The organism is Arthrobacter sp. ZGTC131 (assembly GCF_002929275.1).
GTDB lineage: Bacteria > Actinomycetota > Actinomycetes > Actinomycetales > Micrococcaceae > Arthrobacter.
In genome coordinates this window covers 169,558-226,677 of the sequence record NZ_PJIK01000001.1, presented here as the reverse complement: position 1 = coordinate 226,677, position 57,120 = coordinate 169,558, and the positions used below count along the sequence as shown (strand labels likewise).

Sequence of the window (57,120 nt, the reverse complement as noted above, 5' to 3'; positions counted from 1 at the left end):
GCAAGGAGCGGCGCATGCCGCACGAACTTTCCGGCGGCGAGCAGCAGCGCGTGGCCATCGCCCGCGCAGTGGTCAACCGGCCCGGCATCCTGCTCGCGGACGAGCCCACCGGCAACCTGGACCCCACCACCTCGATGGGCATCATGGGCGTCCTGGACAAGATTAACCAGAACGGCACCACGGTGGTCATGGCCACCCACGACGACGACATCGTCAACGAGATGCGCAAACGCGTGGTGGAACTCAAGAACGGCAAGGTCATCCGCGATGAAGCCCGGGCCCTGTACACGTCGATGATTCCGGTCGTCGGCCAGTCCCGCAGGCTCAAGGATGCCAGCGGCCGGGAGGAGGCCGCGGACGCAAACCTGCCCCGGACGGACCGCTCCCCGCGTTCAAGGGAGGACCAGCTGTGAGGCTCCAGTTCATCCTCGGCGAGATCGGCAGCGGCCTGCGCCGGAACCTTTCCATGGTGGTTTCGGTCATCCTGGTGACGTTCGTATCGCTGACCTTCGTGGGCGCCGCCGGAATGCTGCAGCTGCAGATCAACCAGATGAAGGGCTACTGGTACGACAAAGTCCAGGTGGCGATCTTCCTCTGCGGTGACGGCTCGACGGCGGCCGGCTGCGCCACGGGAACAGTCACGCCCGAGCAGCAGGAAAACCTGCGGACCCTGCTCGAATCTCCGGCGGTTTCGCAGTACATCAACGACTTCCAGTTCGAGTCCAAGGAAGATGCCTACAAGCACTTCAAGGAACAGTTTTCGAACTCGCCCATCGTCGACTCAGTCACCCCCGACCAGCTTCCCGCGTCCTTCCGGATCAACATGAAGGATCCGGAAAAATACGAGATCATCAGCGAGACGTTCGCCTCGCAGCCCGGCGTGGAGACGGTCATCGACCAGCGCCAGGTCCTGGAGCGGCTGTTCTCCGTGATGAACGCCGCCTCACTGGTGGCCGTGAGCATCGCCGGCGTGATGACGGTCTGCGCCATCCTGCTCATCGCCACCACTATCCGGCTCTCGGCGTTCAGCAGGCGGCGCGAGACGGGGATCATGAGGCTCGTGGGCGCCTCAAAGATCGTGATTCAGCTGCCGTTCATCCTTGAAGGCGTGATTGCCGCCGTGATCGGAGCGGCCATGGCGTCCGGGACGCTGTGGGCCGTGGCCCATTTCTTTTTGGGTGAATACATGTCCAAGCAGTATCCGGACACGGCCTTTATTTCCCCCGCGCAGACGCTGCTGCTGGCTCCCGCCCTTATCGGGCTAGGTGTTGTCCTGGCGGGTACTTCATCTCTTTTGACACTCCGCCGATACTTGAGGGTGTAGTCCATGCAGAAACAAATGATCGAAAACTGGGCAAAATCTGCGCAAGTAGAGGGGGCAAGCTCGTCAGAATTGGCTGAAGCGCTCGGCACGAGCAAACAGGCAGCCTTGGGAGAAATTCAATGAGAAATGCAGGGGACAAGATACCGATCGCTAGAGGGAATCTCCCCGCCCGTACCAGCTTCATTCTCATCGCCCCCGTGGAATTACCCGGGAGTCTCCTCGCGGTGCACGTTCTCAAATCAAAGGAATGCCCATGTTGACGAAGTCCGCCCGGACCCCGCGGACCGGTCCGGCGGGACGCCATGGCAGGATCATCAGTTCCGCCCTCGCGCTGATGTTGGCGGCCAGCCTGGGTGCCTCGGCTCCGGCCGCCTTCGCTGACGACCTCGAAGATCAGCAGGCCGCGCTAAAGGCTGAGGCGGCACGCGTCCAGCAGTCCCTGGAATTCGTGGACGCGAAAATCTCCAAGGCCGCCGCCGACCTGGTGATCTTCCGCGGCCAGCTCCCGGCCGCGCAGCAGGCATTGCTCGAGGCGCAGGGCCGTGTGGCCAGCGCGGTGAAAGAGGTGGAGGCACTCGCCGCACGGGTGGATCTTGCCCAACAGAACAAGGCCAAGATTACGCAGCAGCTGGATACGGACAAGCAGAAGATCGCCAGCACCAAGAAACTCATTGGCCAGATTGCCACGCAGGCCTACAAGTCGGGCGGCGTGCCGTCGAACCTGACGCTCTTCTTCGGCTCCAACAACACTGGCAGCCTCACGGACACCATGGATCTGGCAGACCAGGCCATGCGCAGCCAGAACTCGGCCATGGACAAGCTGAGCCAGCAGAACGCCACTAACGTGAACTCGCAGGCACGGTTGCAAGCCGTCGAGGCGGAGATCAAGGACCTGAAGGCCAAAGCCGATGCCGCGCTGGCGAAAGAAAAAGCGGCCCGCGACGAGGCCGCGGCCCAGAAGGCCAAGGTCGACAAGCTCATTGCGGACACCGCACGCCTGAACAAGCAGCTGGAAGCCGCGAAGCCCGGGATCCAGAGCAAACTTGCCGCAGTCAAAGCGCGCCAGGACCAAGTTGCAGCCGAGATCGTAGAACGGGACCGGAGGCTGCGCGAAGCTTGGCTGGCGGAACAGCGTCGCATCGCCGAGGCAGCAGCAGCGGCGGCCCGCGCCCAGGCGGAGGCTGCCGCTCGCGCCCGCGGTGACGAGGAAGCCGCTGCCCGGGCCCGGATCGTGCGGCCGTACGTGCCTCCGGCGGCGGGTCCGCCGTCGGCCTTCGGACTCCGCCACCCGTTCTCCGACGGCGTGCCCATCACTTCCGGCTTCGGCTGGCGGGCAACGCCGCCGGGAACCGTCGACTTCTACGGCTCGGGCGGGTACATGCACACCGGCCTTGACTTCGGTGCCGCCTGCGGCACCCCGGTCTATGCTCCGGCAGCGGGCACCGTCTTCTCTGCGGGCTGGGGGGACGACGGTGGCGGCAACAACGTCAAGATCTCCCACGGCGTGGTCCAGGGGAACTCGCTGACCACGATCTACTATCACAACAGCAGTGTCACTGTCTCTCCGGGCCAGCGCGTCAGCCAGGGCCAGCTCATCGCCTACTCCGGCACCACCGGAAACTCCACCGGCTGCCATTCACACTTCGAGACCTGGCTCAACGGAGAAGCGGTGGACCCGATGCGCCTGCTGTGAGGCACGCGTCAGCGGTGAGCGGCGGGGCCGCCGCCCGGTAGCTGGAGGCGCATCCGTGCCCCGGCAGCTACTGCCGTAGACTTGTATGACCTTGTTCCGGAGCCTTCGGAACAACCAAAATTCTGAGATCTGAGGAGTTCCACCGTGCCCAAAGAAAGTGGCCGTAAAGTAGTGGCCACCAACCGGAAGGCCCGGCACGACTACCACGTCCTGGACACGTACGAAGCCGGCATCGCCCTCATGGGCACCGAGGTGAAGTCCCTGCGTGAGGGCCACGCCTCGATGGTCGACGGCTTTTGCACGTTCTATAACGACGAGCTCTGGATGGAAGGGATCCACATTCCCGAGTACAACCAGGGAAGCTGGACCAACCATGCCGCACGGCGGCGCCGCAAACTGCTGCTGCACCGCGAGGAGCTCATCAAGATCTCCCACAAGATCCGCGAGTCCGGCTTCACGATTGTCCCGCTGCAGCTGTACTTCCTGGACGGCCGGGCCAAGGTGGAGATCGGCATCGCCAGGGGCAAGAAGGACTACGACAAGCGCCAGACGCTGCGGGAACAGCAGGACAAGCGCGAGGCTCTCCGGGTCATGCGGGAACGCAACCGCCGCTAGGAATGATTCGCCCGGTGGATGCGTTATGATAGGTAGTCCGGCAGGAATCTGGTACTTGTACCGCTGACCCGCCGGCTTGGTAACAAAATACGGGGATGATCGGTTTCGACGATGTTAGTCGCGACAGGTGAAGCGGGCCGAGGATGCAGAATTATCTCGTAAACGCTGTCTGCAAACCAATAAGTGCCGAATCTAAGCGCACTGACTTCGCTCTTGCTGCCTAAGCAGTAAGACAGTCCGTCAGCCCGAGGTTGCTATCGCCCCGGATCCTGGCGTCATTTAGATAGCCACTGCTGTTTGCCCCCGTCATCGGGGCAAACGGGACTCTTAGATGACTGGGCCCGGATCAGCCGCCTGTTTGCAGGACGGCTGGGGCCGAGAAAGTCCGACGCAAACTGCGCCCGGAGAAGCCCTGACAACACGACATCGGACGGGGGTTCAATTCCCCCCATCTCCACGCTTTTACCAAGAGGCTAACGCCCGGACCCAGGTCCGGGCGTTAGCTGTTTAATGGCGTTAGCTGATCAATGCGGCTCTTCATAATTTAGGGCTACCGCTGCGGGGATCTCCTCGGCCGCGGCGGTCTTGAACCCGGTGAACCCGTCCATCGCGACCACCTCGACCCCGTCGCGCCACGCCTCGGGGCGTCCGCTCAGCCACTGCTGGAACGCCTGCTTCGTGCGTCCCTCGACCATGTCCAGCAGCCGTGCTGGGCCGGTGCCGTCCCGGATGGGTGTGAGGTCGATGATCACGGTGACGTACTGGCCGCCGCGCCGGGTGTGCCTACAGACGTGCTCATCGACGCCGAGAACCTGGACGCCACCGAGCCGGTGCGGATCGTCGGTCGGGACCCGCTTGCCTTCGGCCAGGACGGCGTCGTTGGCGGTGTTCCAGGCGGCCCCGAGTCCTTCAGTGACGCGGGCGACGGTCAGGTGCTGGCTCACGATGCCTTCGAGCGCCCACCGCAGACCACGCCGCGAGAGCTTCGCCCGCTGTGAAGAGCCGCTAATCTGGGGGCACCCCAAAGCAAAGGAGAGCACCATGGGCAAGGTGGTCATGTACAGCTCGGTGTCTGTGGACGGCTTCATCGCGGACGAGAACGACCAGCCCGGACCCCTGTTCGACTGGTTGTCCAGCGGTGACGTGCCGTTGGACGAGAGCGGCGAGTTGAAGGTGTCGCAGACGTCCTACGACTACACCCGGCCGTACTGGGACCAGATCGGGGCGACCGTCGTCGGCCGCCACGTCTTCGACATGACGGACGGCTGGGACGGGAAGCCTCCGGGCGGGGTCGACCACGTGGTCGTCGTGACGCATCGGCCGGAGCCCGAGGGCTGGGACCCCGAGGCGCCGTTTCACTTCGCCGACGGCGTCGAGGCAGCCGTGGCCAAGGCGCAGGAGCTCGCGGGTGACCGCATCGTCGAGGTCGCCGCTGGCGACGTCGGTGGCCAGGTGCTTGCCGCGGGCCTGGTCGACGAGGTGCGCATGGACGTCGTACCCGTCGTGTTCGGGTCCGGCAAGCGCTACTTCGGGTCGGTCCACGCACAGCACCTGTTGGAGGATCCCGACGTGGTGATTCAGGGCAACCGGGTGCTTCACCTGCGCTATCGGGTGCGCCGTTGACCGATCTGAGCGGGTACGCGAAGAAGTCCACTGCGCACGGTGGCACAAGATCGGGCCTCCGGCTGCGTTTGCGCAGCGCTGCCCCGGGACCGACGCGCCAGCCAACATCCAGCCAGCGATTACACCCTCAACTGTGAAGAGCCATTAATGCCCTAACTGTTCAATCGCCCTGTTCACCTACGGCGTAGCGCATTCGGGACTAGTGCGGGCGCCGCCGGGGTTGATTCAGATAGCACTCAAACCTCACCACGTATGACAGGCCAAGGGAGGCGCGCCATGTCCACGGCGCCTGCAAGTTCATCCGATCCCGTCGGCGACGACGGCCCGCTGGATGCCTACTCGGAGACGGTGATCAGGGTGGCCCAGGCGGTCACACCGCACGTCGCAGCCATCGAGATGACCGGAAATCGGCGGAACGGCAGATTCCGCGTCGGTGCAGGATCCGCCGTGCTCTTCACGGAGGACGGATACCTGCTCACCAACGCGCATGTGGTGGCCGGGACGCAGAAGGGGCGCGCGGTCTTTGCCGACGGCTCCGGAACGGACCTTGAGGTGGTGGGAGCGGATCCGTTGTCTGATCTTGCCGTGATCCGAGGCCGGGCGCCGCGTGTGCCTCCGGCGGAGTTCGGTGACGCCGAATCTCTTCGCGTGGGTCAGCTCGTCATCGCGGTCGGCAACCCTCTCGGACTGGCGGGCTCGGTGACGGCCGGCGTGGTCAGCGGATTGGGCCGTGCCATTCCAGTCTGGGCGGGCCGCAACCGCCGGGTGATCGAGGACGTCATCCAGACGGACGCGGCACTGAACGCCGGCAGTTCCGGTGGTGCGCTTGCCGACGCCCGCAGCCGCATCGTGGGCATCAACACCGCGGTGGCCGGAGCGGGCCTGGGACTGGCCGTACCCATCAACACAACGTCCCGACGCATCATCTCCGCCCTCCTGGCTGACGGCCGCGTGCGGCGTGCCTACCTGGGGGTGGTCAGCACGCCCATCCGGCTGGGTGCGAGCGCCGTGGTCCGCACCGGGCAGCGCGACGGGCTACGCGTCGTTGAAGTCCTGTCGGGTTCTCCCGCAGAGCAGGCAGGCCTGCGGGCCGGCGACGTGTTGCTCAGGGCAGGCTCCCGGTCGGTCAGCAACGCCGAAAGCCTGCAGAAACTCCTCTTCGCGGAAGCCATCGGGGTGCCCATGACCATTGCCATACTCCGTGACGGGCGCGAGCAGGAAGTTGTCGCCATGCCCGGTGAGATGGCGGATGGCAGCTAGCGGCCACGGGAACAGCCACAAAAAGCGGGGCCGCAATCCGGCCCCGCCCTAACTGGATGTAATCCTGCAGTCAGCGTTTCTTCAGATGCGCGACCGGGTCCGGGGCACCTTCAATGGGTCCCTTTGCCTTCTTGTCCGCCCGTTTTTGCTTGATGGTCTTGCCCGCTTTTTTCTGCTGCTGCTGGTGCGGTGTCTTGTCCGGCATGGCGTGCTCCCTCGTCCGAGGGGCACGAGAGTGCCCCTCCATACGTAAATTACGCCTGTTTCATGCCAAATGTAACTGCCGGTGGAGGGGCTCCGCGTCAGGCGGAGACGTCGGCGATGCCCACGAAACGGGTGCCCACGCCGTCAAACTCGCTGCGCACGAACCCCGGCGCCGGGGGCGGGATCTCGGCCGGGCTGTGATGCGCGCAGCTGACGTAGGTAAAGTCCGGCCACCATTTCTTGGGCCTGGCTGCCTCCGAATACCCACAGACGTCGCACGTCAGATGCACCCAGACGGGCCGCTTACCCGTCCGGTTGGCGCGGGACTGCAGCAGCCACTGCGGCGGGTTGTCCAGGATTTCGCCCAGCTCGGCCTCCGACAGCCACTTGGGTATGCCGTGGCGCTGGGCCATTTCCAGGGGTACATCAAGGGCAATTGCCGCGTCGCGTCTGCTAATCATCACAGTCCACGATACGGTAAGGCACTGCCGCTGCCGGCCGCAGTGCTGTTCCGCCGCGGGAGCCAACGCAGGGGACAAGAGTACGACGGCGGTGCTGCCGCCGCCCGGGAAGGCGGCCCCGGTTCCCGTGGACTACCCGCCGCTAAGCGCAATCCCGGCAGCCGCAGCCGCCATGCCGGTCAGGAGGTTGGCGCCGACGTTGAGGACCGCGGCGGGATAGCGCTGCTCGCTGATCAGACGCACAGTGGCGGTGGTCCAGGAACTGAAAGTGGTCAGCCCGCCCGCGAGCCCGGTGGCCAGTGCGGCATGCCATTCCGGCCCGATCCTGCTGCTGAAACCGATGGACAGCCCTATGACGAGGCAGCCGGCCACATTGACCAGCAAGGTGGCCCAGGGCCAGTGGCGCCGCGGATTGGAGCGGCCGGCCAACAAGGTATCCACGGCAAACCGAATGAGGGCGCCGGCAGTGCCGAACAGGCCCACCAACAGCGCGGTCACGGGCGGCCCCCGCTCATACCGCCGAGCGCTTTGCCGGCCCGCCAGCCGGCCGCGGCTGCACCCAGTCCGAACACGACGGAGAGGAACAGGTAGGCCAGCCACACGCCGTGGAGTCCGTCCCGGGCCAGCCGGTCCACTGAAAGGGCGAGCGCGGAGAAGGTGGTGAACGATCCCAACAGGCCGGGGCCGATCGCCGCGCGGAGCCAGAACGCGGTGCGCGGGCGTGCGATCCAGATGGTAGTGAGCGCACCCAGGACAAAGCTTCCGGCGACGTTGATGCCCAGCGTGGTCCACGGCACGGACCCCTCGGGTTCGGGGAACAGCAGAACCAGCCCGTACCGCAGCTCTGTCCCCAGCAGCCCGCCCGCGGCTACCGCCGCCCAGACCCGCCAGCCGTGGCCGGCGGCAGCTTTCAGGGTGGTCGCGCCGTCACCGGCGGGGCCTCCTAACCGAGGGCCGGATTTCACGGGCAAACCGCCGCTGTGCGGAGCCCGGTCACGGAGGGCCTGTTCACGCGGAGCCCGTTCGTCCAGGGCCCGGTCACTCAGACCCCGGCCATCCGGCAGCCGGCATGCGCGGAGTCGCTGTGCACCCACAGGGCGGAGGCGACTTCATCGGCGAGATCGAAGTCCCGGCTGGTCCCGGCGGAACTGATCCGCACCACGAGGGCGCCGCCGAACGGCTTGCGGCCCCTGACCTCGACGTCAGCGTCAAGGTCAATCCTTTCGGCGGAAAGGTAGCGGAGCAGCTCCGGATTCTCGTCGCTGATCCGGGTGATCCTGCCGGTGTGACCGTCGTCGAGTTCACTCATGCGGTGGGCCGAGGGCATCTCCACCGTGCCGTCCGCGGAGGGGATGGGATCGCCGTGCGGGTCCCGCGTCGGGTTTCCCAGCCTGGCCGCCATCCGTTCGATGAACGTGTCCGAGACCGCGTGCTCCAGCTGCTCGGCTTCATCGTGCACTTCATCCCAGCTGTAGCCGAGGTCCTGCACGAGGTAGGTTTCAATGAGGCGGTGCCGGCGGACCATGGACAGCGCAAGCCGGACGCCCTGCGCCGTGAGCGTGATAGCGCTGTACGGCTTGTGCAGGACCAGTCCCTGGTCCTTGAGCTTGCGCACCATCTCCGAAACCGAGGAGTTGGCGACGCCAAGGCGCTGTGCCAGTTGGGTGGACGTAATGGGCTTGTCCTGCCACTCCGTGAAGGAATAGATGACCTTGACGTAGTCCTCGATCGAGGAGGAGGGCGTGCTGGTCTTCACGGATCCAAGCCTACCCGGTGCCGGTGCGGCATCATGCCTTCGCTGCCCGCCAAGTCTGGGTGAGGTAGGGCAGGAGCAACAGCTCGCCTTCTGCGTGCCCCAGATGCTCGTGGAGGTACCAGTCGAGATTGCCGGTGACCTTGGCACGGGTGGCGTCGTTGGCCCCGAGATAGTAGCTGCGCGACTTGACCAGCTCGAGGATGTCGTCCGGCGTCACCGGGTCCTCCCACCGCGTCAGGTGGCTCCCCAGTCTCGTAAATTCCGGGCCTATCCGCGGGCGGAAGTCGGGCTTGAGGACATCCCCTGCATGCATGATGCGTGAGAGCCGGTGGACCCACGGCACTGAGGTGTCCAGCTGGTTCCAGATCAGGCCGAGCACGCCGCGCGGCTTCAGGATCCGCGCGATCTCGGCGCTGGCCAGGAGTGGATTGCACCAGTGCCACGCCTGCGCCACCGTGACGACGTCGAAGGACTCGTCGGGCAGCCCGGTGTCTTCCGCGGAGCCTTCCAGCGCCGCCACCGTCGGGTAGGCGAGGCGGAGCTGATCAAGCATGTCCGGCGAGGGATCCACGGCGCTGACAGCGAGGCCGCGTTCCACCAGGAGCGCCGTGTACTTGCCGGTGCCGGCGCCCAGGTCCGCGGCCGTGGTGGCGTCGGCGGGAAGGAGCCAGTCCGCCGAATCGGCGGGGTAGCCCGGACGGACGCGGTGGTAGTGCTCGCCGCCGTCCTGGAAGCTTTGCCCCAGCTCCTGCCGCCGCCCATGCCCGAGTTTGGGACCACCCCGTGCCACGTGCAGTCTCCTTAGGCGATGCGAAAATTTACCCTTCGAATTTACCGCATGGAGCTGGCGGCCGCATTGCCGGCGTCGGTCCCGATCGGAGCAGCCGGTCCCGGGTGGAGCGTCAATCCTAGGTGCCGTGTCAGTCCTGCGTGCAGGGTGCCGCTCCAGCGGTGCCGGGCGTATTGGGTGCCCACTCCGGGTAGCTGCGGGTGTCGTTGGCCGGAACCCAGCGTCCGGAATCCACCACGTAGTCCCAGCCGAGGCCGGTCCGGCGGAGCTCCTCGATGCCGGCCAGCAGCCGCTGGGCGTCCTCGAGCCGGGAACCCACGCCGAAGCTTGCGCGCAGGGACCCGGACGGGAGGCCGAGGCGCTTGAGGAGCGGGTGGGCGCAGAAGCGGCCGTCGCGGAGTCCCACACCGTGCTCTGCCGACAGGTAAGCGGCCACCAGGCCGGCGTCGTATCCGGCCACGGAGAAGTTGACCACTCCGATGGTGTCCGTGTCCGGGTTGGTGTCGGAGAAAATCTGGTGGACGGTGACGCCGTCGATCTTCTGCAGGCCCTCGACGAGGAAGGACCGGATGGCGGCCTCGTGCGCGTGCCAGCGCTCCTGGTCCAGCGCCGCGACCACCTGGGTTGCGCGGGCGAGCGTGGCTGCGCCCAGGACGTTGGGGGAGCCGCCTTCATGGCGGGCCGGGCCGGCGGCCCAGCTGACGCCGTCGAGCCTGGCCTCGCTGACGGCGCCGCCGCCGGCGAGATGGGGAGTGCCGGCGTCGAGCCAGTCCGGCCGGCCGACCAGCACGCCGGCACCGAACGGCGCGTAGAGCTTGTGGCCGGAAAACGCGAGGTAGTCGACGCCGTCCGCGGCGATGTTGATCCGGCGGTGCGGCGCGAGCTGCGCCGCGTCCACCGCGATCCTGGCACCGAATTCGTGGGCCAGCGCGGCGAGGCGGCGGATCGGCAGGATTTCGCCGGTGACGTTGGACGCGCCGGTGACGGCGAGGAGACTGACGTCGCCGTGCTCCAGCTCGGCGCGCAGGCCAGCGATGGTGCCTTCAATCGTGTCGGAGGCCACGACGCTGCGGTGCGGGACACCCTGCCACGGCAGCAGGTTGGCGTGGTGCTCGATGTCGAGGTACAGGACCTCCCCGGTGTGGTGGTGGTCAACCACCGGCAGGCAGCCGGCCAGGAGGTTCAGGGAATCGGTGGTGTTCCGCGTGAAGATGACCGAATCATCCGCGCGGCCGCCGACGAAGTCGCGCACGATGTTCCGGGCATTCTCGTAGACGGAGGTGCTGATCTGCGACGCGTAGCCGGCGCCGCGGTGCACGCTGGCGTAGAAGGGCAGGATCTCGTTGAGATAGGCCGACACGACGGACAGTGCCGGCGCCGACGCTCCGTAGTCGAGATTGGCGTAGCGGACGTGCCCGCCCTGGATCAGCGGCGCCTGGATTTCGGCACCGGTGACCGCTGCCAGCGGATTGGCGGCCGCGGCAAAGCGGTGGTCAAGCAGCCCGGTGCCGGTGGTGGAAGGGAAGATTGCAGTCGTCATGGGACCTCGCTCTGAAAGGACCCCGGTGACGGGGATCCGCGCTTGCCGGGTCCGTTCCGGACCGGCCTGGTCGTCACCCGGGGCACCCCACCGCGAATGGAGGGTTGCCGGCCAGCAAACCGGGGTTTAGCGCTGGCACTCGTGACCTGTTACGAGCCTAGGACATCCCGGCAGGCGATGAAAAAGGCGGACGCGAATATTAAGCAGTTTGTTACAGGCGCGTCGGATGGCCCCGATTACCGAATATACGACGGCGGACGCCTCCCTGAGGGGGCGCCCGCCGTCGTATATTCTTCCGGAGGATCCGGAGGTGGCCTAGAGCAAATCATCCAGCTGCGGATTGAGGCGCTTGAGGACCTCCGAATGCAGGATGGAGTTCGTGGCGAGGGCGTTGCCGCCGAACGGGCCGTCGGTGCCCTCCAGCGAGGTGAAGCGGCCGCCCGCTTCCGTGACGATGGGCACCAGCGCAGCCATGTCATAGAGGTTCAGTTCCGGCTCGCAGGCGATGTCCACGGCGCCCTCAGCCACCAGGCAGTAGGACCAGAAATCACCGAAGGCGCGTGTGCGCCATACATCCTCGGTCAGGCCCAGGAACTCGTCCAGGTTTCCCCGCTCCTTCCAGCCGCCCAGGCTGGAATAGGACAGCGAGGCGTCCGACAATTTGGAGACGTTGGAGACCTTGAGCCGGGTGGCGGCGGCAAGCGAACGGCCCATGTAGGCGCCCGCCCCCTTGGCAGCCCACCAGCGCTTGCCGAGTGCCGGCGCGCTCACCACACCTACGACGGGCTCGCCCTCATCGACGAGGGCGATCAGCGTGGCCCAGACGGGAACCCCGCGGACGAAGTTCTTGGTCCCGTCGATCGGATCGATGATCCAGCGACGGGAGCCGTGACCGGAACTGCCGAACTCCTCGCCGAGGACGGCATCGCGGGGGCGGGAACGGGACAGCTGGCCGCGGATGGACTCCTCGGCGGCCTTGTCGGCATCGGTGACCGGCGTCAGATCTGGCTTGGTTTCGATCTGAAGGTCGAGCGCCTTGAACCGGCTCATGGTCTGGTCATCCACGGAATCCGCCAGCACATGGGCCAGGCGCAGGTCATCGTTGTAGCTTGAAGCGGGTTGGGTCATGGTTCCAAACTACCGTCAAAGACCCGGCCGGGCGGGGATGTCTGCCTGCGGAAGGCGCCGCGGAGCCTAGCTGACGCTGCCGAGTTCCTTTGTTTCCTGCGCTTCCATGCGCGGATCCGTACCCAGCAGGCGGCGCAGCGACGCGAGCCGGGCAGCGCCGGAGGGGCCCGCGTGGCCGGCTGACACCCAGGCGTCCACGCCGCAGTTGACCGCAGTGGCATCGTGCTTGCAGCCCCGCTCGCAGGCTTCGGTGCCAGGCGCCAGGTCGGGGAACGAATGCAGGATCCGGTCCGGGTCAACGTGCGCCAGGCCGAAGGAGCGGATGCCGGGGGTGTCGATGATCCAGCTTCCCGTCGGGGCATCGGCCAGCTTGAGTGCCAGGGCCGACGACGACGTGTGCCGCCCCCGCCCGGTGACGGCGTTAACGCCGCCGGTGGCCCGTTCCGCCCCGGTCAGGGCGTTGACCATGGTGGATTTGCCGACGCCTGAGTGGCCCAGCATCACGGTGACCTTGCCGTCCAGGTGGGCGCGCAGCTGGGAGACCGCTTCGACGTCAAGACGGGCGGACAGGCCGTCGTCGGACCGGGCATCGATGCCCGACGCCGCCGAGTCGGCCGTGCGGCTGATGATGACGGGGAAATCGAGGTGCCGGTAGTTGTCGAGCAGTTCGGCGGGGTCCTTGACGTCCGCCTTGGTGACGAGCAGCAGCGGCTCGATGCCGGCGTCGTACGCCGCCACGAGGGCGCGGTCGATGAAGCCGGTGCGCGGTTCCGGGTTGGCGGCGGCCACGACCACCACCAGCTGGTCCGCGTTGGCCACTACCGCGCGTTCGATCGGGTCGGTGTCATCGGCGCTGCGGCGCAGGAGCGTCTTCCGGTCCTGGATCTTCACGAGGCGGGCCAGCGTGTCCGGGTCTCCGGACACGTCGCCGACGAGGGACACGAAGTCGCCGGCCACCACGGGGGAGCGGCGGAGTTCGCGGGCCCGGGCGGCGATGACCGTCCGCTCGTCGCCGGAGTCCTCGCCCACCACGGCCGTGTAGCGCCCCCGGTCAACGGTGATGATGCGGCCGGTGACGGCGTCCTCATAGGCGGGCCGGTCCTTGGTGCGGGGCCGCGTCCCCTTCTTGTTGGGACGGATCCGGACGTCGGATTCGTCCCAGGAGTCAGTGCTGCGTGCCACCGGGGGTCCCTGCGCCCTTCCTCTGGGCAGAGGCGCTGCCCTGTGCGAGCATGTCCGCCCAGAGCTGCGGAAAGTCCGGCATGGTCTTGGCCGTCGTGGCGATGTCCTGCACTTCGATGCCGTGAACGGCCAGGCCGAGGATCGCACCCGCCGTGGCCATCCGGTGGTCCGCGTAGCTGTACACAACGCCGGCACGGAGCGGCGCCGGCCGGATGATGAGTCCGTCCGGTGTTTCCTCGGCGTCGCCGCCGAGCCGGTTGATCTCGGTGACCAGCGCCGCGAGCCTGTCCGTTTCGTGGCCGCGCAGGTGGGCGATGCCGCTCAGGCGCGAGGGGCCAGTGGCCAGGGCGCAGAGTGCCGCGACGGTCGGTGCGAGCTCGCTGGTGTCGGCGAAGTCGGCGCCCCTGATTTCACTGCCGCCGGTGACCGTGAGCGTTCCGGCCTCCAGGGTCACGGTGGCCCCCATCTCGGTCAGGATGCTCCGCCAGAGATCACCCACCTGGGTGGTGTGTTCGGGCCAGTCCGGGATCCGTACCGTGCCGCGCGATGCGAGGGCGGCGGCCAGGAAGGGCCCGGCGTTGGAGAGGTCCTGCTCGATCCGTTGATCGAAGGCGCGGATTGTTCCCGGGTTGACGATCCAGTGGTTCGGTGTGGAGTCGTCCACGGCGACGCCGACTCCGCGCAGCACGGCCACGGTCATGTTGATGTGGTCCAGGCTCGGGACGGCGCTTCCGGCATGCTCGAGGTGCAGGCCTTCGGTGAACCGTGCCCCGACGAGCAGCAGGGCCGAGACGAACTGGGAGGAGGCGCTGGCGTCAATGACGAGGTGCCCGCCGCGGACCTCTCCCGTGCCGGCGACAGTGAAGGGCAGGGAGGCGGGCATTTCGCCGGACTCACTGCTCACGGCGACGCCGAGCCCCACCAGGGCTTCGATGATGGTGCCCATCGGCCGTGCCCGGGCATGGGGGTCGCCGTCGAAAACTGTGGCGCCGCTCCGGAGGGCAGCCAGCGGCGGGACGAAGCGCATCACTGTGCCCGCCAGCCCGCAGTCGATGGCCACTTCTTGGCCGCCGGAATGCGGCGGGATGGGTGTTACCTCCAGGTCCGGGCCGAAGGCACCGTCGCCCGGCACCTCGCGGACCTCGGCGCCGAGCTGGCGCAGCGCCCCGATCATCAGGGCCGAATCACGGGAATGCAGCGGCGCCCGCAGGCGGCACGGGCCGTCGGCCAGGGCAGCGAGCACGAGGTACCTGTTGGTCAGGGACTTCGAACCGGGTACGCGGACAGTGGCGTCCACGGGCCGCTCCGCGAACGGCGCGGGCCAATGCGGTTCGGCGCCCGTGTTGTCGACGGGCACGCCCGGGATGGATCCTGTCATTCCTGCTTATGCCCCCACTGCGTGGTCTACGGCCTTGCGAACAGCCTTATCGGCCTTGTGGAGCTTCTTGCCCGTGGTCTTGCGGGCGTCCGCGGCCAGGTGGCTTGCCGTCTTCCGGGCGTCGGCGGCGAGATGCTCCGCGCGCCAGGCCAGGCTGGGCTTGCCGGCCGTGTCCACCGAGGCCAGCAGCACGCCGCCCGTCAGCGTGACGTTCTTCAGCAGCTGGGTCCGGCGGGCGTCCCTGCCTTCTTTGCTGCTGATGTCGGCGCTGCGCCACTCGACATACGCGTTCAGCGCCGAGATGAGGGCCAGGAGGGTTGCCGAAAACCGCGCGAACTTGCCGCAGGCGAAGAGGACGCCGGCACCCACCTGTGTTCCGCCGATGAGCCGGGCCAGGACTTTCTCGTCCGTCTGGAAGGGGAGCGTCTCTGCGGCACGGCGCAGGAGGGGTGACAACTGTTCCACAGTGTCGTCCGCATTCCTGAGCTTGTCCACGCCGGCGAGGACGAAACTTGAGGCCAGCATGGGCCGGGCGAGAAAACGGACAAAGGACATGAATTTCCTCCTGGATGGACGAGCCACGGTTTCTGCGGCGGAGTCGGTTCTAGTCTTGCACTTTTGCGGAATATTTGCCCGCCACACGTCGTTGTCGACTACAGGCCCGGAACAGCCTTTCGGACAATTGTCCGGGGCCGGTTGCCGGGGCTGAATCGTGACCGTGGCGTTGTGCCCGGCCGGACTATCGCAGTTCATGCCCTCGGGCTGGCCGCGGGCCGTCCCGGGCCGGACACGGAGATGCATGATGCGAGCTTGATGCGAGGGGACGGTCCTGCTGTGCAGGACCGATGGAGTGGAGATGGAGCTTTGACTTTGGTGAAAGATGCTGTGGGGCTGCGAAGCCCCTCCAGGCTGGGCCCCTATGTGGCGGCGGAGTTCAAGCCTGAGACGGCAGGGCTCGACGTGCCGAAATTTGACGTGCTGCGGGCAGTGTCCGCCGGTGCGGCCCCTGGTGCCGGACGCAGTCCGGGGCGGGGTCCGCGGATCACAGTAGACTTGAACGCAATGAGCACCGTGGATCCGGCCCTAGAGGCCGCACAGGAGAAGGACGCCGTAGACGGCGTCCAGGTCAGTTCGTCGGAGCCCGCCGAGGCGGCCGAGGAAATCGACGTCGCATCCGAGAGCCCGGAAGCCCGGCGGATCCGTTTTGAGCGCGACGCGATGCAATACGTTGACCAGCTGTATTCGGCGGCCATGCGGATGGCCAGGAACCCTGCAGACGCCGAGGACCTGGTCCAGGAGGCCTATACCAAGGCGTTTTCGGCGTTTCACCAGTACAAGCCCGGTACTAATCTGAAGGCCTGGCTGTACCGGATCCTGACGAATACGTACATCAACCTCTACCGCAAGCGCCAGCGCGAGCCGCTGCAGTCGAATTCGGACACCATCGAGGACTGGCAGCTCGCGCGGGCTGAATCGCACACGTCCAGCGGGCTCCGCTCAGCTGAGGCGGAGGCGCTGGACCACCTGCCCGATTCGGACGTCAAGCGGGCGCTGCAGGCCATTCCGGAGGAGTTCCGGCTCGCCGTCTACTTCGCCGACGTCGAGGGCTTTGCCTACAAAGAGATTTCAGACATCATGAACACCCCCATCGGCACTGTCATGTCCCGGTTGCACCGGGGCCGAAAGATGCTGCGGGACATGTTGGCGGATTACGCCGCCGAACGGGGATTCAAAGCTGCTCCGGACACGAAGGCAGCAGCGGAAAGCAACAATCAGGAGAACAGGAAATGAGCGACTGCCAGGGATTGGGCGATTGCGACGACGCCAGGATGCAACGCATTTACGAATATCTAGACGGAGCGCTGACCCGCAGTGACCTTGCGGAAATCAAGCATCACCTGGACGAGTGTCCGGAATGCACACACCAGTACGATCTCGAGTGCGTCATCCGGAACATGGTGAAGCGGTCCTGCACTGAAGCCGCCCCGGAGAACCTGAAGAACGCGATCCTGGACAGGATCCACAACATCCGCCCCGTGGACGCCTGAGGTCAGGCCGAACCTTAACGAAGTGCCCCCGCAACCAGCAGGTTGCGGGGGCACTTCGTTTAAGCTTCGGTTCTAGCCGTGGCTTAGGTGTTGGGGCGCTTCCCGTGGTTAGCGCCGCCACGCTTACGGTCACGGCGTTTACGTGCACGCTTGCTCATAGCTGGCCTCCTTAATATCGGTACTCGAAAGAGCTGCCCTCAAGTCTCCCACATCGGTGGACGGGCCGCGAACCGGCTTCCGGTGCGCGGAACGGCCGGCGGATGTTGCCGGCGGACGCGTAGACCGGGCAGCGGCCGGCGGCGTTTGGTGATCGGCGGTGGCCGGCCCGTAGGAGCCCCAGATGACGTTCACGGCTCGGCCTTCAAGGAATTCGTGATCGAAATGCGTGCCTGGTCAAGTACCGTCCTCATGGTCTCCAGCGTGACCGGCGTCAGTGGCCGCGTGCTGGCCTGCGTCCGGAGTTCCACCCTTAGGTCGTCCCGGAAGGATTGGAGCAGCATCTCCGCCTCCTTGAGCCTGCGGTGTCCCTCCGGGGAGGAGCGGGCAGCGGAGACGGTGAAGTCAGATGATCTGGCAGCGGAGCGGGCAGCTTCCGCGGTGGCTGCAAGATCCGCGCGCAGGCCCCGCATATTGGTCCGGATATCGGCCCGCAAGGCGTCTGCCAGCCGCCGGACGGACGCTGCAATGTCGTTTTCCACGCCCGCAAGTTCATCGCGCCGGCGGTTCAGCTCGGCCAGGCCTGCCGCCGTGATGCGGTAGTTGGTGCGCCGGCCTTCCGTTTCCGTGGCTACGAGTCCCTCTTCCTCCAGTTTCCCGAGCCGCGGATATATCGTGCCTGCGCTGGGGGAGTAGGTGCCACCGAACCGTTCGCTCAAGGCCTTGATGAGTTCGTACCCGTGCTTGGGCCCGGATTCCAGGAGCGCGAGGAGGTACAGCCGCAGCGCGCCGTGGGCAAAGACCGGGGGCATCAGAGCGGCGTTTCTGCGTCGGCGGGAACCTGGCCGTGGAAGATGGAGGTCTTGCCGGACACCGAATTGGTCCGCACCAGCATCAGCCTGGCGTCCGGGCCTGCGATGGTCTGCAGCTTGCCGCCCGGCTGCATGTACTTCTGGTCATCAATCACCACGGCACCGCTGGCGGATTTGGCCACGATGTCCACGCCTACGTCGCGGGGGAGCCTGATGGTCAGGTCGCCGGACACCGAGTTGGCCCCAAAGTCGTGGGTGAAGCCTTGCAGGTCGAAGCTCATGTCGCCGCTGACGGTGTTGGCGCGGATGTTGCTGAAATGGCCCGACGCCGTGACCTCGCCCGAGACGCTTTTTGCCGTCAGGACCCCGCGGTGGTTCCGGGCGATCACTTCGCCGCTGACGGTGTTCACATGGAGATCGCCAGACGTGCCGTCCGACATGACCGAGCCGGACACCGTGTTGAGTTTGGTGTGGCCGCTGATGCCGGACACAAGGCCGTCGCCGCTGACGGTGCCGGCTTCGACTTCGACGCCGGCCGGTACCGCGATGCTGATGACCACAGAATTGTTGCTGTTGTTGTTGACCGACCCCATCAGGTTCTTGAACCAGCCCTGCGGGCCGTGCAGCTGGTGCCGGACCTCGAGGCGTCCGTCGGCGAGGGTAACGGCCAGCGGGTCGCCGTGGACTTCGGAGACCTCGATGCGGGTCACGTCCTCGTCGTGGGTGACGATATCAAACCGGCCCCGGACAATGCCGAGCTTCAGCGACGAGACGCCGTCGACGTCGATGGTCTGGGGGCCGGTGGCGGTCCACGAGTTCTCTGCCATGATTCCTCCGCTTGCGATATATCGTGACTGTCACATCACGATATATCGCAAGACGCGGAAGATCAAGATATATCGCGAGTACTCCCGCCTACTCGGGCGTGTCCATTCCCAGCCACTGGAACCAGCCGCGATGCAAAACCAGCCACGCCATCAGCCCGTAGCCCGCCTGCCCCGGGGTGCCGCCGTTGGCAGCGAGGTCCTGGCGCCATTGCTCGTGGTTGAGCAGCGGCGAAAAGGTGTCCACGTAGAGGTGCTTTCGCCGCGTGGTGACGTCGGCGAAGGCCGTGTTGAGTTCATCCAGCCGGCGGTTCTGTTCCGGATCCAGGGTGGGTGGCGGCCCCACGACAAAGACTTCGAGCCGCTTCTGCGTGGCGGAATCGAGGATGTTGGCCAGATTGAGCCTGCTCCGCGCCGTGGACAGCCCGAACTCTATGTCCCGCCCTGAAAGCCCGATGACCAGTCGGTTCTCGTAATGGTCGCTGAACCGTCGGCCCGTTTCCTCAAGCCACCGCGCCGCGAGGCCTTCGGTGCCTTCCTGGGGGCAGGGAAGTGCAAAGCTTTCAACCGTCATGCCGTCCTGCGGAGTGCGGGCCAACACGCGGCCCAGCCAGCCCAAGGCTCGGGGGTCCCCGAGTCCGGCCAGCAGTTCATCGCCAACAGCCGCAATCCGCAGCTTCCTGTCTTCCACTACTACCTCTTCACCTATAGGGAGGGCGTGCCCCGGATACGGACCAGTTCCGCACGGTGGCGCAATCCGCAGCCTGCGCCGCCGTCCTGCCTGTGTCCATTAACTCACGCCGATTAAACAGAACTGCCCGGCTGAAACGGTTTGTCACCGTTCGGCCGGGCAGCTGCACTGCTACTTGCGCTTGAAGGCCTGCTTCAGAAGTGCATCCTGCTCGGCGGCATGGCGCTTCATGGAGCCGGCAGCGGTTGATGCCGAAGCCGGGCGGGAAACCAGGCGAACGTAGCGGTCAAGTGCCGCCGGGAGGTTCAGTCCCATGAACGGCCACGGGCCCTGGTTCGCGGGCTCGTCCTGCGCCCACACCACTTCGGCGTTGGGGTACTTGGCCAGCTCGGCTTTGATTTCCTCCTGGGGCAGCGGGTACAGCTGCTCCACTCGTACGATCGCCGTCGTCTTGTCGTCCGTCTTCTGCCGGGTGGACAGGAGGTCGTAGTACAGGCGGCCCGAGACCAGGAGAACGCGTTCGACGGCGTCCGCCGGCAACTGCTCATGGTCACCAATGACGGGCCTGAAGCCGCCGGTGGTGAAGTCCTCCACGGACGAGGCAGCAGCCTTGAGGCGCAGCAGCTGCTTCGGCGTGAAGATGATCAGCGGCTTGCGCGGACGGCTGTAAGCCTGGCGGCGCAAGAGGTGGAAGTGTGATGCCGCGGTGGTGGGATTGGCCACGATCATGTTTTCCTCGGCACACATCTGCAGGAAGCGCTCGATGCGGGCAGACGAGTGGTCGGGTCCCTGGCCCTCGTAGCCGTGCGGCAGCATCAGGACGAGCGACGAACGCTGGCCCCACTTCTGCTCTGCGGATGAGATGAACTCATCGATGATGGTCTGCGCGCCGTTGACGAAGTCGCCGAACTGGGCCTCCCACAGCACCAGTGCATCCGGACGCTCCACGGAGTAGCCGTATTCGAAGCCCATGGCCGCGTATTCGGACAGGAGGGAGTCGTAGATCCACAGTTTGGCCTGGTCTTCGGAGAGGTGGCCCAGAGGGGTCCACTCATGACCGGTGGCGCGGTCGTGGAAGACGGCGTGGCGCTGCACGAAGGTGCCGCGGCGGGAATCCTGGCCGGCGAGCCGGACGGGGACGCCCTCCATCACCAGTGAACCGAAGGCCGCGAGTTCGCCGAAGCCCCAGTCGATGCCGCCCTCGCGGGACATCTGTTCACGCTTCTCCAGGAGCTGCTTGAGCTTGGCATGCACAGTGAAGCCCTCCGGAATATCCAGATGGGCCTTGCCGATGCGGGCCAGGGTGTCCGCTGAGATTGCGGTGGACGCCGGAGCGTTGGTGCCGGAGTCCGACTGCTGCGCCTGGGGCCGCTCGATGTCGGAGACAGCTGCGGAGTCGGCGGTGATGATCGGGATGGGCGAGGTCTGCGCCGCATGGGTTTCGGCAAAGACCCGCTCGAGGCGTTCCTGGTAGTCGCGGAGCAGCTGCTCTGCTTCTTCCTCGGTGATGTCGCCGCGGCCGATCAGTGATTCGGTGTAGAGCTTTCGGACGGAGCGCTTGGCCTCGATGAGGTTATACATCAGCGGCTGGGTCATTGAGGGGTCGTCGCCCTCGTTGTGGCCGCGGCGGCGGTAGCAGACCATGTCGATGACAACGTCCTTGTGGAACCGCTGGCGGAACTCGTAGGCGAGCTGGCCGATGCGGACCACTGCTTCCGGATCGTCGCCGTTCACGTGGAACACCGGAGCCTGGATCATCTTGGCGACGTCCGTGGAGTAGGTGGACGAACGCGAGGAGGACGGAGCGGTGGTGAACCCGACCTGGTTGTTGACCACGACGTGGATGGTGCCGCCCGTGCGGTAGCCCCGCAACTGGGAAAGGTTCAGCGTTTCGGCCACAACACCCTGGCCGGCGAATGCTGCGTCACCGTGCACCATGATGGGCAGCACGGGGAAGGCCTCGCCCTGGTCCAGACGGTCCTGCTTCGCCCGCACGATGCCCTCCAGCACGGAGTCCACCGCTTCCAGATGAGAGGGGTTGGCGGCCAGGTAGACCTTGGTTTCCTTGCCGCTGTCCGAGGTGAACGTGCCTTCGGTTCCCAGGTGGTACTTGACGTCGCCGGAACCCTGCACGGAGCGGGGATCCTGCGTTCCCTCGAATTCACGGAAGACCTGGGCATAGGTCTTGCCCGCGATGTTGGTGAGCACGTTGAGGCGGCCGCGGTGGGCCATGCCAATGGCAACCTCGTCCAGTCCGTCGTCGGCGGCATCGGAGATGATGGCGTCAAGTAGCGGGATCAGGGACTCGCCGCCCTCGAGGGAGAAACGCTTCTGGCCGACGAACTTGGTCTGCAGGAAGGTCTCGAACGCCTCTGCTGCGTTGAGCTTGGAGACGATGCGGAGCTGCTCTTCACGGCTCGGCTTGGAGTAAGCGTGCTCCAGCTGGTCCTGGAACCACTTGCGCTCTGCCGGCTCCTGGATGTGCATGTACTCGATGCCCGTGGTGCGGCAGTAAGCATCGCGCAGCACGCCGAGGATGTCGCGGAAGGCCAGCATGGGCTTGCCGCCGAAGCCACCGGTAGGCCATTCGCGGTCCAGGTCCCACAGCGTCAGGCCGTAGGTGAGGACGTCGAGGTCCGGGTGCTTGCGCTGGACGTACTCCAGGGGATCGGTGTCCGCCATGAGGTGGCCGCGCACGCGGTAGGAGTGGATCAACTGCTGGATCCTGGCGACCTTGTTGATCTGATCGGAGGGGTCCACCTGGAGGTCCGGGCTCCAGCGCACAGGCTCGTAGGGGATGCGCAGGGATTCGAAAATCTCGTCGTAGAAGTCCTGGGCGCCCAGCAGGAGCTGGTGGACCAGCTTGAGGAATTCACCGCTGCCTGCCCCCTGGATGACGCGGTGATCATAGGTGGACGTCAGCGTGAGCACCTTGCTGATGGCGTTGTGCGCGATGATCTTCTCGCTGGCACCCTGGAATTCCGCGGGGTAGTCCAGTGCGCCGACGCCGATGATGGCGGCCTGGCCCTTGGACAGGCGGGGAACAGAGTGGACCGTGCCGATGCCGCCCGGGTTGGTCAGGGACACGGTGGTGCCGGAGTGGTCGTCCGCCGTCAGCTTGCCGTTGCGGGCCCGCTTGATGAGGTCCTCGTAGGTGTGCCAGAACTCGGAGAAGTTGAGCGTCTCCGCTTTCTTGATGTTCGGGACCATGAGCAGGCGTGTGCCGTCCGGTTTCGGCATATCGATTGCGATGCCGAAATTGACGTGGGCGGGCTGGACGGCGACAGGCTTGCCGTCCACCTCGTCGTAGTACACGTTCATGGAAGGGAACTGGGAAAGCGCCCTGATGACGGCGTAGCCGATCAGGTGGGTGAACGAGACCTTGCCGCCGCGCGCACGCGCCAGGTTCGAGTTGATGACAACGCGGTTGTCGATCAGGAGCTTTGCCGGAATTGCCCGGACGCTGGTGGCGGTCGGCACCTCGAGGCTGGTGACCATGTTCGAGGCGATGGCCTTGGCCGGTCCGCGGAGGACCGAGACAACATCTTCCTCGGGTGCGGTGGGCGCCTTGACGTTTTTCGGAAGCTGGGCCGGAATAGGCTGGGCGCCGCTGCCCGCCTCGGTCTTCTTCGCGCCGTCGCGGGCTATCGTAGCGGGGGCCTTCTTGGCGGGTGCGGCAGGAGCGGCGGCCGGCGACGTTGCCGGCGGTGCCGCGGGTGCCTGGCCCGCGGGGTTAGCAGCAGCCGGGGCCTTTGCAGGCACCGGCGGAGTCACAACGGGCATCTCGCGCGTGGCCGGATTGGCCGGTGCGGACGTCACATTCGGGACCCCGTTGGAAGTTGGGCCGCTACCACTGTCAAAAGATTCGAACAGGGGCCACCATTTGGCATCGACCGTATTCTTGTCCTGCTGGTAACGCTCGTACAGTTCGTCAACGAGCCACTCGTTTCCGCCAAATTCCTCTGGTAGACGGTGGCTAGGCTGCTCTGGCACTTGAAATACGCCTCTTCCATGAGTTTGAATTCCCTCTGGTCGCCAAGGTGCCACGGCACAACAATCGAACCAGTTTCTGTGTCCTGTGAACCCAGACCTCTGCCAGTCTAGTGACCGTTCCGGCTTAACTGCCAATAAGGGTGACTCAAATCATGTACTCGCCGAATTGTGGCTTGAGAGTGGCTTAAATCCGGGAATCAATGACCTCCGGCGCCGGCCCGCCGGTCTTGCCGGGCGGGCGTTTTTTTGCGGGAACCGCACGCGTTACGCAGCGCCCGGGCGCGCCAAGTGCACCACCGCGGGCGCCGCTGCTCCTGTAGACTGCAATTCTTATGGACAGTAAATCTAGGTGCCGGCCTGGGGGCTGTCAGCGGAGCAGAATCAGCGCCGTACAGCCCACCCGCAGAGCCGGCAATCCCCGTTCACGTTCCCGCCAATGTCCGCCGCTTCACCTCGCCGGGACTTCCGTGGATGCGGCTCCGGCCGACCATCCTCCGCCTGGCAGTTACGCCGGCATTCCCTCTTCGGCCCGCGGCCCGCGCCGGCCCGGCAGCATCACGGCAGGCCGCTAAATGGAGTGGCTTCTTCTCGCGGCCGGGTTCCTGCTGATCCTCGGCACCGGCTTTTTCGTCGCCGTCGAATTTTCCCTTATTGCGCTCGACCAGCCCACAGTGCAGCGCGCTGTGGATGACGGCGACACCGCCGCAGTCCCGCTGCTCAAGTGCCTCAAGTCGCTCTCCACCCAGCTCTCCAGCTGCCAACTGGGCATCACCATGACAACCCTGCTCACCGGCTATGTCATGGAACCGTCGGTGGGCGCGCTGCTGGAAGCGCCGCTGGCCCTGCTCGGCCTTCCCGAAGCGATGGCCGGATCTGTTTCCCTGGTGCTCGCCATGGTGATTGCCACCCTGCTCTCCATGCTGCTCGGCGAGCTGGTTCCCAAGAACATGGCGATCGCCCTGTCGTTCCGCATCGGCCGCGCCCTCGCGCGGCCCCAGCTGATGTTCACCGCCATCTTCAAGCCGGCCATCATCCTGCTGAACGGTTTTTCGAACAAGGTGCTCAACGTCTTCGGACTCGAGGCGAAAGAAGAAATCTCGGGAGCCCGGACGCCCGCCGAGCTTGCGTCCCTCGTGCGCAGGTCCGCAGCCATGGGAACCCTGGACGTCGGGACCGCAAACTTCGTCGCCCGGACCCTGAACTTCTCCGGACGTTCGGCTGCCGATGTGATGACCCCGCGCATCCGGGTCGAGGCCATCAACGCACACCAGCCTGTGTCGGACATCCTCGACGCCGCGCGCCGCACCGGCTACTCGCGTTTCCCCGTGATCGGCGAATCCACTGACGACATCCGCGGGCTGGTGCACGTGAAGAAGGCCATTGCCGTGCCGTCGAAGCGGCGGTCCAAGCTGGAGGCGGGCGCCATCATGACCGATGTTCTGCGGGTGCCGGAAACCATCCACCTCGATGCCCTGCTGGCCGAACTTCGGGAAGGCAACATGCAGCTCGCTGTGGTGCTGGACGAATACGGCGGAACTGCCGGGATTGCCACGCTGGAGGACCTCGTCGAGGAAATCGTGGGCGAAGTGGCAGACGAACACGACAAGGTCCGGCCCGGCCTGCTGCAGAGTGCCTCGGGTGACTGGTATTTCCCGGGCCTGCTGCGGCCGGATGAACTGTCCGAACAGATTCCCGGACTCAGTGTCCCCGACGAGGCCGCCTATGAAACGGTTGGCGGTTACGTCATGAGCGAGCTCGGGCGCATCGCCTCGGTGGGGGACACTGTCCAGGTTGGCGGCGGCACGCTGAACGTCACCCGGATGGACGGCCGCCGCATCGACCGGATCTGCTTCAAGCCGGACCGCGAACCCGGCGACGGCTCCGCAAGTGAGCCTGCCGCAGAGATGCCCTCCGCAAGGAACGGCTCCTACAGGAACGGTTCGTCGCGGAAGGGATCCGTCCGGAAGGGCGCGTCCCGGAACGGTTCGTCGAGGAACGTCTCCTCCAAGGACGCGTCGGCCACGAACGGGGGCGCGGCATGAGCGACTGGGTCGGACTTCTCTGGCTGGTGCTGCTGCTCATCGGCAACGCTTTCTTCGTCGCGGCCGAGTTTGCGGTCATGTCCGCACGCCGGAGCCAGATCGAGCCGCTGGCTGACTCCGGCTCCCTGCGCGCGCAAACCACCCTGCGGGCCATGGAGAACGTCTCGTTGATGCTGGCCTGCGCGCAGCTGGGCATCACGGTCTGTTCCCTGTTGATCCTGCTGGTTGCCGAACCGGCAATTCACCACCTGCTGGCTGTTCCTCTGGCGGCACTCGGAGTGCCCATGGAAATTGCCGACGTCGCCGCGTTCGTGGTGGCGCTGATGGTGGTCACGTTCCTGCACGTGACGTTCGGGGAGATGGTGCCAAAGAACATCTCCGTGTCGGTGGCGGACAAGGCGGCCCTGCTTCTGGCTCCGCCCCTGATGTTCGTCGCGCGCATCGTGAACCCGGTGATCGTCGCACTGAACTGGTCCGCGAACCACATCCTCAAGCTCATGCGGATCGAGCCGAAGGACGAGGTCAACTCCTCCTTTACCCTCGAAGAGGTCCAGTCCATCGTGCAGGAGTCCACCCGGCACGGGCTGGTGGATGATGATGCGGGCCTCATCACCGGCGCGCTCGAGTTTTCGGAGCACACGGCCGCCGATGTCATGGTTCCGCTGGAGCGGCTCGTCATGCTGAGGACCTCCGCGACCCCGCTGGAGTTCGAAAAGGCCGTGAGCCGGACCGGGTTCTCCCGGTTCCCGATGGTGGACGACGACGGCATGCTCGCCGGCTACCTGCACATCAAGGACGTGCTTGCGATTCCCGAATCGGGCTACGGGCACGCCATTGCCGAAAGCCGGATCCGGTCGCTGGCCAACCTCGCACGCGGCGACGAGATAGAAGATGCGATGTCCGTCATGCAGCGCACCGGCTCCCACCTGGCACGCGTGATCGGACCCCATGGCCAGACGGAAGGCGTGCTGTTCCTTGAGGACGTGATCGAACAGCTGGTGGGCGAAATCCGCGATGCCACGCAGGCCAAGGGGATCCGCCGGCTCGGCGAGCCCAACGGCGACTAACAGGGCTCATGGGGCGGTCGGGGGACAGAGTCCCCCGGCCGCAGTTCTAAATAGGAATCATTCCTATTTAGCGATACACTCGGTAGGGTTGCTGATCCCGAAAATGCTATTCCCAGAACTGAGGTTTTCTCCGTGCGCATGACCGTCCGTACATCCATCACCGCCGCCATTGCCGGTCTCGGCCTGCTGCTCACGGCCTGCGGAACGACGCCGGAGATTTCCGCACCGACTGCCGGCAACGGCATCCCCGTTGTCACCTCGACCAACGTGTACGGCGAAATCGTTGAATCCATCGGCGGCGACAAAGTAAACGTCACCGCCATCATTTCCCGGACCAGCCAGGACCCCCACTCCTATGAGGCCACAGCCCAGGACAGGCTGGTCATCTCCAAGGCCAAGCTGGTGGTGGAAAACGGCGGCGGCTACGACGACTTCATCCACACGATGGCCGACGACAACAACATCCCGCATGACAGCATCGTCAGTGCCGCGGAAGTGTCGGGGCTGGTCCCCGCAAGTGACAGCACACCATCCGCGACGGCCGAAAGCGGCCACAGCCATGACCATGGCGAGTTCAATGAACACGTGTGGTACAGCCCGCAGGCCATGTCCCGGGTTGCCGACGCGGTGGCCGTGAAGCTGGGAACGATCGACCCCGGTTCGGCTGCTGAGTTCAAGGCCAATGCCGCTTCCTTCAAGTCAGGACTGACGGAACTCGAAGGCAAGCTCGCCGCCATCAAAAAGGCGCACGCAGGGTCCCGTGTCGCCGTCACTGAACCCGTACCGCTCTACCTGCTCGAGGCCGCCGGACTCGATAACCGCACTCCGGCCGAGTACACCGCCGCCATCGAAGAGGGGACCGACGTGTCGCCGGCCGTCCTGAAAGCTGCCACTGCGCTGGCAGCATCGCCTGAGACCAGAATGCTCGCCTACAATGAGCAGACCGACGGCCCGCAGACCGAGGCGCTGAAGAATGCGGCCGCTGCCGCTGGCACGCCCGTCGTGAATTTCAGCGAGACTTTGCCCGAGGGCAAGACGTACCTGCAGTGGATGGCGGACAATGTGGGGAACATCAGCAAAGCCCTGGAGACCAAGAATTGACCCCAGTCATCAGCCTGCGCAAAGCATCCCTCAAGTTTGGCAAGCGGGCGCTCTGGGAAGACCTGGACCTCGACATCAAGCCCGGGGAATTCTTTGCGGTTCTTGGACCCAACGGCAGCGGTAAGACCAGCTTCCTCAAAGTGCTTTTGGGCCTGCAGGAACTGCACTCCGGGAGCGCAACACTCGGAGGCCATCCCGTAGAACGGGGCAGCCGGATGATCGGCTACATCCCGCAGCAGAAGCCCTTCCTCCCTGATACCCCGATGCGGGCGCGGGACCTCGTGGGCCTCGGCGTTGACGGCCACCGCTGGGGCATCCGGGTGCGGAACGCCAAGGCCAACCGCAGGATTGACGAGCTGCTGGACCTTGTCGGGGCCAGCGACTACGCCAAGGTGCCGGTCGGGCAGCTGTCGGGCGGGGAGCAGCAACGGCTGCGCATCGCCCAGGCCCTGGCGACGGACCCCAAGGTGCTGCTCTGTGACGAGCCGCTGTTGTCTCTGGACCTGCACCACCAGCAGGCGGTCAGCGCCCTCATCAACAAGCAATGCCACGAGCAAAAGAGCGCCGTGGTCTTCGTGACCCACGAGATCAATCCGATCATCGACTACGTCGACAGGGTCCTGTACCTGGCCGGAGGCCGTTTCAGTGTGGGCACTCCGCACGAGGTGATGACCACCGACGTCCTGTCCGAGCTTTACGACAGCCACGTGGAAGTGATCCACGCGAACGGCCGGATCGTCGTCGTCGGACTCCCGGACGCCACCACCCATCATCACGACGAGGCACATGCTGCCGCCGGGGAGGGTGTCTGATGGATCCGGAAGGCATCCTGCAATCGGTGTTCAACTTCGAAAACTACGGTGAACTGCTGGTCCTGGTACAGAACTCGCTGTGGGCCGGAGCCGTGTTGGGCCTGCTCGGCGGCCTCGTGGGCACGTTCGTGATGAAGCGCGACCTCGCATTCGCCGTCCACGGCATCTCCGAGCTTTCCTTTGCCGGGGCAGCCTTCGCGCTCCTCATCGGGGCCGACGTCGTGTTCGGTTCGCTGATCGGCTCGGTGGCCGCCGCGCTCCTGCTGGGCCTCATGGGGGTGCGGGCCAGGGACAAGAATTCCATCATCGGCGTGATCATGCCGTTCGGTCTGGGCCTCGGCATCCTGTTCCTGTCCCTTTATGAGGGCCGCGCGGCCAACAAGTTCGGCCTCCTGACCGGGCAGATCGTCTCCGTGGACACGGTGCAGCTGCAGGTCCTTGCCGGTACCGCGGTGGTGGTCATGGCTGCGCTCTGCGCAATCTGGCGGCCGCTGAGCTTCGCAAGCGTCGACCCCGAACTCGCCGAGGCGCGCGGCGTCCCGGTGCGGGCGCTGGCGCTGGCCTTCATGGTGCTGCTGGGCGTCAGCGTGGCTTTGTCGATACAGATAGTTGGCGCGCTGCTTGTTCTTGCCCTGCTGATCACTCCTGCGGCGGCTGCCCTGCGGCTGACGTCGTCACCCCGCCTGGTGGTGCTCCTGAGCGTGGTGTTCGCCGTGGTGGCCACAGTGGGCGGCATCCTCCTGGCCCTCGGCGGCCGCATCCCCATCAGCCCCTACGTGACCACGCTGTCCTTCCTGATCTACGTGGCGTGCAGGGTGATCGGAAGCGTCCGAGCCAAGCGCGGGCTCAACGGCAGGGTTATGCGGACCGCGTAGTGCTGCCTGAATCCGCACCGGACGCGGCGCCCGCCTTGCGCGCCGAGCAATCGGGGCACAGGCCATAAATCTCCACCGTGTGAGCCACTTCGGTGAACCCGTGCTCCTGCGCGGTCCGCGCGGCCCAGGTTTCGACGGCGGGAGCCTCCACTTCGACTGCCTTGCCGCAGTTCCGGCACAGCAGGTGGTGATGGTGCCCCGTCACTGCGCACCGGCGGTACACGGCCTCGCCGTCCCCGTTCCGCAGAACGTCCACCAGCCCCTCATCGGCCAGTGACTGCAGAATCCGGTAGGCCGTGGCCAGGGAGACAGACACGCCCTTGTTCTGGAGTATCCGGTACAGCTCCTGGGTGCTGACGAAGTCATCAAGGTCGTCAAGTGCGGCGCTCACGGCCAGCCGCTGCTTGGTGACACGCTGCTCTTTGCCGCCAGCTGCCGCCGAAGGGGTCAGCTGCCTGCCGTCAGCGCTGGCGCCGTGTGGCATGAATGGACTCGCTTCGCTAAGGGATATTGGCAATGTACAAGATTACCAGCCGGAGCTCCGTGGACACTGATCGGGGGGATCCCTAGGCTGGCGGCATGAAGCTGACAAAATTCACGCATGCGTGCGTCCGGCTGGAACGGGACGGGCGGGTCCTGGTGCTGGATCCCGGGACGTTCTCGGAGTCCGCCGAAGCGCTCGACGGTGCGCACGCTGTCCTCATCACGCACGAGCACCCGGACCACATCGACGTTGCGGCCGTGGCGTCCGCGCTGGCGGGCAACGCGGAGCTGCAGCTCTTCGCGCCGGAGGGCGTGGCGCAGAACCTCCGCACGGAGGCGCCCGGCGCCGCGTCGCGGGTGCATGCCGTGAAGCCGGGAACGTCGTTCGACGCCGCCGGATTCGCCATCCGCAGCTTCGGCGGCCAGCACGCACTGATTCACCCGCACGTTCCGGTGGTGGCCAACATCGGCTACCTCGTGGACGAGAACGTGTACCACCCCGGCGACTCGTTCATCATTCCTGACGGCATCAGCGTGCGCACCCTGCTGGTGCCGGTCCACGCTCCCTGGAACAAGGTGAGCGAGGTGGTGGACTTTGTCATCGGGGTCCGCGCGCCGCGGGCATACCCTATCCACGACGGACTGCTCAACGGCACTGGCCTGGACCTGGTTGAGGGTCACGTCAAGCGGCTGGGCGCCAGGTATGGCACCGAGTTCGCGCACCTCTCCAGCCGTGAATCCGTGGACGTCTAAGGGCTCCAGGTGCCCGTCTCGAAGAACGCGCTGATGGTGTCCTCATGCGGCTCGGGATCCAGTCCCTGCGCCGCCAGCCACGCGGGGCTGTAGTAGCTGCCCGCATAGCGGTCTCCGCCGTCGCACATCAGCGACACGACACTGCCCCGCTGCCCCTCGGCGACCATCCGCGCGATCAGCTGCCAGACACCCCACAGGTTGGTGCCCGTGGACGGCCCGGCATGCAGGCCTGCCAAGGAATGCAGGTGCCGCATGGCCGCGACGGAGGCGGCGTCCGGCACCTGGATCATGTGGTCGATCACGGCGGGCACGAAGCTTGGCTCCATGCGCGGCCTGCCAATTCCCTCGATCCGGGAGGGAAGGCCCGTGCTGAAGCCGGCCGAACCGCTGCGCCAGCCGGGATAGAAAGCTGAATTCTCCGGGTCCACCACAGCCAGCGACGTGTCATGGCGGTGATAGCGGAGGTACCGTCCGATCGTGGCGCTCGTCCCGCCCGTCCCCGCGCCCACCACGATCCACCGCGGAACCGTGTGCTCCTCGAGAGCCAGCTGCTGGAAGATGGACTCGGCAATGTTGTTGTTGCCCCGCCAGTCCGTGGCGCGCTCGGCGTAGGTGAACTGGTCCATGTAGTGGCCCTTGCTCGTCGCCGCCACGTCCGCGGCAGCCGCATAGACCTCCGAGGCATGGTCCACCAGCAGGCAGGCGCCGCCGAAATGTTCGATCAGCGCGATCTTTTCGGGGCTGGTGGTCCGCGTCATGACCGCGATGAAGGGAAGTCCGAGCAGCTGCGCGAAGTAGGCTTCGGACACCGCCGTGCTGCCGCTGGAGGCCTCCACGAGGGTGGTGCCCTCCGTGATCCAGCCGTTCACCAGGCCAAACAGGAACAGGGACCGGGCCAGCCGGTGCTTCAGGCTTCCCGAGCGGTGCGTGGATTCGTCCTTGAGGTAAAGCTGGACACCCCAGTGCTCCGGCAGCGGCACGGAATACAGGTGGGTGTCCGCCGAACGGTTGTTTTCCGCGTTGATCTTGCGGACGGCTTCGTCGGCCCATGCCCTGCTCCTGTTGCCTGCAATGTTCACCGAATCAGCCTACCGGTGCAGGGGCCGCGCTCGGGGCCGAAGTTGTCCCGGCACCGGAGTTGTCCGGCGTTAGAGTTGGATCTGCCGGCCCCGGTTGTTCCACGCCAAAGGAGACTTTAATGGCTACCCTCATGGATGTATCCGCGCTGAATGCCCGGATCACGTCCGGACAGCGCACCGTTCTGCTGGATGTCCGCTGGGCTCTCGGGGACCCCGACGGCCGCGCCCACTACCTCAGGGAACACATTCCGGGAGCGGTGTACGTGGACCTCCCCACCGAACTGGCGGAACCCGCGGATCCCGCCCGGGGACGGCATCCGTTGCCGCCGACCGAAAAGCTGCAGGAGGCCGCACGGGGCTGGGGAATCTGCGAAGGCGACGTCGTGGTCGCTTACGACGATGCCGGCAGCACGTCGGCCGCCCGCCTGTGGTGGATGCTCCGCAATGCGGGCTTCGGCAGTGTTTACCTGCTCGACGGCGGCCTGGCCGCCTGGCGGGGGGCCGGGTTGCCGCTCAAGGAGGGCCTCGAGCAGTCTGCTCCGGGCGACGTGACGATCACCGACGGCGGCATGCCGGTGATCGACGCCGCGAAAGCCGCCGAATGGGCTGCCTACGGCGTGCTGCTGGACGCGCGCGCCGGCGAGCGGTATCGCGGCGAGATAGAGCCGGTTGACCCGCGGGCGGGCCACATCCCCGGGGCCGTCAGCGCTCCCACCACCGGGAACCTTGACGACGGCGGCCGCTTCCTGCCGGCCGAGGAACTCCGGCTCCGCTTCGCCCGCCTTGGGGTCAATGCGGCGACGCCGACGGCGGCGTACTGCGGCAGCGGCGTGACGGCCGCCCATGAGATCGCGGCACTGGAAATCGCTGGCATCACCGCGGCGCTTTTCCCCGGATCCTTCTCCGAGTGGTCCAATGATGCGTCCCGGCCGGTGGCGACGGGCGCAGCGCCCGGGTGACCCGTGCCGGCGGCAACGGGCGGTTTTCAACCATCGTCGCAACAGGTTCGATGTGAAGGTGGCAGATGCCCTGGTAGTACTCGAGCGGTTCACAGTCGTCCGGTGAGGGATCCGCGGTAGCAAACTTCACGATCGCTTCGACCCCCAGCCTGTCCCCGATCGCGGCGGAGAGGCGCGGGTACGTGAAGGTCTTCGTCCATCCGGAGAGGGCCTCGCACTGCTGTTGTCCACGAGTTACGGTCCGGACGATTTCGCTTGGCCCCGGTTCCTGATTTAATTCAAGTAGGGCCAGCCATCGCGACAGAGCCCCTCAAGCGGCGTTCGCGTGAGCTGGCATCGGCAGTCAGGTGGCGGTAACCATGGGCATCAAAGTGGCAGTCGGTTATGACGGCTCGGACCCGTCCAAGCTAGCCCTGCGCTGGGCCGTGGAATATGCCATTGCATCGCAGGCGATGGTGCGCGTCATCCATGCCTGGATCTGGCCGCTGTTCACTCATGACGTAGGACCGGTGAAGGGCGTCGCCGACAGCGGGCTGCGGCACGCGGCCGAGGAAATTCTTTCCGAGGGCGTGGAACTCGCCCGCGGGATTTCGGCCGGATTGGAAATCGAACCGGGGATGGCTGCGGGCCTGCCCGCTGACGTTCTGCGTCAGGAATCCGCTGATGCGGACCTGCTCGTGGTCGGTAACCGCGGGCTGGGCGGCTTCCTCGGAAAACTGGTTGGCTCCGTTTCCGTTGACCTCACCGGGGCGTGTCCCTGCCCCCTCGTGGTGGTTCGGGCTCAACGTGGGGAAGGGAAACCGGTGGTCGCCTGTGTCGACGGCCACCTGCGGAGCAGCAAGGTCCTCGAGCAGTCAGTCCGTGTGGCGCAAACCCTGCAGACGACGTTGCGGATCGTCCATGTTGATCCGTCCGCGCCGGCCTGGAAGCGGCACACACCCTCGCCGTCGCACAACCGCGACGTGCTGCGCAATGCCCTGCTCTGGGTGCAGGATCTCGCCCCTGACCTGGCTGTGACGGAGGAACTGCTCCCCGGCCGCTCCGTGCATACTGCACTGGTCGACGCGGGAGCAGATGCCGAACTGCTGGTGTTGGGAGCTCACAGGCGTGAAGGCCATTCGGGGACCCTGGCCACAGTTCTGACCCACGCACATTGCAACGTCATGATAGCCAGATAACAAGGCGTGCGGCCTCGCCCGGATTCCGGGTGGGGCCCGCCTGATTCAACCAATGCCCTCCTGTGGAGGGTCGGAGCGATCCTCCACAGGAGGGTCTTGGCGTGGGGCTTTCTCATCATGTTTTTGGTGGGCCTGGGCGAGCAGGTCCAGCAGTTCCTTCTCGTCCTTTGCCTGGTGGCGGTGCCTGGGCCCGAAGCTTTGGATTTGTTGTTCTTCCTCGAGTAGCTTTCCGAAGATCCGGTTCCGTTCCCCGATATCCGCGGTGTAATCAGGGTTCAGGTAATTGACTGCATCGCGGCGGGCGGCGGAGATGACCGCCTGAGCCTTACCGCGGGAACTGAGCAGGGACACGAGAACAGTGACGCCGAGCACCGTGATGATGACGGTCAGCGAAAGCCTTGTACCGAACTCGACTACCGGTACGGGATTGCCGTCGTTGATAAATGGCACGGAGTTTTCGTGCAGGGCGTGGAGCATGAGTTTCACGCTGATGAATCCTAGGATCAGCGCCAGACCGTAGGAGAGGAAGATCAGGCGGTTCAGGAGACCGTCGATCAGGAAGTACAGCTGGCGAAGGCCAAGCAGTGCGAATGCGTTGGCAGTGAAGACGATAAAGACGTCCTGGGTCAGGCCAAAGATCGCCGGGATCGAGTCCAAGGCGAAGAGAATGTCTGTGCCGGCGATGGCAACCATCACGAGCAGCATGGGCGTCAGAGCCCGTTTGCCCTCCTGGACGGTGAACAGCTTGTCACGGTCGTAGTAGTCGGTGGTGTGAAATAGCCGTTGGGCTATCCGGATCATGATGTTATCGGCAGATCTTTCGTCGGTGCCCTCGGGTCTGAGCATATTCCCTGCAGTGATCAGCAGGATGAGCCCGAAGAAGTAGAAAACCCAGGCGAAGGTGGTGATGAGCGCAGCGCCGAGGAGGATGAAGACCGTGCGTGCGATTAGTGCGAACGCTATGCCAAACAGCAGCACTTTTTGCTGGTCTTCGCGGGGCACCCCGAAGCTGGTCATGATCACCAGGAAGACGAACAGGTTGTCCACCGACAGGGCCTTCTCAGTGATGAAGCCGGCGAAGTATTCGGCACCGGACGTTGCCCCTCCGAAGGCGACAATGCCGAGCCCGAAGCACAGCGCGACCCCTACATAGGCTGAGGACCAGATGGCCGCTTCCTTTAGCCTTGGAACGTGCGCACGACGGACGTGGAAAAAGAAGTCAAAGACCAGCATCGCAACGATTCCCGCGATGGTCAGCACCCATACAAGGACAGGAACGTCCATCACTCCCGCTTCCAGTAGCCGATGAAGGCACGGCAGGACGAGGCGCGCAAGGGGGCTGCGCCCGCTTCCTGCCTTGCGGTCAGGCTACGCCCGAATGCCCACAGAAGGCCACATAAACGCTGTCTGTTGCCTCCGTGAGCGCGCAGCCCTCCCGTACGTACGAACCGCGCCGTAGCTCATTGCCATGGCGATGAGCTACGGCGGCCGCAGAGCATCACGAGAGAGCACTACGCCTCCTTAGGGAACCTTCAAGCCGCCTCGTCCGGCTGGCCCTCGTCCGGCTGCCCGGGGTAGCGTCGACGTATGACTCCTGGACGCCCCGTACCGCCGCCGCTTGCCCTGAAGATCTCCCTGGATGAAGTCGCTGCCGAACAGGCCGCCGCAGAATCTGCCGGCACCGGGGAGCGGCGCCTGGCCGCAGCCCGCGGAGCGGTGTCCAGCACGGGCGGCCTGGTGCCGCTGACGGTGGCCCGGCGGGCGCCCAAAGCCGACGACGTTGAAATTGCCATTGAGTTCTGCGGGCTGTGCCACTCGGACGTGCATGCCACCCGGGGGGAGTGGGGCTCCCAGAACTACCCGCTGGTGCCGGGACACGAGATCGTGGGCCGGGTCAGCCGGGTGGGGTCCGACGTCGACGACTTTTCGCCGGGGGACCTGGTGGGCGTCGGCTGCCTGGTGGACTCCTGCCGCGAGTGTGAAAGCTGCCTGGACGGCATGGAGCAGTACTGCGAACGGGGCATGACGGGAACTTACGGCGCGAAGGACGCCCGAAACGGGGATTCGATCACCCAGGGTGGCTACGCGACGTCCGTCGTGGTGGACCGCCGGTACGTGCTGCGAGTGCCGGAAAACCTGGACCCCGCGGCAGCGGCTCCGCTGCTCTGCGCGGGCGTCACCACGTTCTCGCCGCTCCGTCATTTCGGCGTTGAGGAAGGCGATGTGGTCGGCGTGGTGGGCCTGGGCGGCCTGGGCCACATGGCCGTCAAGCTGGCCAAGGCCATGGGCGCGAGGGTGGTGGTCTTCACTACCTCGGAGTCCAAGGTCTCCGCCGCGCTGGAACTCGGGGCCGACGACGTCGTCCTCTCCCGCAACGACGACGCGATGGCGGCGGCGAACCGGAGCATCGACCTGATCATCGACACCGTGGCGGCCCCGCACGACCTGAACCCGTTCTTCCGGACGCTGCGACGGGACGGGGCGCTGTTCCAGCTGGGTCTGCCCTCCGAAGCCATGCCCCCGGTAAACCCCGGTGCGCTGATCCGGCGGCGTATCGCGTACGCCGGTTCCCTGATCGGCGGCATCGCGGAGACCCAGGAGATGCTGGACTTCTGTGCCGAGCACGGCGTGGTGTCGGAGGTCGAGATTGTCGGAGCGGAGCAGCTGAACGACGCCTATGACCGGATGGTCGCCGGCGACGTCAAGTATCGTTTCGTCCTGGACGTATCCACCCTGCAGGCACCGGCGGAAAGGGCTGACGCATGAGCACGCTGTTCACCAAGATTCTCAACGGGGAGATCCCCGGCCGTTTCGTCTGGCGCGAGCCGGACGTTTCCGCGTTCCTGACGATGGGCCCGCTGGCGGACGGCCACACGCTCGTGGTGCCCACCGAGGAAGTGGACCGCTGGACGGACGCCGCGCCGGACACGCTGGCCCGGGTCATGGAAGTGGCGCGCCGCATCGGCGCCGTGCAGGTGGACGTTTTCGGAGCCGCCCGGGCCGGCCTCATCGTGGCTGGCTACGAGATCAACCACATGCACGTCCACGTGTGGCCTTCCAACAGCATGGCCGATTTCGACTTCGCATCCGCGGAGCACAACCCGGACCCGGCACGGCTGGACGCCAGCGCCGAGAAGCTCCGCACAGGACTCCGCGGCGCCGGCTACGGGGAGTTCGTGCCCGAAGCGTAGGCGCTGGCGGCCTGCGGGGCTAGGCCGCCAGGGCCCTGTTCAGCACCGCACGGATCCGCTTCTCGGAGACGGAGTAGGCGGTGCCGAGTTCGACGGCGAACAGGCTCACCCTCAGTTCTTCGATCATCCAGCGCACCTGGGTGAGTTCCGCCCCGGCGCGGCGCCCGGGCAGCAGGGCTGACACGGCGTCGTCGTACTCATCCTCCAGCCGCTGCACTGCCGCCATGTTGAGCGCATCGCGCTGGACGTTTCCAGGCAGTTTTTCGAGCCGCTTCTCAACGGCGGCAAGGTAGCGGGGCACCTGGCTCAGCTGCGCATAACCGGTGCGGGCGACAAATCCGGGGAACACGAGCTGCTCGAGCTGGCTGCGGACGTCATTGAGCGCGCTGATGAGAGCCAGGCTCGTGGTGCCCTTCAGCTGCTTTTCGATCCGCCGGGTACTGGCCAGGATGCGTTCCACCACCGCGGTGACACTGAAGACGGTGTCGATCAGCTCGGCGCGCACCTGCTCGTACAGGGCGTCGAAGGATGCCCTGTCCCACGGGAGTTCCGGAGGCGTGAGCTTATCCACGGCCGCGAGGGCGCAGTCGGCAATCAAGGCCGACACCGATCCGTGCGGATTCTGGCTGAAGGTCAGTTTCTCCGTGTTATTCAGGTGCTCCAGGACGTAGCGGTCCGGCGACGGCACGCGCAAGGCGAGGAGGCGGATGACGCCGCCGCGCATGGCCTCCTGCTGCTCTGACGCGGACTGGAAGACGCGCAGTGCCACGGTCTTCCCCTCATCCACGAGTCCGGGGTAGCCGGTCACCGTGTGCCCCTTGACCATGACGCTGACTTCGCGCTGCACTGTGCCGAACGACCACTCGGTCAGGCCGGACTGTTCGGCGAATCCCGTCGGTGCAGGCGGCCGCCCGTCCTGCCCGGCTCCCTGGGGCGGGCCCTTCTTCGTGGCCCTCGGCGCGGCAGTGGCCGGCGTGGCTCCGAGGGATTCCGCGATGGCGCGCCGCGTGGCAGGTGCAAGTGTTTCCTGCAGGGTGTCCAGGTCCTTGCCTTCGTCCAGCACCTTGCCGCGGCTGTCCACCACCTTGAAGCTGACGCGAAGGTGCGGCGGAACCGCGTCCCAGTTCCAGGAGCCTGGCGGAACGATGTGACCGCGGATCCGCCTCAGCACCAGCTCCAGGGACGGCTCGAGGTCATCTTCGGCGGGATCGAAATCTGCCTCCAGCGCAGCCACTGCCTGCCTGGCGACGTCCGGAGCCGGCACGAAGTTCTTGCGGATCTGCTTCGGCAGGGACTTGATGAGCGCGGTGACCAGCTCCACCCGCTGGCCGGGGATTAGCCAGCGGAACGCGGCGTCTTCAAGCTGGTTGAGGAACAGAACGGGCACCTCGGCGGTGACGCCGTCCGAGGGATTCGGCGGCGATCCCGGAGCCACAGGGTGGAACTCGTAGGTCAGGGGCAGCTCGAAGCCCTTGTGCAGCCAAGTTTTTGGATAGGCGGATTCGTCGAGGGCGTCGGCGTCGTCGCTCAGGAGCAGCGACTGGTCGAAGTCCAGCAGCGCCGGCTCCTGCTGCCGGGCATCCTTCCACCACTTGTCGAAGTGCCGCTCCGACACGACGTCCTTGCCCACCCGGGCGTCGTAGAACTCGAAGAGGGTTTCGTCGTCCACCAGCAGATCCCGCCGGCGCATCCTCGCTTCGAGTTCCTCCACTTCCTGCAGGAGCGCACGGTTGCGGTGGAAGAATTTGTGGTGGGTCTTCCAGTCGCCTTCGACCAGCGCATGCCGGATGAACAGCTCCCGGGCCAGGACGGCATCGACCTTGCCGTAATTGATGCGCCGCTGCGCGATGATGGGCACGCCGTAAAGTGTGACCTTCTCATAGGCCATGACTGAACCCATTTTGGTGGACCAGTGCGGTTCACTGTAGGTGCGCTTGACGAGGTGCGGTGCCACCTGCTCCGCCCAGGCCGGCTCGAACTTCGCGGCAACCCGGGCCCAAAGCCTGCTGGTCTCCACCAGCTCAGCGGCCATGACGAACGTTGGCGACTTCTTGAACAGCGCCGAGCCGGGGAAGACGGCGAAGCGCGTGCCGCGGGCTCCGGCGTATTCGCGCTTGCGTTCGTCGAGGATGCCGATGTGGCTCAGGAGCCCGGACAGCAGGCTGATGTGGACACCCTCGTGATTGCCCACCGGGTCCGCCTGCCGCTTGTTGTCCAGGCTGATGCCGAGGGGGCGGGCAAGCTGCCGGAGCTGCGCGAACAGATCCTGCCATTCGCGGACCCTGAGGTAATTGATGAACTCGTTCCGGCAGAGCCTGCGGAACTGCGTGGACGACAGTTCCTGCTGCTTTTCCTGGATGTAGTTCCAGAGGTTCAGGAAGCCGGTGAAGTCTGAGTTTTCATCGCGGAACCGTGCGTGCTTCTCGGCGGCCAGCTGCTGCTTGCCTGAGCCGTCCCCCTGGGGGCGCTCGCGGGGGTCCTGGATGGTCAGGGCCGCGGCGAGGATCATGACTTCCCGGACGCAGCCGCGCTGTCCGGCTTCGACAATCATGCGGCCCAGCCGCGGGTCGACGGGAAGCTGCGCCAGTTTCTGCCCGACGGCGGTAAGCCCGCCGCCGTTGCGGCCCGCACCGTTGCCCGACCCTTCAGCAGTGCCGTCGGCAGTCCCGTCGCCTGGGCGGGAGGCGCTCAAGGCGCCGAGCTCCCGGAGCAGGGTGACGCCGTCGTTGATGGCACGCGAGTCGGGCGGCTCCACGAACGGGAAATCTTCGATGTCCTTGGGCCCGCGTGCCACTCCCATGGCTGTCATCTGCAGGATGACGGCGGCCAGGTTGGTGCGCAGGATCTCCGGATCCGTGTAAAGGGGCCGGGACTCGAAGTCCTCTTCGGAGTAGAGCCGGATGGCGATGCCGTCCGACACGCGGCCGCAGCGGCCGGAGCGCTGGTTGGCCGACGCCTGCGACACCCGCTCGATCGGCAGCCGCTGCACCTTCGTGCGGTGCGAGTAGCGCGAGATGCGGGCAGTTCCCGTATCAATGACGTACTTGATGCCGGGCACGGTAAGGGAAGTCTCGGCAACGTTGGTGGCCAGCACGATGCGCCGTTTGCTGCCCGGGTTGAAGACGCGGTGCTGTTCCTGCAGGCTCAGGCGGGCAAAGAGCGGCAGCACTTCGGTGCCGGCGAGACGCCGGTTGGACTGGATCCTGGCGTTCAGGGCTTCCGCGGCGTCGCGGATTTCGCGCTCGCCGGAGAAGAAGATGAGGATGTCGCCTGGCGCTTCCAGGGCCAGCTCGTCGACGGCGTCGCACACCGCGTCCAGCGGGTCCCGGTCCTCCTCGAGTTCGTCGTCGGAGGAGATGTCCTCATCATCACCGGCGGGCGCGCCGCCCGCCGGCTGGGACAGCGGCCGGTAGCGGATCTCCACGGGGAAGGTTCGTCCGGAGACTTCCACGATGGGGGCGGGTTCGTCCTCGGAGCCGAAGTGCTTCGCGAAGCGCTCGGGATCGATGGTGGCGGACGTGATGATGATCTTCAGGTCGGGGCGCTGCGGCAGGATCCGCTTGAGGTACCCCAGAATGAAGTCGATGTTGAGGCTGCGCTCGTGGGCCTCGTCGATGATGATGGCGTTGTACTTTCGCAGCAGCTTGTCGCGCTGGATCTCGGCCAGCAGGATGCCGTCGGTCATCAGTTTGACCTTGGTGGAACGGCTGACCTCTCCCGTAAACCTGACTTGGAAGCCCACTTCCTGGCCGATCTCGACGCCGAGTTCGAAGGCAATGCGCTCCGCCACCGTGCGGGCGGCCAGACGCCGCGGCTGCGTGTGGCCGATCAGGCCGTTCTCGCCCAGCCCCAGTTCCAGGCACATCTTGGGGATCTGCGTGGTCTTACCCGAGCCGGTCTCGCCGGCGATGATGGTCACCTGATTGGCGGCTATGGCGGCCATCAGGTCCTCGCGGCGCTCGGAGACCGGCAGCTCGGCGGGGTAGGCGATATGAAAAGTCATGGCTGGAACCAGTCTACTTGGAACTGACAGCACGCCACGGCAGCCGAAACGGGCAAGGTCACATCAGATACAGGAGCCAGGGCCGGGCCGCAACAAGAGGAGGGACCCGGCTCGAATGGAGCCGGGTCCCTCTGGCTGTTGTGGGTGGAGGGGGTGTTTATGGCGGCGCGCAACTAGATGATGCGCGTGGTGTAGCTGCTGCTGGGCAGGTCGAGTGCGGACCAGTCCCGGATCGAATACTCGGGCGGGGTGTGTCCGCGTCCGTCCCGCAGAACGGCGGTGAACGTTGCAGCTACTGAGATGAGGACCAGGACTACCAGGGCGATTCCGAAGATTTCCATACCTCTATGGTTCTCCCCGGGCAGATCAGAAAGAAGTGGCAGAAATGCCTAAAAAGGCAAAATTTCTGCCACAATGGTTACATGCTTAAGTCAGTAGCCTTGATCACGGTTCCGCACTTCTCGATCTTCGAGTTCGGCACGGCTTTTGAAGTGTTCGGGATTGACAGGTCGGACCGGGGAACCGGCGTTCCGCAGTTTGACTTCCGGGTCTGCACTCCCGTCCCCGGCGATATCCCGCTCAAGTCAGGCCTCACCATGAACGTCAGCCGCGGCCTGGAAGCAGCGGCAGACGCTGACCTCGTCATCATGACGCCTTACAGCCGGGAGTCGGATGTTGCCGAAGAGGTGCTCGAGGCCCTGCGGTCCGCCCACGAGCGCGGCGCCTGGGTGATGTCCATATGCTCCGGCGCGTTTGCGCTGGCCCGCGCCGGCCTTCTCGACGGCCGACGTTGCACCACCCACTGGCACTATTCGGGTGAGCTTGCAGCCCAGTTTCCGAAGGCCCTGGTGGACGAGAACGTCCTCTATGTGGAGCATGATCGGATCATCACGAGTGCCGGAACGGCGGCGGGCATCGATGCCTGCCTGCACCTCGTCCGGGTCGAGTTCGGCGCCGCAGTGGCGGCCGCAATCGCTAGGGACATGGTGGTTCCTCCGCACCGCGACGGCGGGCAGGCCCAGTTCATCGACCGCCCCATGCCAGAATGCGGCTCCCAGCCCATGGAGGAATTGCTGCGGTGGATGGTCCAGAACCTGGACGACGAACATCCCGTCCACGAACTTGCGGCCCGCGTGCACATGTCGCCGAGGACGTTTGCCCGCCGGTTCCGTGCCGAGACCGGCGCCACGCCGGCGGCATGGCTTAATTCCCAGCGGGTGCTGCGCGCGCAGGAGCTCCTCGAGTCCACCGAACTGAACATCGATGAGGTGGCGAGGCAGTCCGGATTCGGCCATCCGGTGCTGCTCCGGCACCATTTCGCCAAGGTTCTGGACACCAGCCCGCAGTCCTACCGCAGGGCGTTCCGCGGCCAGCTGGCGCCGGCCGGCTAGGAGGGCAAGCGTCCCTAGGAAGGTAAGCGGCCAGGGGCAAGCGGCGAGAAGCGAAAGCGCCTAGGAGCGTAGTCCGCCGCGCGTGCGTCCGGCCGGTGATTCCTCCGCTGCGGCTCTGGCGGTGTCCACCAGCACCCGCCACGGACCGGTCACAGCACGTTCCGGGAGCGTGGCGCGGTGTCCTCCGGCGCGGATGGAATACATGAACCGGTCGGGCTGCCCGTCCTGGATCTGCCGGGAGTCGGGCACGGCATCCCACGGGCAGGCCTCGACGATGGGCTGCCAGTGGGATTTGTCGCTGGACGTCACGGCTAGAACTGTCCAGGTACGGGTCAGCGCGGCAATCCCTCCGCTGCGCTCGACTGTGATCTTCATGGCAAGCTTCCTGGGTTTCCGAGGCTGCCGGGAGGGAGACTGGCACGCCCTCCCGGCGGTCAGTTAGAGCTTTACCTTCACAGTTTCCCACGCCTTGCGTACGGCGTCATGCTCCGCAGACTCCGCACCGAACAGCTCCCGGGCAGATGCCGCCGTCGCCTTGGCAAAGACAGTGAACGTGGCCGTCGGAGGGAGGGAGCCGCCTGTCAGTGTGTCGTACCAGATCTGCCCCGGGGCTTCCCACGCGTTGCCGCCCAGTTCCAGCGCCACGAGGCAGAATGCCCGGTTGGGGATGCCGGAGTTGATGTGGACGCCGCCGTTGTCCGCGCTGGTGCGGACATAGGAGTCCATGGAGTCGGGCTGCGGATCCTTCCCGAGCACGTCGTCGTCGTACGCGGTCCCGGGCGCCTTCATGGATCGCAGGGCCGAGCCTTCGACCTGAGGCGTGAAGAGGTCTTCGCCGATCAGCCAGCTGGCATCTGCGGTGGACTGCCTCCGGACGTACTGCTCAACCAGGGCACCGAAAACATCGGAGAGGGACTCGTTGATGGCGCCCGCCTGGTTCCGGTAGGCCAGCCCGGCTGAAAACTGGGTCACACCGTGGGCCAGCTCATGGCCGATCACGCTGAGGGAACGCGTGAAGCGTTCGAAGATTTCGCCGTCGCCGTCTCCGAAGACCATTTGCTGGCCATCCCAAAACGCGTTGTCATAGAGCTTGCCGAAGTGGACCGTGGCGTTGAGGGGCATTCCCCGGTTGTCGATGGAGTTCCGCCCGAAGACGTCGGCGTACAGGCTATGCGTATGGCCCAGGCCGTCGTAGGCCTCGTCGGCGGCGGGATCGCCGGTGGCTGCCTCGCCTTCCTTGCGGACGAGCAGGCCGGGGAGCGACTCCCCGGACTTTGCGTCGAAGACGGACCTGCTGACAGGGCCTGGCGCCAACTGCCGCATGCCCGGGGGAGCCTCGGCCGCGGTGGCAGCGCGGGCCGCCTGGACGGACCTGACGTGCCGCAGGGCTTCCTTGGCGGCCCTGGCAACGGCAGAGAACCGTGGCGAATCCTGCGCCGCGAGGCGCCGCAGCATGTAGGGCGGAACGATTGAACAGAACATGCAGATCAGCCTACGAGCGGCCACGGACAATTCTCTTCAGGCGCACGGCGGACAACTCGCCCGATGCCTCCTCGCACCGGGTGAATGCCCCCGGAAGATGCAGAAAACCCCGCCACTTGCTGGAAGTGGCGGGGTATTTTGTGCCCTCGATAGGATTCGAACCTACGACCTTCTGCTCCGGAGGCAGACGCTCTATCCCCTGAGCTACGAGGGCAGTCAGGGATCCAGCCGTTCCCGGCCGGACGTCCTAGAGCTTAGCAGGAAGGTGGGCCTGAATGGAAAACCGGCCGGGGCTCGGAGGTCCGTGTCGGCCCCGCCGTCAGTAACCTGCGAACGAGTCCACCTGGATCCGCCGGGCACCGGCCTGCCGTGCTGCCCGCCGCAGGGAGCCGACACTCGCCGGTGAACCCGAAATGTAAACCCTGCGACGCGCAATGTCCGGAACCAGCTGCTGCAGCGCCGGACCGTCCAGTCTGGCGCCTGTTCCCGCCACTGAGCCTGCGTCCTCGATGAAGTCCGGGGGAGTCGAGCCGTCGGCAAGCCGGGCGATGATGCGTGCTCCGGAGTTCTTCAGTTCAGCCGCATACGCGAGCTCGGAGGCGTTGCGGGCGAGGTAGAGCAGCACGACATCCCGCTCCCCGGCCGAGCCATCGGAGAGATGCGCAAGGTACGGTGTGATGCCAATTCCGGCCGCGATCAGGAGGACCGGGCTGTTGGACCGCCGCGGCAGGACAAAGTCCCCGGCCACCGTGGTGGCCGTGAGTTCATCCCCCGGCTTGAGCGCCAGGAGCTTCTGCTTGGCGGCGGAGACAGGGTGGGCGGTGCCCACGCCGATCTTCACGTGCGCCGCATCGGGCGGACTGGTCAGGCTGAAGACCCGGCGCCGGCCCTTGCCGTCCGGCTTGGCGTGCGGCAGGTCCAGCTCCAGGTACTGACCGGGAACGTGGCGGAGGGGGCGCCGCGGCTCGAAGACGAATTCCGTCGTCGTCGGTGTGAGTCGGCGCGAGTGCCTGAACAACAGCCGGACGCTTCCCCGCTGGCCGGCCAAGAACGCAAACACGTTGCCAACCAGCAGCGCCAGTTCGGGGGAGTTCGCGACCAAGCCGAAGTTGAAGGGCGTGGCAAAAAGGACTCCGACGACGGCGGCCAGCACCAGTTGCTGCCACCGCCGTGGCGGCAGCGTCAGCGGTTCAGTGAGCATGAACCCGACGAAGAAGATGACGGGGCTCTGCGCCAGTGGCTGCCACACTGCTCCGCCGGGGTCCACTCCCGATTGCAGGAGCCCGGCCGCCACGATGGACGTGGCCACCACGGTGAAGACCGCCGCCATGAGCATTTTCCGGGTCCGGTAGAGAACCAGAAGGACACCGGGAACCAGAAGCCACAGCATCGCCGGGGTCCCGGCCCACCAGGTGGCAATGTTCAGCCCGGTCAGGCCGGTGATGAACGCCCCCGCCGCTGCAGGATTGAAAATATGCCGTCCGCGCCACGCGAGGGCATATTTCGAGGCGGATGCAAGCACGCAGGCCAGGGCCACTCCGGCGAGATCCACGGCGGCAAACGTTGGACCGAACTGGGTGGGCCAGAACAGGAAATAGAGCAGCAGCCCGGTGATCAGCGACGATTCCGAGTGCGGGCGGACTCGGAAGAGGGCGGCCAGTGCCAGGTTGGACGCATAGGTCAGCCCTATGCACAGTGCCAGATGGGCGAGCAGGTGGGGAATGCCGAACGTCAGCCAGCCGAGGGCGTCGAGGACCAAGCTGTAGGCGGCCAGGACGGCGAGGACCAGCAGCACCAGCCGGTACATGGTGAAGCGGCCCAGGAACGCGTCCAGCGCCGTGACTGGCGAGCTCCGCGGCCGGGAGGTTGTGGAACTCATGTGAACAGCGCCCCTTCGAATTCCGCGGAGTATTCCGCACTGCCGTTGGAGAAAACCTTAAGCCAAGAGAACTGGAAATGGCGCTCCAGCACTTCGCCGGAGACAAAGAACAGGGCTGTTGCGAGGGCATCGGCCTCCATCGCGATTCCGGCCATGGCCCAGGTGGCGATGACCGTCCGGACCGGGACCCCGGTGGTGCCGTCCAATACATGGTGGAGGCCGTCACCCCAGGCCCTGCGGTTCGAGGCCGAGGCGCACAGGGCGCCGGTGCCGAGGGCCACCGTGCCGATCGCTTTGCTGGAGTCGTATGGATGTTCCAGCGCCACTGTCACCGGGGTGCTTCCGGTGTTCAGGAGGTCGCCGCTCGCGTCGATGAAGAACTCGGCGACGCCGTGGCCTCGCAGCACGTCGGCAAGGAGGTCCACCAGCTGGCCTTTGCCGGCCGCGCCGACGTCCAGCACGACGGGAGCCTTGGCGGTAACTGAAGTCCCGCGCCATTCCAGGACATCATCCCAGGCGGGAGGCGGAGTGGGCGCGCCGCGCGGCCGCAGTGAATACCCGGGGCCGTACCCCAAATGTTCCAGGCTGCCGCCAACCAGGGGCGTCATGGCGCCGTTGCTCAGGGCATAAAGGATCCGGTAGAGCGAGGCCAGGGCAGAGGCCTCGGCCGGAAACTCGAAGTGTCCGGGCCCGGCGGACATGCGGGACACCAGGGAATCGCCGCGGAACCGTGACCACGTGGAGTCGTAGCGCTCCACTTCGGAGAGCACGTGGCTGCGAGGTGCCGGTGCCAGCGGTTCAGGGGTGGAAATCTCCCAACTGGTTCCTATTCCTTCAAAGTTGAAGTTGTGCCAGTCCGGGTGCGGCATGGGCTCTCCTTTGCCTGCGGTTCAAGTCGTGACTCCCATGCCGCCCCGCAGCCGGTTACAGTGCCTGGGTCTTGATCTGTTCGACCGCCTGGTTGAAGCCGCCGCTGGTCAGGGATGAACCTGCCACCTTGGAGACCTTGATCTCCTCGAGGCTCCTGCCCACCACCTGATCCGCGATTCCGCCGGCAAATTGCCCTTGGAACTTGCGCGTGTTCGGGTTGGACGGGTGCTCGGTGATATCGACAGCGGACACCGTGCCGTTGGCCAGCGTCAGCTGTACCCCAACGGTTTCCGTCCCGTTCGGCGACTTGTAGGTTCCATCGGCAGTGTAGGTGCCGTCCTTGTAGCCTGCGCCGGATGACGCCAACGCGCTGGAGGACGGGCTGGATGCCGCCGCGGCCGACGACTCGGAGGACTGGGTTTCCTGGGCGGCGGACTGCTGGGCCGAAGGCGCGCAGCCGGCCACCGTGCCGGCGAGGGACAGGCCGGCAATGCCGGCAAAGACGCTTTTGCGGACGGAAGGCTTCACGGTGTCTCGTTTCGTTTGTACGGGCACTTACCGGGTGGAAGACGCTGAACTTAGGCTAAAGGTTCAATCTGTGAATTTCCCTACTTTTAGCTGTGATGACGAGGGGCCTGCTGAGGGGGCCCGAGGCCCCTCAGCAGCCCGCCCTGGATTCCGCCACATGGCGGGCCCCCGGTAGGCTAGGAATGTGACTCCCGAAGAACTCTCCCTCGCCATATCCTCCTGCCTGAAGGACGCCGTTACAGCCGGCGACATCGCCCTTCCCGAGTCGGCGGTTCCCGACACCGTCCTGGTGGAGCGACCCAAGAACAGGGAACACGGCGACTGGGCGACGAACATCGCCCTGCAACTTGCCAAGAAGGCGGGAACCAACCCGCGGGAATTCGCCACCGTGCTCAGCACCCGGCTGAAGGCGATCGACGGCGTCACGGCCGTGGACATCGCCGGTCCCGGCTTCCTGAACATCACCGTGGACGCCGCGGCAGCCGGGACGCTCGCCAAAGCCATCGTGGAGGCCGGCCCGGAGTACGGCACCAACTCCGCGCTCGCAGGCCACACGGTCAACATGGAGTTCGTCTCCGCCAACCCCACCGGGCCGCTGCACATCGGCCACACCCGCTGGGCAGCACTGGGTGATTCGATCGCCCGCGTCTTGCGCGCCTCCGGTGCGCAGGTGACCGCCGAGTACTACATCAACGACGCCGGCACCCAGATGAACGTGTTCGCCAACTCCGTCCTCGCGCGCCTCCACGGCCGGGACGTGCCCGAGGGCGGCTACCCGGGCGAATACATCCGCGACCTCGGCCACGAAGTCCTGACCCGGCACCCGGACATCCGTGAACTGACGGACGTTGCGGCCCTCCCGGTCATCCGGGCCGCGGCCTACCAGGCCCAGCTGAAGGACATCCAGGACACCCTGGCGGACTTCGGCGTCTCCTTCGACGTTTTCTTCTCCGAGCAGGAACTGCACGACGCCGGCGCGATCGAGAGTGCCGTTGCCCGCCTGCGCGAACAGGGCCACGTGTTCGACGACGGCGGCGCTGTCTGGCTGCGCACCACCGATTTCGGTGACGACAAGGACCGCGTGATGATCCGCGCGAACGGCGAACCCACGTACTTCGCCGCCGACGCAGCCTACTACCTGTCCAAGAAGGACCGGGGCTATACCGAAAAGATCTATCTGCTGGGCGCCGACCACCACGGCTACATCCACCGGCTCAAGGCCATCGCCGCCGCCGCAGGTGATGACCCCGAGGTCAACATCGAGGTGCTGATCGGCCAGCTCGTTTCGGTGAACGGCGCCAAGCTTTCCAAGCGCGCCGGCAACATCATCGAACTCAAGGACCTGATTTCCTGGCTGGGCAAAGATGCCGTGCGCTACTCCCTGGCCCGGTTCCCGGCCGATTCGCCCCTCACCCTGGACCCGGAGCTGCTCAAGAAGCACTCAAACGAGAACCCGGTGTTCTACGTGCAATACGCCCACGCCCGCTCCCGCGGCACCGCCCGCAACGCCGTGGCCGCCGGCGTGGACCGCAGTGCTTTCGACGCGTCGCTGCTCCACCACCCCACGGAAAATGAGCTGCTGTCGTACCTCGGCAGTTACCCGTCCATCGTGGCCAAGGCCGCGGAACTCCGCGAACCCCACCGGGTGGCCCGCCACCTTGAGGTCATCGCCGGGGCTTACCACCGGTGGTACGACGCCTGCCGCGTTGCCCCGCTGGGCGACGAAGCCGTCACCGATCTCAACCGCACCCGCCTGTGGCTCAACGACGCCACGAGCCAGGTGCTGGCCAACGGACTGGACCTGCTTGGCGTTTCCGCGCCGGAACGGATGTGAACCGAATGACTGCACATGCATTGAACCAGTCCTCGCCGCTCGCCCCGGACTGGCTCGCGGTGCCGTCGGACCTGAATGCCCTACACCCGCCCATGTGGGCTGCCGGAGTGGAGCGGAACGACGACGGCGAACTCGCCGTCGACGGCATTCCGGTCAGCACGCTGAAGGAACAGTTCGGCACGCCGCTGTTCGTCATGGGCGAGTCCGACTTCCGTGCCCGCGCCCGCGCGTTCAAGGATGCCTTCGACGACGCTTTTGCCGACATCTGCGGGGGAGTGGACGTCTACTACGCCGGCAAATCCTTCCTGTGCACGGCGGTGGCCACCTGGGTGGCGGAGGAAGGCCTGCGGCTCGACACGTGTTCCGGCGGTGAACTGGCCGTGGCCGCCCGGGCCGGCATCGACGGCGCCAACCTGAGCCTGCACGGCAACAACAAGTCCGATGCCGAGATCAACCGGGGCCTGGACATGAAACTCGGCCGGATCGTGGTGGACAGCCTGGACGAGCTGGAACGCGTGGCCAAAATCGCTTCGAGCCGGGGCGAGACCGCGAAAGTCATGCTGCGGCTGACTCCGGGGGTGCACGCCCACACCCACGAGTTCATCGCCACCGCCCATGAAGACCAGAAGTTCGGCCTCTCCATGGCGGAAGACTCCACGGATCAGGCAGGACTGTCCGCAGCCGAGGAAGCCGTGGCAGCGGCCACGAGCTATCCAGGCATCGAACTGCTCGGATTGCACTGCCATATCGGCTCGCAGATCTTCGAGCCAGACGGCTTTGCCCTTGCGGCCGAGAAACTCCTGGGCTTCCTGGCCGTGATGCAGCAGAAGTACTCCATCCAGCTCCCCGAGCTCGATCTCGGCGGCGGCTACGGCATCGCATACACGCCGGTGGACACCCCCCGCCCGGCAGCCGAAATCGCGCAGGCGATGGCCGCCGTCGTCCGCTCAAAATGCGCTGAGCTGGGCATTTCCGCTCCCCGGATCTCGATCGAGCCGGGAAGGGCCATCGTGGGCAGCAGCACGTTCACGCTGTACGAGGTCGGCACGCTGAAGACCGTCCGGGTGGACGCTCCGGCTGCGGGAACGGCCGGAGCGGCAGGGGACCAGCCAAAAAACGTTACGTACCCCCGCCGCTATGTGTCGGTGGACGGCGGCATGAGCGACAACGCCCGTCCGGTGCTCTACGACGCGGATTATTCCGCCATTGTCGCCTCGCGCTCCTCAGCCGCGGCGCCGCAGCTGTCCCGAGTAGTGGGCAAACATTGCGAGAGCGGCGACATAGTTGTTAGAGATGTATATCTGCCCGAGGACGTGGCAGCCGGTGATCTGCTCGCTGTACCGGGGACCGGCGCCTACTGCTGGGCCCTGTCAAGCAACTACAACTATCTGGCCCGGCCGGGCGTTGTCGCTGTGCGCGGCGGAGCTGCCCGGCTGATTGTCCGCGGGGAAACCGAAGAAGATCTGCTGAACCGCGACATGGGAGCCTGAATGACCGAATTGCGAACCCTGAAAGTGGCCCTGCTGGGCTGTGGCAACGTCGGGGCTCAGGTTGCGAGGATTCTCCTTGACGACGCCGGCGCCCTCGCCCCCCGGACGGGCGCAAACCTCGAGCTCACCGGCATTGCCGTGCGCAACCTCGACGCCGAACGTGAAGTGGATCTGCCGCGTGAGCTGTTCACCACGGACGCCGAAACTCTGGTCAAGGACGCCGACCTCGTGATCGAGCTGATGGGCGGCCTCGAGCCGGCCCGTTCGCTGATCCTCTCGGCCATCCAAAACGGCGCGAGCGTCGTCACCGGCAACAAGGCCCTCTTGGCGGCGGACGGCCCCACGCTCTACGAAGAGGCGGACCGGGCGGGCGTCGAGCTTTCCTACGAGGCCGCCGTGGCCGGCGCCATCCCCATCCTGCGCCCCATCCGCGACAGCCTGTCCGGTGACCGGATCACCCGCGTCCTGGGCATCGTCAACGGCACCACCAACTTCATCCTCGACCAGATGGACTCCACCGGCGCGCAGTTTGCCGATGCGCTGGCCGAGGCGCAGCGGCTCGGGTACGCCGAGGCGGATCCGACGGCCGACGTCGAAGGCCTGGACGCCGCCGCCAAGGCCGCGATCCTTGCCTCGCTGTCCTTCCACACCCGCTTTGACCTGGCCCACGTCCACTGCGAGGGCATCACCCGCGTCAGCGCCGCTGACATCGCGGCGGCCAAAGAGGCCGGGTTCGTCATCAAGTTACTGGCCATCGCCGAGAAGCTGACCGACGCAGAGGGCAACGACGGCGTCTCCGTCCGCGTACACCCCACGCTCCTCCCGCGCGAGCACCCGCTGGCGGCTGTCCGCGGGGCATTCAACGCCGTCTTCATTGAGGCCGAGAATGCCGGGGAGCTGATGTTCTACGGCCAGGGCGCCGGCGGAACCCCGACGGCGTCTGCCGTCCTGGGCGATCTCGTGTCGGCAGCCCGCCGGATCGTGCTGGGCGGCCCGGGGCGCATTGAATCCACCACCGGCCACGTCCCGGCACTGCCCATTGACGCCGTGTACACGAGTTACTACATCGGCCTGGACGTTGCGGACCAGACCGGCGTCCTGGCGCGGATTGCCCAGCTCTTCGCCGAGCATGGCGTCTCGATCGAAATCATGCGCCAGACCATCCACCGCGATGCCGACTCCAACATCGAATCCGCGGAACTGCGCATCGTGACGCACCGCGCAACCGAAGCTGCGCTGGCAGCAACCGTCGAGGCCGTCAAGGGCCTGGACGTCATCAATTCCGTTACATCCGTACTGCGGGTAGAAGGAGTCTAAGTGGCTCACCAATGGCGCGGTGTCATCCGCGAATACGCTGATCGTTTGCCCGTAACGGAATCCACAAAGGTCATCACCCTCGGTGAGGGCGGCACCCCGCTGGTCCACGCGCAGAAATTGTCCGAGCTGACCGGCTCTGAGGTGTACCTCAAGGTGGAAGGCATGAACCCCACCGGATCCTTCAAGGACCGCGGCATGACCATGGCCATGACCGCCGCCGTGGCGTCGGGCGCCAAGGCCGTGGTGTGCGCCTCCACCGGAAACACCTCGGCGTCGGCCGCTGCCTACGCCACAGCCGCCGGCCTGAAGTGCGCCGTGCTGGTGCCCGAGGGCAAGATCTCCATGGGCAAGCTCAGCCAGGCCATCGCGCACGGAGCCACCCTGCTGCAGGTCGACGGCAACTTCGACAACTGCCTGGACATTGCCCGCAAGCTGGGCGAGTCCTACCCCGTTTTCCTGGTGAACTCCGTCAACCCGGCCCGCATCCAGGGCCAGAAAACGGGCGCCTTCGAAATCGTTGACGCGCTCGGCGACGCCCCGGACATCCACGTGCTGCCGGTCGGCAACGCAGGAAACATCACCGCGTACTGGAAGGGCTACAAGGAGTACTCCGCGCCGTTCGAATCGGAGACAGCCGGCACCCTTCCCGCGGTTTCCACTCGGACTCCGCAGATGTGGGGATTCCAGGCCGCCGGTGCCGCACCGTTTGTGGCCGGCCACCCCATCACCGAGCCGGACACCATCGCCACGGCGATCCGGATCGGCAACCCGGCGTCGTGGGACGGCGCCATCGCGGCCCGCGATGAATCCGGCGGCTTTATCGATGCCGTGACGGACGACGAGATCCTGGCAGCGCACCGCTGGCTGTCCGCCAAGGAGGGCGTCTTCGTCGAGCCTGGCTCCGCCGCCGGCGTTGCGGGCCTGCTCAAGAAGCACGCAGCGGGCGAGGTTCCGTCCGGCAAGACCATCGTCATCACCGTCACCGGCCACGGACTGAAGGACCCCCAGTGGGCGCTGCGGACCGAAGACGGCAGTGACGTGCAGCCGGTCAAGGTGTCCAACGACGTCGTGACAGTTGCCGCCGAACTGGGACTGGAAGACAAATAGCCTTGGAAACCACCCTCACAGTCCCTGCCGAGTCTGCCGCCAGTTCGCCGGCAGTCCCGGCAGGGCAGCTGGTGACCGTACAGGTTCCGGCCACCAGCGCCAACCTTGGCCCCGGGTACGACAGCCTGGGACTGGCCCTGTCACTGCACGACACCCTGACGGTGGAGACGCTGGCCAGCGGTCAGCTTGAGTTCGAGCTCAGCGGTGAAGGCGCCGAAACGCTGCCCCGCGATGCAAGCCACCTGGTGGTCAAAGCCGTCACCGAGGCCCTGCATCGGTTGGGGTACCGGCATGACGGCCTCAGGATCACGGCAGACAACGTCAACCCGCACGGCCGCGGTCTGGGTTCCTCCGCGTCGGCAGTCGTCGCAGCGGTCACCGCAGCGAATGCGCTGGTCCCGGAGCAGTCCCGCCGCGGCAAGGACTGGATCCTGCAGCTGACCAGCGAGATGGAAGGTCACCCGGACAACGTCGCTCCCGCCATTTACGGCGGCCTGGCGCTGTCCTGGCAGGACAGTGACCAGTACAGCAGCACGTGCGCTGCTGTGGACGCTGCAGTCACCCCGGTCGTGGCCGTTCCGGACTATGAACTGTCCACGGAAGCGGCGCGCGCGTTGCTTCCGGCATCGATCGGCCATCACGCCGCCGCCATGAATGCCGGGCGGGCAGCGCTGTTGATCCACGCGCTGACGCAAAAGCCGGAATTCCTGCTGGCCGGCACAGAAGACTACCTGCACCAGAGCTACCGCGCGGAGGCCATGCGGCCCAGCGCTGCCCTGATCGAGGCCTTGCGCGGCGCGGGGCACGCAGCCGTTGTTTCCGGCGCGGGGCCCACTGTCCTGGTCCTCGCGAATGGCGAGGCGGAGGCCGCGGCCGTCGTTGAGTTTATCGGCGCATTTACCGCCGCGAACACGCCGGACATCAACTGGCGTGTGATGAAGCTGGCAGTGGACGTTGAAGGTGCTAAAGTGGGAGTGCACCGGCGGTAACACCGCAGTCAGTCAACGCAGTTTATGCGGTTAGACGGCGACTCTGTAGTCGAGAGGCCCTGCAGTCAAGAGAGCGTGCAGTCAAAGACCCTGAAATTGGCCAAGTTGCCTATCTGGTCCGCAACTGTTTCGATCTGCTGTTGCTTCGATCTCTTATTGCGCAATATTTTCGGTGCCGCCTGCTTGGCCTGACGCAGGATCCTGCAGAACCATTCTGTTTCCTGGATTGTCAGTCCGCCGCTCCTCCATTATTCGGAGCGTTGAAGGTGATCAGTATCCGGCTCTGCCGCGAATTCCATCCGGCAAGGCCGAAATCCCGGCTGCAGATCTGAACTGCGGCCCAGATCAAATCATCGCGTCCAGCTCCTAGTCTGGACGCCGTCGAGGGGGAAGGATCCTTCGTGACCGAAACCACTGAGCTGTCGCCAGCTGTGGACACATCATCTTCTGCTTCCGGATCGTTGACGGAAGCACCCGCCAAGAGCAGTGGCCTCGCCGGCCTCAAGCTCGCCCAGCTGCAGGCTCTTGCCAGCCAGCTCGGAATCTCTGGCGGTTCCCGCATGCGCAAGGGAGACCTGGTCTCGGCTATTTCCGCGCACCGTGCGGGCTCTTCGGCCAGCAAGGCTCCGGCCCGGGCTGCCGAGAAGGCGACTGACAACAGCGTGGCTGCGGCAAGCCCGGAGGCTCCGGCTGCCGACGCCACCGAAGCCCCCGCCCAGGAAGGGACCCGGGCACGTGGCCGCGGCCGCAGCCGCCGTGCGGTCAGTGACGGCGTGGTTTCTTCCAAGGTCGCCGAGCCCGCAGCTGAGCCTGCCGCCGAGGCCGCAGCTGCTCCGGCACCGGCCGAGGCAGCAGAACCGTCCGCCGGAGAGGGCGCCGAGCGCCGCCAGCCGCGTACCCGCAACCGCCGCCGCGGCGAGGCCGCCGCCACGGCGCCGCAGACCGCCGAGGCCGAAGCTCCGGCCGAAGCCGCTGCGCCGGAGGCACGGGAAACGGAGACACGCGGTGCTGAGACGCGCGAACAGGGCGGCGAAGCCGGCGAAGGCGGGCAGCGCACTGACCGCCGTGACAGCCGCACCCGCGGTGGCCGCGACGCAGCGGAAACCGCCACTGGCCGCGACAACCGCCGTGACGATAGCCGGGACGGCGATGACGCCGACGGCGGCAGCCGCCGCAACCGCCGCAACCGCCGCGACCGGAACGATCGCAACGAGCGGTCCGACAGCAGGGACAGCCGTGACGGCAACGCCCGCAACGACCGGTTCCGCGACCGCAACGACCGCCGTCGGGGACGCAGCCAGGGACCTGACGTCGACGACGTCGAGGTCACCGAGGACGACGTCCTGCTGCCCGTGGCAGGCATCCTGGACGTCCTGGAGAACTACGCCTTCATCCGGACCTCCGGCTACCTGCCCGGTCCCAACGACGTCTACGTATCCCTCGCCCAGGTCAAGAAGTACAACCTGCGCAAGGGCGACGCCGTCGTCGGCGCCATCCGCGCCCCCCGCGACGGCGAGGACCGCAGCCAGCAGTCCGCTCGCCAGAAGTTCAACGCCCTGGTCCGCGTGACGTCCGTCAACGGCAAGACCTCCGAAGAGCTCAAGGACCGCGTCGAGTTCGCCAAGCTGGTTCCGCTCTACCCGTCCGAGCGCCTGCGCCTCGAGACCGACCCCAAGAAGATCGGCCCCCGCGTCATCGACCTGGTTGCCCCGATCGGCAAGGGCCAGCGCGGCCTGATCGTTTCGCCGCCGAAGGCCGGCAAGACGCTCATCCTGCAGTCCATCGCCAACGCCATCACCACCAACAATCCTGAGGTCCACCTCATGATGGTGCTCGTTGACGAACGTCCTGAAGAAGTCACGGACATGCAGCGCACGGTCAAGGGCGAGGTCATTGCCTCCACCTTCGACCGTCCCGCGGATGACCACACGACCGTTGCCGAGCTTTCCATCGAACGCGCCAAGCGCCTCGTGGAAATGGGCATGGACGTTGTGGTGCTCCTCGACTCCATGACCCGCCTGGGCCGCGCCTACAACCTGGCAGCACCGGCCTCCGGCCGCATCCTGTCCGGTGGTGTCGACTCCGCCGCGCTGTACCCGCCGAAGCGCTTCTTCGGTGCAGCCCGCAACATCGAAAACGGCGGCTCGCTCACCATCCTGGCAACGGCCCTCGTGGAGACCGGTTCCAAGATGGACGAGGTCATCTTCGAAGAGTTCAAGGGCACCGGCAACATGGAGCTCCGCCTGTCCCGCCAGCTGGCCGACAAGCGCATCTTCCCGGCCGTGGACGTTAATGCGTCCGGTACCCGCCGCGAAGAGAACCTGCTTTCCCCCGAGGAAGTCAAGATCATGTGGAAGCTGCGCCGCGTCCTCTCCGGACTCGAAACGCAGCAGAGCCTTGAACTGCTGACCAACAAGATCCGGGAGACCCAGAGCAACGTCGAGTTCCTCATGCAGGTTCAGAAGACGACGCTTGGTGCTAAGTCGGATAACGACAAGTAGCTGAGTTCAGGGGCGGGGTGCGGTTACCTCGCGTGGTTCGCCGCGCGGGTTTTCCGCCCCCGCCCCTTCGCGTGGAGGCTCGATCCTTGCGGATCTGAGCCTCCACGCTCCGGCAGGCCCGAAGCCACTCCCTGGGCGGCAAGAACCGAACGGCTTAGCTGTTTGCTCACCTGCGCGGATTCCCCCTTCGCTTTTTGCGTTACTAGACTTGTAAGAGTCGAAAGAGGTTTTGAAAATGTTTGAGTCCGTACAGGGCCTGCTTGATGAGCATGATGCTATCCAGGCGCAGCTGGGGGATCCGGCTGTTTATGCTGATCAGCGGCTGGCGCGCAAGCTTGGGCGGCGGTCTGCACAGCTGAACGGCATCGTGGAGGCGTACCACAAGTGGCACGCGATTCAGGATGATCTCGCTGCTGCGAAGGAAATGGCTTCGGAGGATCCGGAGTTTGCGGCCGAGGTGCCCGAGCTTGAGGCTGCCCTGGAGTCGGCGGCTGCCAAGCTGCGCCGGCTGCTCATTCCGCGGGACCCGGACGATGCACGCAATGTGATCCTTGAAGTCAAAGGCGGTGAAGGCGGCGACGAGGCTGCCCTGTTCGCCGGCGATCTCCTCCGCATGTACACCCGCTACGCCGAATCGCGCGGCTGGAAGACCGAACTCATTTCCGCGACGGAATCCGATCTGGGCGGCTACAAAGACGTGCAGATGGCCGT

51 protein-coding genes, 1 tRNA gene, 1 other RNA gene, 1 pseudogene and 1 riboswitch (2 of these 55 cut by a window edge) are annotated in these 57,120 nt (G+C 65.9%); of the genes and pseudogenes, 27 read left to right on the top strand and 27 right to left on the bottom strand.

Going from position 1 to position 57,120, the window contains the following annotated elements:
- The 5 genes from ftsE to ssrA form a co-directional block, all read left to right on the top strand.
- Positions 1-413, top strand: the 3' portion of a protein-coding gene (ftsE, locus tag CXQ90_RS01050) for a cell division ATP-binding protein FtsE (protein ID WP_104136298.1). 388 nt of this gene lie to the left of the window's left edge; 413 of the gene's 801 nt are visible here — the last part of the coding sequence; its start codon lies beyond the left edge, outside the window; its stop codon occupies positions 411-413.
- Positions 410-1,324 carry a permease-like cell division protein FtsX gene (gene ftsX, locus CXQ90_RS01045; RefSeq protein WP_104136296.1) on the top strand — a complete coding sequence of 305 codons (915 nt, stop codon included), beginning with the start codon at positions 410-412 and terminating at the stop codon, positions 1,322-1,324. Before ftsE ends, ftsX begins: the two co-directional genes overlap by 4 nt.
- Before the next feature lie 253 nt (positions 1,325-1,577).
- Positions 1,578-3,017 carry a M23 family metallopeptidase gene (locus CXQ90_RS01040; RefSeq protein ID WP_104136294.1) on the top strand — a complete coding sequence of 480 codons (1,440 nt, stop codon included), beginning with the start codon at positions 1,578-1,580 and terminating at the stop codon, positions 3,015-3,017.
- A 144-nt stretch (positions 3,018-3,161) separates the two neighbouring features.
- On the top strand, positions 3,162-3,632 hold the full coding sequence (gene smpB, locus CXQ90_RS01035; RefSeq protein WP_104136293.1) for an SsrA-binding protein SmpB: 471 nt from the start codon (positions 3,162-3,164) through the stop codon (positions 3,630-3,632).
- Between the two features lie 91 nt (positions 3,633-3,723).
- Positions 3,724-4,092, top strand: a transfer-messenger RNA (tmRNA) gene (ssrA, locus tag CXQ90_RS01030).
- A gap of 85 nt (positions 4,093-4,177) precedes the next feature.
- On the opposite strand, the pseudogene CXQ90_RS01025 reads toward ssrA, so the two are convergent.
- A pseudogene (locus tag CXQ90_RS01025) lies at positions 4,178-4,624 on the bottom strand (transposase); the annotation flags it as partial.
- A 49-nt stretch (positions 4,625-4,673) separates the two neighbouring features.
- On the opposite strand from CXQ90_RS01025, the gene CXQ90_RS01020 reads away from it, so the two are divergent.
- Together CXQ90_RS01020 and CXQ90_RS01015 are read left to right on the top strand one after the other, a co-directional pair.
- On the top strand, positions 4,674-5,255 hold the full coding sequence (locus tag CXQ90_RS01020; protein ID WP_104136291.1) for a dihydrofolate reductase family protein: 582 nt from the start codon (positions 4,674-4,676) through the stop codon (positions 5,253-5,255).
- Positions 5,256-5,531: 276 nt separating this feature from the next.
- A complete protein-coding gene (locus CXQ90_RS01015) occupies positions 5,532-6,515 on the top strand; it encodes a S1C family serine protease (RefSeq protein ID WP_104136290.1) in 984 nt (327 codons plus the stop codon).
- A gap of 70 nt (positions 6,516-6,585) precedes the next feature.
- On the opposite strand, the gene CXQ90_RS22765 is transcribed toward CXQ90_RS01015, so the two are convergent.
- The 11 genes from CXQ90_RS22765 to CXQ90_RS00965 form a co-directional block, all read right to left on the bottom strand.
- Positions 6,586-6,720 (bottom strand): hypothetical protein, encoded by a 135-nt coding sequence (locus CXQ90_RS22765; protein WP_258064271.1) that lies wholly within the window; start codon positions 6,718-6,720, stop codon positions 6,586-6,588.
- A 97-nt stretch (positions 6,721-6,817) separates the two neighbouring features.
- Positions 6,818-7,180, bottom strand: coding sequence for a hypothetical protein (locus CXQ90_RS01010; RefSeq protein ID WP_104136288.1), 363 nt, complete (start codon positions 7,178-7,180; stop codon positions 6,818-6,820).
- A 132-nt stretch (positions 7,181-7,312) separates the two neighbouring features.
- Entirely contained in the window at positions 7,313-7,678 is a 366-nt protein-coding gene (locus tag CXQ90_RS01005; RefSeq protein ID WP_104136287.1) for a CrcB family protein, read from the bottom strand.
- The gene (locus tag CXQ90_RS01000; RefSeq protein ID WP_104136853.1) at positions 7,675-8,094 is read right to left on the bottom strand and encodes a CrcB family protein; all 420 of its coding nucleotides are present in this window, start codon (positions 8,092-8,094) and stop codon (positions 7,675-7,677) included. Before CXQ90_RS01000 ends, CXQ90_RS01005 begins: the two co-directional genes overlap by 4 nt.
- Before the next feature lie 128 nt (positions 8,095-8,222).
- Positions 8,223-8,936: a metal-dependent transcriptional regulator gene (locus tag CXQ90_RS00995; RefSeq protein WP_104136285.1), complete on the bottom strand. Its 714-nt coding sequence runs from the start codon at positions 8,934-8,936 to the stop codon at positions 8,223-8,225.
- Positions 8,937-8,967: 31 nt separating this feature from the next.
- Complete coding sequence (locus CXQ90_RS00990) at positions 8,968-9,726, bottom strand: class I SAM-dependent methyltransferase (protein WP_104136284.1); 759 nt, start codon at positions 9,724-9,726, stop codon at positions 8,968-8,970.
- 130 nt (positions 9,727-9,856) lie between these two features.
- Complete coding sequence (locus CXQ90_RS00985) at positions 9,857-11,266, bottom strand: aminotransferase class V-fold PLP-dependent enzyme (protein ID WP_104136283.1); 1,410 nt, start codon at positions 11,264-11,266, stop codon at positions 9,857-9,859.
- Positions 11,267-11,299: 33 nt separating this feature from the next.
- Positions 11,300-11,413, bottom strand: a riboswitch (SAM riboswitch).
- Between the two features lie 168 nt (positions 11,414-11,581).
- Complete coding sequence (gene hisN, locus CXQ90_RS00980; protein WP_078027965.1) at positions 11,582-12,394, bottom strand: histidinol-phosphatase; 813 nt, start codon at positions 12,392-12,394, stop codon at positions 11,582-11,584.
- Between the two features lie 66 nt (positions 12,395-12,460).
- Entirely contained in the window at positions 12,461-13,576 is a 1,116-nt protein-coding gene (locus tag CXQ90_RS00975; protein ID WP_104136282.1) for a ribosome small subunit-dependent GTPase A, read from the bottom strand.
- Positions 13,560-14,954: a 3-phosphoshikimate 1-carboxyvinyltransferase gene (gene aroA, locus CXQ90_RS00970; RefSeq protein WP_104136280.1), complete on the bottom strand. Its 1,395-nt coding sequence runs from the start codon at positions 14,952-14,954 to the stop codon at positions 13,560-13,562. The genes CXQ90_RS00975 and aroA overlap by 17 nt, the downstream gene beginning before the upstream one ends.
- A gap of 6 nt (positions 14,955-14,960) precedes the next feature.
- Positions 14,961-15,509, bottom strand: coding sequence for a DoxX family protein (locus CXQ90_RS00965; RefSeq protein WP_104136279.1), 549 nt, complete (start codon positions 15,507-15,509; stop codon positions 14,961-14,963).
- 507 nt (positions 15,510-16,016) lie between these two features.
- On the opposite strand from CXQ90_RS00965, the gene CXQ90_RS00960 reads away from it, so the two are divergent.
- Positions 16,017-16,745 (top strand): sigma-70 family RNA polymerase sigma factor, encoded by a 729-nt coding sequence (locus CXQ90_RS00960; protein WP_258064265.1) that lies wholly within the window; start codon positions 16,017-16,019, stop codon positions 16,743-16,745.
- A complete protein-coding gene (gene rsrA, locus CXQ90_RS00955; protein ID WP_104136277.1) occupies positions 16,742-17,002 on the top strand; it encodes a mycothiol system anti-sigma-R factor in 261 nt (86 codons plus the stop codon). Before CXQ90_RS00960 ends, rsrA begins: the two co-directional genes overlap by 4 nt.
- A 347-nt stretch (positions 17,003-17,349) precedes the next feature.
- On the opposite strand, the gene CXQ90_RS00950 is transcribed toward rsrA, so the two are convergent.
- From CXQ90_RS00950 to CXQ90_RS00935, 4 genes are all read right to left on the bottom strand, one after another.
- Complete coding sequence (locus tag CXQ90_RS00950) at positions 17,350-17,970, bottom strand: PadR family transcriptional regulator (RefSeq protein WP_104136275.1); 621 nt, start codon at positions 17,968-17,970, stop codon at positions 17,350-17,352.
- On the bottom strand, positions 17,970-18,797 hold the full coding sequence (locus CXQ90_RS00945; RefSeq protein ID WP_104136274.1) for a DUF4097 family beta strand repeat-containing protein: 828 nt from the start codon (positions 18,795-18,797) through the stop codon (positions 17,970-17,972). The genes CXQ90_RS00950 and CXQ90_RS00945 overlap by 1 nt, the downstream gene beginning before the upstream one ends.
- 88 nt (positions 18,798-18,885) lie before the next feature.
- Entirely contained in the window at positions 18,886-19,485 is a 600-nt protein-coding gene (locus CXQ90_RS00940) for a GDSL-type esterase/lipase family protein (protein ID WP_104136272.1), read from the bottom strand.
- Between the two features lie 171 nt (positions 19,486-19,656).
- Positions 19,657-23,478, bottom strand: a complete 3,822-nt coding sequence (locus tag CXQ90_RS00935; protein ID WP_104136271.1) for a multifunctional oxoglutarate decarboxylase/oxoglutarate dehydrogenase thiamine pyrophosphate-binding subunit/dihydrolipoyllysine-residue succinyltransferase subunit — start codon at positions 23,476-23,478, stop codon at positions 19,657-19,659.
- 572 nt (positions 23,479-24,050) lie between these two features.
- On the opposite strand from CXQ90_RS00935, the gene CXQ90_RS00930 reads away from it, so the two are divergent.
- The 5 genes from CXQ90_RS00930 to CXQ90_RS00910 all read left to right on the top strand — a co-directional run bounded on the left by CXQ90_RS00930 (position 24,051) and on the right by CXQ90_RS00910 (position 29,375).
- Entirely contained in the window at positions 24,051-25,520 is a 1,470-nt protein-coding gene (locus CXQ90_RS00930) for a hemolysin family protein (protein ID WP_258064263.1), read from the top strand.
- A complete protein-coding gene (locus CXQ90_RS00925) occupies positions 25,517-26,587 on the top strand; it encodes a hemolysin family protein (RefSeq protein ID WP_104136269.1) in 1,071 nt (356 codons plus the stop codon). The genes CXQ90_RS00930 and CXQ90_RS00925 overlap by 4 nt, the downstream gene beginning before the upstream one ends.
- 138 nt (positions 26,588-26,725) lie before the next feature.
- A complete protein-coding gene (locus CXQ90_RS00920; protein ID WP_104136267.1) occupies positions 26,726-27,688 on the top strand; it encodes a metal ABC transporter solute-binding protein, Zn/Mn family in 963 nt (320 codons plus the stop codon).
- The gene (locus CXQ90_RS00915) at positions 27,685-28,500 is read left to right on the top strand and encodes a metal ABC transporter ATP-binding protein (protein WP_181038384.1); all 816 of its coding nucleotides are present in this window, start codon (positions 27,685-27,687) and stop codon (positions 28,498-28,500) included. Before CXQ90_RS00920 ends, CXQ90_RS00915 begins: the two co-directional genes overlap by 4 nt.
- Positions 28,500-29,375, top strand: coding sequence for a metal ABC transporter permease (locus CXQ90_RS00910; protein WP_104136265.1), 876 nt, complete (start codon positions 28,500-28,502; stop codon positions 29,373-29,375). Before CXQ90_RS00915 ends, CXQ90_RS00910 begins: the two co-directional genes overlap by 1 nt.
- Here CXQ90_RS00910 and CXQ90_RS00905 read toward each other — a convergent pair.
- Positions 29,359-29,859 carry a Fur family transcriptional regulator gene (locus tag CXQ90_RS00905; RefSeq protein WP_104136264.1) on the bottom strand — a complete coding sequence of 167 codons (501 nt, stop codon included), beginning with the start codon at positions 29,857-29,859 and terminating at the stop codon, positions 29,359-29,361. The genes CXQ90_RS00910 and CXQ90_RS00905 overlap by 17 nt on opposite strands.
- 95 nt (positions 29,860-29,954) lie before the next feature.
- Between CXQ90_RS00905 and CXQ90_RS00900 the strand changes: the two genes are divergently transcribed.
- Positions 29,955-30,611: an MBL fold metallo-hydrolase gene (locus CXQ90_RS00900; protein ID WP_104136262.1), complete on the top strand. Its 657-nt coding sequence runs from the start codon at positions 29,955-29,957 to the stop codon at positions 30,609-30,611.
- On the opposite strand, the gene CXQ90_RS00895 is transcribed toward CXQ90_RS00900, so the two are convergent.
- Positions 30,608-31,690: a PLP-dependent cysteine synthase family protein gene (locus CXQ90_RS00895; protein WP_104136260.1), complete on the bottom strand. Its 1,083-nt coding sequence runs from the start codon at positions 31,688-31,690 to the stop codon at positions 30,608-30,610. The genes CXQ90_RS00900 and CXQ90_RS00895 overlap by 4 nt on opposite strands.
- Before the next feature lie 119 nt (positions 31,691-31,809).
- Here CXQ90_RS00895 and CXQ90_RS00890 point away from each other — a divergent pair, with 119 nt between their 5' ends.
- The gene (locus tag CXQ90_RS00890; RefSeq protein WP_104136259.1) at positions 31,810-32,649 is read left to right on the top strand and encodes a sulfurtransferase; all 840 of its coding nucleotides are present in this window, start codon (positions 31,810-31,812) and stop codon (positions 32,647-32,649) included.
- Positions 32,650-33,008: 359 nt separating this feature from the next.
- Entirely contained in the window at positions 33,009-33,827 is an 819-nt protein-coding gene (locus CXQ90_RS00885; protein WP_104136257.1) for a universal stress protein, read from the top strand.
- A gap of 45 nt (positions 33,828-33,872) precedes the next feature.
- Here CXQ90_RS00885 and CXQ90_RS00880 read toward each other — a convergent pair whose 3' ends face one another.
- Entirely contained in the window at positions 33,873-35,111 is a 1,239-nt protein-coding gene (locus tag CXQ90_RS00880) for a TerC family protein (RefSeq protein WP_104136256.1), read from the bottom strand.
- Between the two features lie 303 nt (positions 35,112-35,414).
- On the opposite strand from CXQ90_RS00880, the gene CXQ90_RS00875 reads away from it, so the two are divergent.
- Positions 35,415-36,593 (top strand): NAD(P)-dependent alcohol dehydrogenase, encoded by a 1,179-nt coding sequence (locus CXQ90_RS00875; RefSeq protein WP_104136254.1) that lies wholly within the window; start codon positions 35,415-35,417, stop codon positions 36,591-36,593.
- On the top strand, positions 36,590-37,018 hold the full coding sequence (locus tag CXQ90_RS00870) for an HIT family protein (protein ID WP_104136252.1): 429 nt from the start codon (positions 36,590-36,592) through the stop codon (positions 37,016-37,018). The genes CXQ90_RS00875 and CXQ90_RS00870 overlap by 4 nt, the downstream gene beginning before the upstream one ends.
- A gap of 19 nt (positions 37,019-37,037) precedes the next feature.
- Here CXQ90_RS00870 and hrpA read toward each other — a convergent pair whose 3' ends face one another.
- Together hrpA and CXQ90_RS22250 are read right to left on the bottom strand one after the other, a co-directional pair.
- The gene (hrpA, locus tag CXQ90_RS00865; RefSeq protein WP_104136251.1) at positions 37,038-41,021 is read right to left on the bottom strand and encodes an ATP-dependent RNA helicase HrpA; all 3,984 of its coding nucleotides are present in this window, start codon (positions 41,019-41,021) and stop codon (positions 37,038-37,040) included.
- 173 nt (positions 41,022-41,194) lie between these two features.
- Positions 41,195-41,362, bottom strand: a complete 168-nt coding sequence (locus CXQ90_RS22250; protein ID WP_181038383.1) for a hypothetical protein — start codon at positions 41,360-41,362, stop codon at positions 41,195-41,197.
- An 81-nt stretch (positions 41,363-41,443) separates the two neighbouring features.
- On the opposite strand from CXQ90_RS22250, the gene CXQ90_RS00860 reads away from it, so the two are divergent.
- Positions 41,444-42,412, top strand: a complete 969-nt coding sequence (locus tag CXQ90_RS00860) for a GlxA family transcriptional regulator (protein ID WP_104136249.1) — start codon at positions 41,444-41,446, stop codon at positions 42,410-42,412.
- A 60-nt stretch (positions 42,413-42,472) separates the two neighbouring features.
- Here the strand turns inward: CXQ90_RS00860 and CXQ90_RS00855 are convergent, their stop codons facing one another.
- The 6 genes from CXQ90_RS00855 to CXQ90_RS00830 form a co-directional block, all read right to left on the bottom strand.
- Entirely contained in the window at positions 42,473-42,787 is a 315-nt protein-coding gene (locus tag CXQ90_RS00855; protein ID WP_104136247.1) for a protealysin inhibitor emfourin, read from the bottom strand.
- A gap of 63 nt (positions 42,788-42,850) precedes the next feature.
- Entirely contained in the window at positions 42,851-43,894 is a 1,044-nt protein-coding gene (locus tag CXQ90_RS00850) for a M4 family metallopeptidase (RefSeq protein ID WP_181038382.1), read from the bottom strand.
- Positions 43,895-44,035: 141 nt separating this feature from the next.
- Positions 44,036-44,108, bottom strand: a tRNA-Arg gene (locus CXQ90_RS00845).
- A 105-nt stretch (positions 44,109-44,213) separates the two neighbouring features.
- Complete coding sequence (locus tag CXQ90_RS00840; protein WP_104136245.1) at positions 44,214-45,773, bottom strand: ferredoxin--NADP reductase; 1,560 nt, start codon at positions 45,771-45,773, stop codon at positions 44,214-44,216.
- Positions 45,770-46,642, bottom strand: coding sequence for an FAD:protein FMN transferase (locus CXQ90_RS00835; protein WP_104136244.1), 873 nt, complete (start codon positions 46,640-46,642; stop codon positions 45,770-45,772). Before CXQ90_RS00835 ends, CXQ90_RS00840 begins: the two co-directional genes overlap by 4 nt.
- Positions 46,643-46,697: 55 nt before the next feature.
- A complete protein-coding gene (locus CXQ90_RS00830) occupies positions 46,698-47,171 on the bottom strand; it encodes a hypothetical protein (RefSeq protein WP_104136241.1) in 474 nt (157 codons plus the stop codon).
- A gap of 184 nt (positions 47,172-47,355) precedes the next feature.
- On the opposite strand from CXQ90_RS00830, the gene argS reads away from it, so the two are divergent.
- From argS to prfA, 7 genes are all read left to right on the top strand, one after another.
- Complete coding sequence (gene argS, locus CXQ90_RS00825) at positions 47,356-49,005, top strand: arginine--tRNA ligase (RefSeq protein ID WP_104136240.1); 1,650 nt, start codon at positions 47,356-47,358, stop codon at positions 49,003-49,005.
- A 5-nt stretch (positions 49,006-49,010) separates the two neighbouring features.
- Positions 49,011-50,495 carry a diaminopimelate decarboxylase gene (gene lysA, locus CXQ90_RS00820; RefSeq protein WP_104136238.1) on the top strand — a complete coding sequence of 495 codons (1,485 nt, stop codon included), beginning with the start codon at positions 49,011-49,013 and terminating at the stop codon, positions 50,493-50,495.
- Positions 50,496-51,812: a homoserine dehydrogenase gene (locus tag CXQ90_RS00815; protein WP_104136236.1), complete on the top strand. Its 1,317-nt coding sequence runs from the start codon at positions 50,496-50,498 to the stop codon at positions 51,810-51,812. It abuts the gene before it with no gap.
- Positions 51,813-52,919, top strand: a complete 1,107-nt coding sequence (gene thrC / locus CXQ90_RS00810) for a threonine synthase (RefSeq protein WP_104136235.1) — start codon at positions 51,813-51,815, stop codon at positions 52,917-52,919. It begins immediately after the preceding gene.
- 2 nt (positions 52,920-52,921) lie between these two features.
- Complete coding sequence (thrB, locus tag CXQ90_RS00805) at positions 52,922-53,908, top strand: homoserine kinase (RefSeq protein WP_104136233.1); 987 nt, start codon at positions 52,922-52,924, stop codon at positions 53,906-53,908.
- 401 nt (positions 53,909-54,309) lie between these two features.
- Complete coding sequence (gene rho, locus CXQ90_RS00800) at positions 54,310-56,409, top strand: transcription termination factor Rho (RefSeq protein WP_104136231.1); 2,100 nt, start codon at positions 54,310-54,312, stop codon at positions 56,407-56,409.
- A 235-nt stretch (positions 56,410-56,644) separates the two neighbouring features.
- On the top strand, positions 56,645-57,120 hold the start of the coding sequence (gene prfA, locus CXQ90_RS00795; protein ID WP_104136229.1) for a peptide chain release factor 1. It continues 598 nt past the right edge of the window; the window shows 476 of its 1,074 coding nt (coding positions 1-476); the start codon lies at positions 56,645-56,647; its stop codon lies off the right edge, out of view.

Bases quoted from the DNA above. Each gene is read 5' to 3' on its own strand.
- CXQ90_RS00840 (WP_104136245.1), bottom strand. From the start codon at position 45,773: ATGAGTTCCACAACCTCCCGGCCGCGGAGCTCGCCAGTCACGGCGCTG.
- CXQ90_RS00930 (WP_258064263.1), top strand. From the start codon at position 24,051: ATGGAGTGGCTTCTTCTCGCGGCCGGGTTCCTGCTGATCCTCGGCACC.
- CXQ90_RS00985 (WP_104136283.1), bottom strand. From the start codon at position 11,266: ATGACGACTGCAATCTTCCCTTCCACCACCGGCACCGGGCTGCTTGAC.
- CXQ90_RS00905 (WP_104136264.1), bottom strand. From the start codon at position 29,859: ATGCCACACGGCGCCAGCGCTGACGGCAGGCAGCTGACCCCTTCGGCG.
- CXQ90_RS22250 (WP_181038383.1), bottom strand. From the start codon at position 41,362: ATGGAAATCTTCGGAATCGCCCTGGTAGTCCTGGTCCTCATCTCAGTA.
- CXQ90_RS00920 (WP_104136267.1), top strand. From the start codon at position 26,726: ATGACCGTCCGTACATCCATCACCGCCGCCATTGCCGGTCTCGGCCTG.
- CXQ90_RS00890 (WP_104136259.1), top strand. From the start codon at position 31,810: ATGGCTACCCTCATGGATGTATCCGCGCTGAATGCCCGGATCACGTCC.
- CXQ90_RS01015 (WP_104136290.1), top strand. From the start codon at position 5,532: ATGTCCACGGCGCCTGCAAGTTCATCCGATCCCGTCGGCGACGACGGC.
- CXQ90_RS00945 (WP_104136274.1), bottom strand. From the start codon at position 18,797: ATGGCAGAGAACTCGTGGACCGCCACCGGCCCCCAGACCATCGACGTC.
- CXQ90_RS00850 (WP_181038382.1), bottom strand. From the start codon at position 43,894: ATGTTCTGTTCAATCGTTCCGCCCTACATGCTGCGGCGCCTCGCGGCG.
- CXQ90_RS00835 (WP_104136244.1), bottom strand. From the start codon at position 46,642: ATGCCGCACCCGGACTGGCACAACTTCAACTTTGAAGGAATAGGAACC.
- lysA (WP_104136238.1), top strand. From the start codon at position 49,011: ATGACTGCACATGCATTGAACCAGTCCTCGCCGCTCGCCCCGGACTGG.
- CXQ90_RS01020 (WP_104136291.1), top strand. From the start codon at position 4,674: ATGGGCAAGGTGGTCATGTACAGCTCGGTGTCTGTGGACGGCTTCATC.
- CXQ90_RS00855 (WP_104136247.1), bottom strand. From the start codon at position 42,787: ATGAAGATCACAGTCGAGCGCAGCGGAGGGATTGCCGCGCTGACCCGT.
- CXQ90_RS00870 (WP_104136252.1), top strand. From the start codon at position 36,590: ATGAGCACGCTGTTCACCAAGATTCTCAACGGGGAGATCCCCGGCCGT.
- CXQ90_RS01010 (WP_104136288.1), bottom strand. From the start codon at position 7,180: ATGATTAGCAGACGCGACGCGGCAATTGCCCTTGATGTACCCCTGGAA.
- CXQ90_RS22765 (WP_258064271.1), bottom strand. From the start codon at position 6,720: ATGCCGGACAAGACACCGCACCAGCAGCAGCAGAAAAAAGCGGGCAAG.
- CXQ90_RS00960 (WP_258064265.1), top strand. From the start codon at position 16,017: ATGAGCACCGTGGATCCGGCCCTAGAGGCCGCACAGGAGAAGGACGCC.
- CXQ90_RS00880 (WP_104136256.1), bottom strand. From the start codon at position 35,111: ATGGACGTTCCTGTCCTTGTATGGGTGCTGACCATCGCGGGAATCGTT.
- CXQ90_RS00910 (WP_104136265.1), top strand. From the start codon at position 28,500: ATGGATCCGGAAGGCATCCTGCAATCGGTGTTCAACTTCGAAAACTAC.
- hisN (WP_078027965.1), bottom strand. From the start codon at position 12,394: ATGACCCAACCCGCTTCAAGCTACAACGATGACCTGCGCCTGGCCCAT.
- CXQ90_RS00885 (WP_104136257.1), top strand. From the start codon at position 33,009: ATGGGCATCAAAGTGGCAGTCGGTTATGACGGCTCGGACCCGTCCAAG.
- aroA (WP_104136280.1), bottom strand. From the start codon at position 14,954: ATGACAGGATCCATCCCGGGCGTGCCCGTCGACAACACGGGCGCCGAA.
- hrpA (WP_104136251.1), bottom strand. From the start codon at position 41,021: ATGACTTTTCATATCGCCTACCCCGCCGAGCTGCCGGTCTCCGAGCGC.
- CXQ90_RS00900 (WP_104136262.1), top strand. From the start codon at position 29,955: ATGAAGCTGACAAAATTCACGCATGCGTGCGTCCGGCTGGAACGGGAC.
- CXQ90_RS00965 (WP_104136279.1), bottom strand. From the start codon at position 15,509: ATGTCCTTTGTCCGTTTTCTCGCCCGGCCCATGCTGGCCTCAAGTTTC.
- CXQ90_RS00860 (WP_104136249.1), top strand. From the start codon at position 41,444: ATGCTTAAGTCAGTAGCCTTGATCACGGTTCCGCACTTCTCGATCTTC.
- CXQ90_RS00815 (WP_104136236.1), top strand. From the start codon at position 50,496: ATGACCGAATTGCGAACCCTGAAAGTGGCCCTGCTGGGCTGTGGCAAC.
- CXQ90_RS00875 (WP_104136254.1), top strand. From the start codon at position 35,415: ATGACTCCTGGACGCCCCGTACCGCCGCCGCTTGCCCTGAAGATCTCC.
- CXQ90_RS00950 (WP_104136275.1), bottom strand. From the start codon at position 17,970: ATGCCCCCGGTCTTTGCCCACGGCGCGCTGCGGCTGTACCTCCTCGCG.
- rsrA (WP_104136277.1), top strand. From the start codon at position 16,742: ATGAGCGACTGCCAGGGATTGGGCGATTGCGACGACGCCAGGATGCAA.
- CXQ90_RS00925 (WP_104136269.1), top strand. From the start codon at position 25,517: ATGAGCGACTGGGTCGGACTTCTCTGGCTGGTGCTGCTGCTCATCGGC.
- CXQ90_RS01040 (WP_104136294.1), top strand. From the start codon at position 1,578: ATGTTGACGAAGTCCGCCCGGACCCCGCGGACCGGTCCGGCGGGACGC.